The organism is Comamonas sediminis (assembly GCF_041107495.1).
Classification (GTDB): Bacteria; Pseudomonadota; Gammaproteobacteria; order Burkholderiales; family Burkholderiaceae_C; genus Comamonas; species Comamonas sediminis.
In genome coordinates this window covers 167,326-223,933 of sequence record NZ_JBGBDC010000002.1, presented here as the reverse complement: position 1 = coordinate 223,933, position 56,608 = coordinate 167,326, and the positions used below count along the sequence as shown (strand labels likewise).

Here is a 56,608-nt window from a genome sequence, read left to right as displayed (position 1 = left end):
GTCGAGAACAGACGCGCACTGCAGTTTGCGCACCGCATCCTGATAATCGTCCAAGATCACAATATTCATAGGAAGGACCATTCTCGTTGTATGCCCGCCAGGCGGCCTTGCCCCACGCATGCCACCTGTACCCACCAGCCCGCCGGCAGCGGAAATCAGCAGGAAACCGATTTCCAAGCACAGGCCAGCCCCGCATCAGCTATGAACATCATAGCACTGAATAATTCTGCGTCTTAGTCAGGCAATCAGGCAAGCAGCCAAGGCCCTGCTCTGCAGCGGCTGGGCAACACAGTGGGCCTGCCGTCGCAGGATCGCGGCCCGCCATGCTCCAACACCCCCCGGGCTTGTCATCGCCCGGACCCTCTACCGCGTTAGGTAGGCGGTGTCCGACATCGCCAAACTGTTGCTTTCCACGCAAAAGATGATGCCAGACACCCAGCAGCCCTAGCGTTGGCACTGGTCAAGCGCTATAACAATTGCTTATCTCTTAGTTTTGTCGGTCGATACCACTATGACGAATTTGGTCGCCTCCTCCCGCAGCCGTTGCCCGCAACAAATGTTCGCGCAAACCATGCAGGAGTGGGGAGGAGCGGATGACCTCTGGGTTTTTGCCTACGGCTCGCTGATCTGGCGCCCGGAGTTTGAATTTCTGGAGTGCCGCCACGCCAGGGTCTTTGGCTGGCACCGCGCGCTCAAGATGTGGAGCCACATCAACCGCGGCACGCCGGAATGCCCTGGCCTGGTGTTTGGCATGTTCTCGGGCGGCAGCTGCCGGGGTATGGCGTTTCGCATTGCCCGCCAGCATGTGCCGGAAATGATGCCACGGCTGTGGCAGCGCGAGATGGCGACCGATTCCTATGACCCCAAGTGGCTCGACTGCCAGACCGACGACGGCCCCGTCAAAGCGCTGGCTTTCACGTTGTCCAAGTCCAGCCCGCGCTGCACCGGCACCTTGAGCGAAGAGGACTACCGCCGCATCTTTGCCCAGTCCTGCGGTATCTACGGCACGACCTTGGACTATGCCGAATCCACCTATACGGCCCTCAAAAACCGAGGCATTCAGGACCGGGCGCTGGAGCGGCTGCTGCGCCTGTCCGCTTCGCGCTCCGGCGCAGGCCAGGACGTTCGAGGCCAGCAGCGCCTCAACACTGAGCGCTCTGCCGCCTGACCTCCAAGCGACCGCTGCACCCCTGCGCCTGGCGTTAGGGTACTCGGCGTTCCGGCGCCCCCTATCAGACGCAGAAAAACAAACACCCCGCCTTCCCTGAGCCAGACGGCATCGGAAGCGAGGTGCATGTTGAGGCGGGTGGACAGTCTTTCGACCATCCAGGGGGGGCCGGAAGGCTCCGCGCCCTATTCGCAAGTAACGGCTCCATCAAGGAGCCGTTTACTGGGGTAGCTTGCCGAGTTCAGCATCACGGCAAGCACGATAAAAAGTTACTGGCGCCAGTGCTTAGCGCTTGCGATCACGTTCGTCTTCTGGCCAGATGCTGAAAACATTTGCGGTGGTCATGTGAACAATCTCCTAAAGATGGTTGTTCAACGCCGGGGCCTAAGACGCGGTTGACAGCAGGCTCCATAAATTTGAATGTTTACGCATTGTTTACCTTTCAACATTTAACCCATGAAAAACAACAATGAAAAATGTATCAAAAGCTTGATTCAGGCTACATTTTCAGAGATTTATTGATATATATCATGGACTTAAATCGCAAATATAGAAAGTAACTTAAATTAACAGCAACGCCCTTCAATGACCGTTAAATATTGCATTTCGTCGTAATATCGACATATTTTAGGTCATTTCGATCTTAAATTATCTATTATTTCGCCATTTCGACATAAGTACGGACGAAAAATCGACTGCACCGCCACCCTCACCGCTGCTTACAGAAGCGCTGCCGAGCGCATGCATTCAACGCACAATCACCTGTTTTTGCGGGTTCCAGCCATGGTTCAGCGGGCCATGGCCCTGGCCGGTATGCACGTCGGCACCCGACGCGATGGCGCCCAGGATGTACTGCCGCGCCAGGCTGACGGCCTGCGGCAGTGGCTGCCCAAGGGCCAGTTGGCAGGCAATGGCCGACGACAAGGTGCATCCGGTGCCATGGCCGTTATGGGTGTGGATGCGGGTGGAGGCCAGACGAAGGCGCTCGCCGTCGGCCGTGGCCAGCAGGTCCACGACCTCATCGCCGGGCAAATGGCCGCCCTTGATCAGCACCGCCTTGGCGCCCAGCGCCAGCAAGTCCTGCGCGGCCTGTTCCAGCTGATCGGCGTGTTCCAGGCGGCGCCCCAGCAGCAAACCCGCCTCGTCCAGGTTGGGGGTGATGAGCGCAGCGCGGGGAAACAGCTCCCGCACCAGTTCACCTACCGTTGCCTCGGCAATCAGCCGATCTCCGCTGGTAGCGACCATCACCGGATCCAGCACCACATGGGGCAAGGCATAGCGGTCAATCGCAGCGGCAACGACGGCCACAATCTCGGGCGCGTGCAGCATGCCGATCTTGACCGCATCGCAGCCAATGTCCTCGAGCACGGCGTCCAGTTGCTCCTGCAGGAAAGCCGGCGGCACGCCATGGATGGAGCGCACGCCCTGTGTGTTTTGCGCCGTCAGCGCCGTGATCGCGGTCATGCCAAAGCAGCCCAGCGCCGACATGGTCTTCAGATCTGCCTGGATACCGGCCCCGCCGCCGCTGTCGGAACCCGCAATCGACAGCACCCGTGCATAGCGCGGCAGGGAGACGGGAGAAGAAGGATTCAGTGAGGCCATGGCAGCAGTCCAAAAACAATGCCGGGCAACACTGGCCCGGCCTGGCCAAAATTATCCACGATTGTGACGACGGCTTGACGCAGGCCCATGCCCCCGGCGCAACGCTGTGTTGTAATGCAGCCTGAGACGAAACAGGGGTGTCCCTGCAGCAGTTTGGCTGCAGCGCGACTGAGATCAGACCCTGGAGCGAGCCACCACGGCAGCGCTCCGCAACCCGATCCAGGTCATGCTGGCGTGGGGAGTTTTCGGCAGCTGCGCGCACTGTTTTGTCTATTGCCAAGCACAAAACATGTCTTCTCACCCATTGATTTCTCCCCAAGCCCGCATCGCCATCCTGGGCGGTGGTTTGCTGGGCCGGCTGATGGCGCTGGAGCTGTCGGGCCGGGGATTGTCCATCGACCTGTACGACCGGGGCGGCCCGGAAGCCGAACATGCCGCTGCGCGCGTGGCCGCCGCGATGCTCGCGCCCCTGGCCGAATCGGCCGTGACCGAGCATGGCGTCGTGCGCATGGGCCAGTATGGGCTGCAGCGCTGGCCGCAGCTGCTTGCACAGCTCGATACGCCGGTGTTTTTGCAACAGGCTGGCACCATGGTGGTCTGGCACCGCCAGGATGCGCCTGAAGCGCAGCGCTTCCGCGGCATTTTGCAGCGCACCCAGGCGGCCATCCCCGACCTGCCGCCTTTGCAAACGCTGAGCGGCCCCCAGATCGCCGAGCTGGAGCCAGCGCTGGCAGGGCATTTCCAGGCCGCCTACTACCTGCCCGGCGAGGGGCAGCTGGACAACCGCCAGCTGCTGGCCGCACTGGTGCCTGCGCTGCAGGCCCGGGGCGTGCGCCTGCACTGGCACCAGGCGCGCGGGCTCGATGACTTTGCGCCCGGCGAGCAGGGCCAGCCCGACCTGCTGATCGACACGCGTGGCCTGGGTGCCAAACCGCAGTGGAGCCAGTTGCGCGGCGTGCGCGGCGAAGTGCTGCGCGTGCATGCCCCTGAAGTGCAACTGCGCCGCCCCACGCGCCTGATGCATCCGCGCTACCCGATCTATATTGCACCCAAGCAGGACCACCATTTCGTCATCGGCGCGACGGAGATCGAGTCCGACGACATGTCACCGGCCAGCGTGCGCTCTGCCATGGAGCTGCTCAGCGCGGCCTACACCGTGCACAGCGGCTTTGCCGAGGCGCGCATCCTGGAGATCAACACCCAGTGCCGCCCGACTTTGCCCGATAATCTGCCAGCCATCCGCCAGGTACGCCCCCGGGTGCTGGAGATCAATGGCCTGTACCGGCACGGCTTCATGATCTCGCCCGCCGTGCTGGACTGCGCGGTCGAGCTGCTGCTGACCGGCCAAGCCCCGCTGGCCACACGTTTTGACATGGATGTGCGCCTGCTCGCGGCCGCCTGATGGACCGCAGCCCTATGATGAGCCTAGAACGATGACGATACAGATTCTCTTGAACAACCAGGCCACGGCCTTGCCCGAAGGCGCCACCATTGCCGTGGCGCTGGCCCAGCTGCAGCCGCGTCCGCCGTTTGCGGTCGCCGTCAATACCGAATTCGTGCCCAAGGGCCAGTACGACAGCCGCCAGCTGCACGCAGGCGACAAACTGGAAGTCATCTCGCCGGTCACCGGCGGTTAGGCTGCCCAGCGCCCTCCGCGCGGGCCGACACCTTCCGCGCCCCTGTACCGCATTTACCAAGGCCTTTGCCATGAACGCCCTTTCCTCTTCCGAAGACGCGCTGGTGCTGTATGGCCAGCGTTTTCAAAGCCGCTTGCTGCTGGGCACCTCGCGCTATCCATCGCCTGCCGTGCTGGAAGCGGCCGTCGCCCGCGCCCAGCCGGCCATGGTGACCGCATCGCTGCGCCGCCAGGGCAGCAATGCCGCCGAGACCGGCAGTGACTTCTGGGCGCTGCTCAAGCGTCTGAATGTGCCGGTGCTGCCCAACACCGCCGGATGCATGCGCCTGCAAGAGGCCATCACCACGGCCCAGATGGCGCGCGAGGTGTTTGAGACACCCTGGATCAAGCTGGAACTGATTGGCGACGACTACACCCTGCAACCCGACACCCTGAACCTGGTGGAAGCCGCATCCATCCTGATCAAGGACGGTTTCCAGGTGCTGCCCTACTGCACCGAGGACCTGGTGCTCTGCCAGCGCCTGGTCGATGTGGGCTGCCAGGCCGTGATGCCCTGGGCAGCGCCGATCGGCACCGGCCGTGGACCCGTCAACCCCTATGCGATGCAAACCTTGCGCGAGCGCCTGGATGTGCCGCTGATCTGCGATGCAGGCCTGGGGCTGCCCAGCCATGCCTGCCAGGTCATGGAATGGGGTTTTGACGGTGTGCTGCTGAACACGGCCGTCGCCTTGTCGCAAGACCCGGTCGCGATGGCCGGCGCCTTTGCCGATGCCACCGCCGCAGGCCACGCCGCCTACCGCGCCGGCGCGATGCAAGCACAGGACATGGCCCAACCCAGCACGCCGGTGCTGGGCACGCCGTTCTGGCACCAGAGCCACTGAGAGACCGAGCCGATGCACGCTACCCCCATCGCCACCCAGATTGCGCAGGCGATTACCGCCGCCCACCAGGCCGCGTTTGCCAGCTTTCCGCCCCAACCTGCGCCTGCGCTGCCCGCAGAGCGTCAGCAGGATGCCGTTTATGCCGGCGCCCTGGCCGCTTGCAGCACGCTGGGCTTTATCGCCATCGATGCCGAATGCCTGGCCAGCGCCTGGAGCGCGCAGAGCACACGCACTGGCCGGTTCGACGCGCAGGCCTGGCCCACGCAAGCGGCCGATTTTGGCCTGGTGACCGGCGGCGGCCCCCAGGCCTTTGCGGCCTGTCCCCAGCAGTTGGGCCTGTATGCGGTACTGCCAACGGCCGAATGGGTCGGCCGCATGGCCCGCGCCGGCGTGCCCACCGTGCAGCTGCGCTTCAAGTCCGACGATGCCCAGGCCATTGATGCAGAAATCGCAGCTGCTGTCGCCACAGTGGCGGGGACTGGCGCCCTGCTCTTTATCAACGACCACTGGCGCCAGGCCATTGCCGCTGGCAGCTATGGCGTGCATCTGGGCCAGGAAGACCTGGATGCGCTGAGCGCCGCCGAGCTGGCTGAACTACGTGCCAGCGGCGTGCGCCTGGGTGTCAGCACCCATGGCTATGCCGAAATGGTGCGTGCCAGCCAGGCGCAGCCCAGCTATATCGCGATGGGAGCGGTCTTCCCGACAACCCTGAAGAAAATGGCCACCGTTCCGCAAGGCCTGGCGCGCCTGGAGCGCTATGCCGCGTTGACGCGCAGCTACCCCCAGGTCGCCATTGGCGGGATTTCGGCAGCGGAGTTTCCGCAGGTGCGCGAGAGCGGCGTCGGATCGATCGCGGTGGTGCGTGCCATCGTCAACGCGGACGACCCGGAGGCGGCTGCCGCCGACTTGATGGCGCTGATGGGTTAATCCCCTAACCCGCTACACCACGTAGAGCAGCACAGCATCACGCCGCTGGGCCGCTGCCTGCCAGAAGCTGCGCAGCGCGGCCTGCCGGCGCACCCAGTGGCGCAGCGCGTCGATATCAGCCGGCGCTCCATCCTGCGCCTTTTGCCATGCATGCATGCGCTGCACCAGTTCGCTCGCGCTGATCGCCGCCAAGCCTTGCGCGCCTTCGTTCACCATATCGGCCGGCCAGGCCCAGCAATGCTGAGCCAAGGTGCCTTCCACCGCCACGCCGGGTTCGATCTCGGGCAGGCGTTGCATGTCTTGCTGCCACCAGCTGCCCTGGTCCAGCACGGCCAGCGGCCCGCCTTGTTCAGCACCGCGCTGCAGGTAGTCATCCATCGCCGAAGGCTCCACCAGCAAAGCCCGCAAGCCATGGCGCGGCATTGCATAAAAAAGCCCTTGCACGCTCATGCAGCCTCCCTGATGGATGTTTTCAGCTGCAGCAGATGAGCGCTGTTGTCCGGGTCACAGATCTGCACCAGCAACAGTGCTTTTTTCAGCGCGCTGCGGCGCGCGTCGGTTTGCCCGTGGGCCGCCAGAAAATCCGCAAACACCTCATAGGCGCGCGCAGCGGCCAGCGAATAGCCCCGGCAACTGCGCTGCTGTATGCGCAAGGCCTGCTGCACCAGCGCTTTGACCCGCGTGGGCTGGTGGCGGATGGCAAAGGCTGCGTAGTCGGCCAGCATGAACGACACCGCCTCCGGATCGGGCATGCGCTGGCCTTGTTGGTCCAGCCGGTCCAGGCTGTCCAGGTACAGCGCCAGCCGCTGCCAGCTTTGCAGGGCCTGTGCCGTCTCACCCAGCGCCGCATGGGTGCTGGCCAGACGCTGCAACAGCATGCACAGCCCCAAGGCCTGCGCGGCGGCGTTGCCACTGCTGCGCAGATCCACCAGCGCCAGCGCTTGTGCATAGTGCCCATTGGCCCGGCGGTGCTCCCCCTGGGCCTGGTACAGATCGCCCAGCTGTTGCAACGCGCTGCGCTGCATCGGCGCGGGCACGTCCCCACCGTCACGCAGGGACAGCGCCAGCACCGCCTGGCCATGCACACGTTGGCGCTCTGCATCGCCCAGGTGCTGGGCGATCTCCATCGCATGCAGGTGGTGCTGGGCCAGGTCGTGCACATCCCCGTCCTGGCCCGCTTGGCGCATCGCAATGGTCTGTTCACACCAGGTAAGCGCTTGGGCCCAGTCCTGCGATTGCATCAGCAGCGGATACTGTCCCGGCTGCAGCGCCGGCAGCGCAGCGCCCCCCGGCGCCATCTGGGGTGAGCGCAGGCGCTGCAACAACACCTGGGCCTGTTGCACGGGCTGCGCCAGCTCGGCAAAGGCAGCGCCCAGGTGCACACCCATTTGCAGCTTTTTGCGCGCTGTCTCCAGGTGTTCGGTCTGGTAGAAAGTCATCCCCTGCAGCAGATAGGCCATCGCCAGGTGCGGGTCGGTTTGGGGTTTGCGGCTGCGCTGTGCGAGGTACCTGACCAGGGTTTCGGCCTCCGCGTGGGCAGTCTGCACATCCTGGCGCGCGAGCGCATCACCAATATGCTTTTGTGCCATCTGGATGGCCAAGGACTTCTTGTCAATCTGCGGATCGGTGGCGGGTTTGGGTGGCGGATCAGCCGGTAGAGCGGCGGCTACAGAAGGCTGGGCCACCGAGACGGGTATAGGCGCAGCGGCCACCTGTGCCTTGGCTGCAGGCATCGATGCCTGCTCATCCAGCTGCGACTGGGCAAAGGCCGACAAGCGCGAGTCCATGTCTTCTTCGACCCGAAAATAGTCGAACAGCCAAAAGCCATCGCGCAGCAGCCAAAAAACAATCGGGCCCAGCAGATAAGGCGCGTAGCGTGCAGCTGGTCCACCCCATAGCCACAGCGCCGCGCACAGCAGGGACAAGGCCAGCTGCGCGACGGCGCTTGCATGGCGCCCCAAATAAAAGCGGTGGGCGCCCAGCCAGCCCACCGCCAACAACAGGCCCAAGGCCCATCGCGGATTCTTCTCTCCCATCCCTCTTCCCTTGTGCTTTGTTGGCTCTGCACTTTACGACCGGGACTTGCACCGTGTTGGCGCCTCCCGGGGCGGCCTGTATCGCGGGAAGTATAGCAACCGCTATCGGCCACGCGAGGGCTGCCGGTACGCGCGGCCCCTGCAGTGGCCAAGAGAGCATTTCGGGCCTGCCGCCCAGCATGCATAGGCGTGCAGCGCAGACGCCAATCGCGGCAAAAGACTCTGCGGGAAGCCGGCCGGCACCGCCAAGGTGGCACCGGCGTTGCCCTGTCACATACTTGCCGATGCGGCGGCTTGGGCGTGGCGTTCCGGCTTGGTGCGGGCGGCCTGCATCACCTCGTGCGGTGGCAGGTGCTTCATGCGGTGGTCGCTCCAGACCTGGCGCCAGCGGCGCGCACCGGGCATACCCTGTCGCAGGCCCAGCATATGGCGTGCGATGGCGTACCAGTGCGTGCCATGCTCGGCCGCCTCACGCTCCATATAGCGCACCATCTCCTCTTCCACCGATTCGCGGCTGATGCCGTTGTTGGGTTCGGCGCCATAGAACTGCGCATCCCAGGTCGCCAGCCACCAGGGGTTGTGGTAGGCCTCACGCCCCACCATCACGCCGTCAACCTGCTCCAGCTGTGCCAGCACCGTGGCGTCATCGGCAATGCCGCCGTTGATGGCGATGGTCAGATGCGGAAAATCCTTTTTCAGCTGCGCCACCACGTCATAACGCAGCGGTGGGATCTCGCGGTTCTCCTTGGGCGAGAGCCCCTTGAGCCAGGCATTGCGGGCATGCACGACGAACACCTCGCAGCCCGCATCGGCGACCGTTCCGATGAAGTCACGCACAAAGTCATAGCTTTCGTTCTTGTCGATGCCAATGCGGTGCTTCACCGTCACGGGGATGTCCACCACATCCCGCATGGCCTTGACGCCATCGGCGACCAGCTCTTTCTCGTTCATCAAGCAGGCGCCAAAGGCACCGCGCTGCACACGTTCGCTGGGGCAGCCGCAGTTCAGGTTGACCTCGTCATAGCCCCAATCCTGCGCCAGTTGGGCGCACTGGGCCAGGTCCGCCGGCTCACTGCCGCCCAGTTGCAACGCGACCGGGTGCTCCTGCGCAGAAAAGCGCAGATGCCGCGCCACATCCCCATGGATCAGCGCGCCCGTGGTCACCATCTCGGTATAGAGCAAGGTCTGGCGGGTCAGCAGACGGTGAAAATAGCGGCAATGGCGGTCAGTCCAGTCCATCATCGGTGCGACGGACATACGTCCTGGCCAATGATGAGGAGTTTTCTCTATGGAAACCAACGATTTTTCAACTGTCTGATTCGATGCCATTTGATCTAATTTCATGCCATTTTTAGCACTTCGGTGCTACATTCGGTGCAACAATTTTTCAATGTTGCACCGAGACTATGGGAACCATAATTCGCCGTGAGCGCAAAGACGGAAGCGTGGGCTACACCGCCCAAGTCCGCGTCAAAAAGGGTGGCAAGGTAGTTCACGCTGAGACCCAGACCTTCGATCGTGAAGCAGCGGCCAAAACCTGGATCAAAAAGCGCGAGACAGAGCTTGCGGAACCCGGCGCCCTTGATAAACCTGAAGACCCAATCCTATCTGTCGTCATCCTGAAGTACCTGGGGGATAAGCTCAAGCCACACGGGAAGACCAAGGATCAGGTTTTGCGCACAATTGCCAACTCTTGGCTTGGTGAGACACATTGCTCCCAGATCGACAGTGCGATGGTTATCAAGTACCTAGAGGGCCTAACCAGTCAGCCTCAAACCCGAGGCAACTACCTTTCCCACCTTTCAGCCATTTTCACTGTGGCCCGGCCTGCTTGGGGCTACCCCCTCGACAAGCAAGCATGTGAAGACGCACGCGTAGTGGCTGAAAAGCTTGGGCTAATTTCCAGGTCAAAGCAGCGCACACGCCGCCCAACTCTTGAGGAGTTGAACAAGCTCATGACCTACTACTCGGTCTATGAACGGAAGCGGGAGGATTCTATCCCGATGACCTACATCATACTGTTCAGCCTATTCTCCACGCGCCGTCAGGAAGAAACCTGCCGAATCTTGAGCGAGGATGTGGATGTAGAGAGCTCTGAGGTTATCGTTCGCGACATGAAAAACCCGGGTGAAAAGATAGGCAATGATGTCACCACCCTCCTCCCGCCTGAAGCGCTCAAGCTTATCCAGAACCGCAAAGTAGCCAAGGGTCGCATCTGGCCCTACAACGCTGAGTCTGTCAGCACCAGCTTTACTCGAGCATGCAAGCTCCTCGGAATTGAGGATCTGCATTTCCATGACCTTCGACATGAAGGAATCAGCCGGCTGTTTGAGATGGGCTGGAACATTCCGCATGTTGCGCAAGTCTCAGGGCATCGTTCTTGGCAGAGCCTGCAGCGCTACACCCAGTTCAAAAAGGTTGGAGATAGATACGAAAACTGGGAATGGAAGACTAAGCTCTTGGCTGGGTAGACTTTTAGCCTGGTCGAACATGGGGGTACGGCGCCCGCTTGACCTCCCTGTACTTGGCTGAAAGCCAGGGCGACATCTCCCCCAAGATCTCTTGCATCTCCCTGAGATTGGTGCCGCACATCCACGTCTGAGGCCAGCGTTGAAGCTCCCCCTCATCAAACTCTAAACCTCGAAGCAAGAGAGTTCCTGACTGGCGTTGACGCCATACCTCGACACGCTCCAGCCCATGAATGATAAGCTGCATTGGCTCATTGCGATCGACTAGCCAAGTTTGGAAGCTCCCATCTGTCATTGGGGTGCTGAGCAGCATTCCTGTGGACTTAGCTCGCCGAGCCAATATTTCGGCTGGTAGATAGACCCCGTTGAAGCGCAGCCGAAGCACGTAGGCATCACATCCAACCCGCCGTTTGCCCTCCAGATCTAGTTCAGTGCCAGGTGTGGCCATGCCCAGGTATAGACCCGGCAAATTTTCACCCGCGAATTTCCTGACAGCTTCCATTTCTTGCTCCGTTTACTGTATAAATATACAGTCTTTTGGAGGTGTCTATGGTTCAATCAAGATACTGGCGGTGGCACGTTAGGAGCGACCAGGGGTGGTTACAGACCACTGAACACGAGCGATGGGATGGGATCAAAGAGGACTTTCCTGAGGCCATGCCTGTCTTGGGCACTATGATCTTGCATGGCGCGCCTCTGTCGTCTGATGCGGCAGCCTTCTATGAAAGCTTGGAACCAGATGTCCCTTTCTGAACGCCGTGGTGTCGTCATTGGTCTTTGGCGAGCTTGGCGCCAAAACATGCGTGACCTCAGTGATGGCTGGTTCCCGTATTACGACACCGGCAAACAGGTGCACTTGTTCTATGAGTACCTGCAGGCCATCCACCCTCACCTACTGGACATGCCAAGGCAGGCATACCCAATGATTCATCAGTGGATTGCTGAGGATATCGAAAGCTAGGCGGGCCCTGCCGCAAACACTTCGACCGGTGCAAGCCTCAGCAGTGCCTGCGCGTCCTTGATCGAACCTTCCAGCCACTGGTCTACGTCGGCCAGCTCAATCGGGATCACACTTCGCTTGTCCTGCTTGTCAGCTGCGAGCTCCGGGTCTGGCTTGTGCATGCGGTTCATCAACGGGTGCTCATCTGCATTGAGCGTGAGCATGGTGTAGCTCTCGATCAGCTCGCCAGTTGCCGGGTCCTTCCAGGTATTCCACAGCCCCGCCAGGCCCCACGGGTCGCCGTCGGCCCGGGCAAACCTCCACCACACGTTCTTCCCGCTCTCCCAGTTGGGCTCATCGAAGGTCGTTGCGGGAATGATGCAACGCTGGCCGCGCTTCCACGGGTCTTTGAAGCTGGCCTTGTCCGCCACCTCCTCAGCCCGGGCATTGTTGGTGCTGTACTTGATGTCCGGCGTCTCGCTGAACCAAGGGATGAGACCCCAGCGCCCCACTATCAGCTCCTTGCTGTACCCGGGATCATCCACGGCGCGCCGAATGAATCCTCCTGGCGAGCGCCGAAACACGTCGCGGGCACCCAGGCCCAGTTGCCGGGGGTTCAGCCGCCAGTACTGCTGGATGTAGCCTTCATCAGGGGAGTGGTAGCGATTGCACATTGGATCCTCCTGGCGCCAAGGTACAAGGGGCCGCATCTGGCCGCTGTCATCCGAAACCGAATTTCCAAGGTAAAAAATGAAGCTGCTCTGGCTCCTATCACGCTCAAAGGAACTCCCCGTTCGAGCACAGGTTTTTCACCTCTAAGTGTTTACCCTTCGCTCAGCTCCAATCATTGACACTTAGAAACATTTCATGGACATTCCACAACGATAGGTGTGGACATAAAGCAGAAATGCAGCATCTGCGCTTAAGCACCCGTGTTTTGTAGAACAAATGTCATCTATGTGTTCAGTCAGCATCATTGCGGCGCCAAACCATGAACCCTATCTATCAATTTGGTCAATAATTTAGTTTCTTTAAAATTCATGGAGGGTTCATGCGAAACATCCTGCAAATCTTAGGAACGATGCTCACAGCAATGGCGCTGTGGGGAGGTAGCCAGCAAGCCTTTGCACAAAAGGTCCTGTTGCTGACGACCAATGAGGTTGCCAGCGACGCGGTGCAAGCCAACAACAATCTGGAAGCGGAGTTCGTTGGTGTTGTTGGAGCCGCAAACTTGACGCGGATGACCGTCCTCACCAATCCCAATGCGATCTCTCAAGCGACATTCACATCGTCTCCAGGTCCATACGACATTGTCGTTGTTGCAACCACCTATCAGCCCGTTGATAGCACCAACTGGACGATCCTGCAAAGCGCAGTAGCAAACCGTTGGGCCAACTCCATCGTCTTTTTTGTTGATGGCTGCTGTGAGGCGACCAACGGTGCTAATGCCGCCAAGATGGTAAGCGCATTAAACGCGGGGGCAGCGACCTCATTCTCACTGGGCAGCGGCTTATCTGGATTCGCTAGATTTCCGTTGAACACGAACTCTCCTTATGCACCAACTTTTGCCGGGCTTAATCCTTTCGCTGGAGGAGACATTACTTATATCAACAACGTTCCCGCAAACAATGCACTTTATTTAGCTGCAGGGACACCTCCGGCTAGCTTTCCTCCAGCTGGGTCGACGCCGACCAACAACGTGTATGGCCTTCTAATTCCTACTGTTCAGTCGAACTCAGGCAATGGTGCTTGTGTATTCGCGGTAGTCGATGTTTCGCCATTCATTAACGCGGCGCCCGGCTACACTCCATGGACCGAAAACCAAGGCAAGGTAGGCCCAGCCTTCATCAATGCCGCCACCTCCGAGAATGGCGCCTGTGGCCTGCCCAAGGTCAGCAAGAGCTTTGACAAGACCGATCTCTATCTGGGTGGCAGCGACAACAGCACCGTCCTGACCATCTCCTTTTCCAACGGCACTCCGAACCCCATCACCAACGTCAACCTGACCGACAACTTGCCCGCACCGCTGGTGGTGGGCACCGGCACCGTGGGCAGCACCTGCACCGCCAACAGCCTCAGTGCGTCACCCGGCTCGAACGTGGTCAGCAACAGCGCCTTCACGATTCCGTCGGGCGGCTGCACCATCACCGTGCCGGTCGTCTGGCCCAACACCGTGGCCGGCCGCCAGGCTTGCATCGACACGCCCTCGGTCACCAACACCATCACCCCAGGCACCGACTTCGTATCGCCGACCGGCCAGGTCAATACGCCCGCCACTGCCACCCTCGCCTGCCATGCCGCGCAACTCGCGATTGCCAAGCAGGTGGTCTGGCCTGCCAACGTCACGCCCGTCGATCTGACCGGCACCAGCTTCCCGGTCTCGGTGGTCTGCACCGGCACCGATGGTGTGGCCGCACCGGCGATCAGCGCCAGCATCACGCTGAACACCGCTACAACGGGCAGCGTCTCGGTCACACCGGTGATCTCCAGCGGCAGCTGCGTGGTGGCCGAAGGCACCCGCCCTGCCGCCCCCGCCAACCACCTCTGGGTCGAAGACCCGGCACCGAGCACGACGGTCACAATGGCAGCGCCCCCGGCCACCAACACCGCGCAACTGGTCAACACCCTCGCGCGCGCCAACACCGACATCACGATCAGCAAGACCGTGGCCGGTGGCCCGGCTGCAGGGGTGAGCGGCAGCTTCAGCTTCACCGCCAACTGCGGCGCCGATGGCAGCTTCAACACGACCGTCAGCCTGAGCGGCAGCAATGCCGGCGCGATCGCGATCACCAACGTACCCCAGGGCGCCAGCTGCACCGTCAGTGAGAATGCAGCGATGCCGCCGGCCCCTGCGGATTATGCGTGGAGCACGACCCTGCCTGCGCCGGTGAGCCTGGTGACCGCGGCCACCGGCAACACGGCCTCCTTTGTCAACACACTGGTGCGCACGGCTCCTGCAACGCCGGCCGCAGTTCCCACTCTTAGGGAATGGAGCCTGATTGCACTCTCCCTGATATTTGTACTTTTCAGTTTCAACTATCTGCGTAGAAGCCAAAGCTAATGCACCAAGCCACCTTCGGGTGGCTTTTCTCTTTTTGCTTCAAATTTGGGCTCTCTCAGCAGCGTTATTACAGCCTTGTTTGCCCCCAAGATTCTGGCTGTTAAAACTTTTGTCATCGAACTTTGCTCACCTATGATGTTCAGCATGCAGGATGCACCTCAAACCGAAACACCCCTGGACGAGCTGTTGCCCCTCGGTGTGAAAGCCCTCCTTCAAAAGAATGGAGTCCACACGGTAGAAGATGTGCGCAAGGCCTACCCACATGCCCTCCTGAAATTTCGGGGCATAGGTATGTCCAAGTTCAGACAGATTGAGGCGGCGTTTTTCCCAGGCAAGAAGTTTGAGCCGGCCAGAGTGCTCTCACCGCTAACTCACGTCAAAGGATCTTCTCTAAATGGTGCACTCTCTCCTGCAATCGTGCGAATTTTGGCTCGTGGTGGGATTACGACTGTTGATCAGCTCAAAGCTGCACAGCCGGCTGAATTGCTAAAGATCGAACGGCTGGGAGTTGGGATGCTGCGGGAGATCGAGAGCGTGTTCTTTCCAGGTCAGCACTATGAAGTGCCACGCGGCAGGCGCCCGGCGCCGACGCTACCGGATAGCGCTGGCAACCTGCTAACGGACATTTGAGTTCTCCTTCGCCGACATCTATGATGGTTGCCATGCAGGATGAACCCTCGCCTCCACCTGAGTTGCCCCTGGACAAGATACTTCCACGGAGCCTCAAGAACCTCCTTGAAAGTAACGGGATCTACACAGTAGAGGCAGCGTTCAGGGCCTACCCAGATCAGTTGCTCAAGCTGCCAGGCATGGGCATAAGCAAGTTCAGGCAATTGGAGCGAATTCTGTTTCCTGGTGAGACCTTCACGCCACGTCGGGTGCCCCCTCCAATCCCATATGCGCAGGGATCGTCGCTTAACGGCGTGCTGTCGCCTGCCACTGTACAAACCCTCGCTCGGGGCGGTATCACGACCGTCGCGCAACTGCGTGCAGCTAGCCGGAAGGATCTCCTCGCCATCAAATCTTTGGGGCCGACAAAACTTCGGGAGATTGAGAGAGCGTTGTTGTTGGGCAAGTCGTTCACCCCAGCGCGGGTCTATGTGCCGATTCGCCATATCCCGGGCTCCTCTCTCAATGGCTCCCTATCCCCAGCCGTGGTGCGAGCCTTGGCTCGCGGCGGGATCACGACTGTTGACCAACTGAGAGCTACAGAGCCGGCTGAGTTACTAAAGATCGAACGGCTAGGTGTTGGGATGCTGCGTGAGATCGAGAGCGTGTTCTTCTCCAGCGAAATTTCATAATCTCAATCCGGGAGCAACCACCAAAAAAAGCCTCCCCAGTGCCGTAGTGGCGCCGGGGAGGCTCTTTCTATTTCTGGCTGCAGACATGCTTACTGTCGTCATCGCTTAGCCCGCGCTCAATGTTCAACGGATCGAAGAGCGCCGCTACTTCACTACGTCAAAAGCAGCCTGATTCAGCAGGCGCATGGTGCCTTCGATCTCCTTGTTGATGGCCTTAATCTGTTCCTTCTTGTCCGGCACATCGCTGGCCTGCACCTTGCGGCGCAGCTTCGTCAGCTCTGACACACGCTTGTCCGCCAGCTTCTCTACGCTGGCGGCCTTGGCCAGTGGCACATCCTTCAGCACCGCATCCACGTTTTCCCCGCGCTCAACCCGGGCCTTAGCTTCTGCCAGCGCGACGTTGATACGTTTGGCGTTGTCGTAGTAGGTGCCGCTCTGGCCGTTCATGCCCGTGGTGTTGCCGTAGACGCGGCCCGCCAGGAACCACTGGTGCGGCGCAAGCTCTTCCCCGGTGGCTGCGGCCGTGGCCGTGGCGCCCAGCTTGTTGGCTTCGCGCAGCACGCCGCCAAAAGCCTGCTCGACCAGGTACTGGATAGCGTCGGGCGTGGGGCTGATCGCGCCCTGCTCCCATTCGCTGCCGCCCGTGGCGGCATTGATCCCCCTGGCGGCCCAGCGATATGGGAGCGCCGTGGCGTCCTTCACCCGGGCGTGGCCTGGCGTGGGGTGGTTGATGTCACGCACCTCCTTGAAGATGCTTTTGCCCATCCAGTCCTTATTGGTGGCCAGCGCGATCGCAGGATCCGCCCAGGTGGGGGTGAACATCTGCATCATGTTGTCCGACCCGCCAAATGGGTTGTAGGCGTTCAACGCGATGGCCGCCATGTCGCCCACATACTTTGCACGGCTGACGGTGGGATCGTTGTGGAAAGCAGCATCGACCATCTTGCGGCCCAGGTTGGGCAGCACATGGAAGCCCAGCGGCATGGGGATCGTCACGTATTGGGTGCGCGACAGCGGAATGATGATGTTGCGCTCCTTGACGAATTCGGGAATCTTCTTCCATTCATCGTCGGCACCATCCCCGCCTCCCATCATGAGCTGGCCCATCAGCGCCATCATCACGCCCAAGCCTACCCCGCCAAGCGCAATCTTGCGGCCGGCCGGGCCCGTCATGGTCTGCAGCAGACGGGCATTCCCTTGGATCGCCGCATTCAGGAACGCATAGTGGCTGCCCAGCACACTGGTGACTCGCCCCTTACGGTTGAAGTTCACCGTAATGTTCTTGGCCAGGCTGGCGGCCTCCTGCCGACTCAGGCCGTTGTCGAGCGCCACCTTGTAGGTGGCCAGACGGGTGGTCATTTCCAACGACTCATTGAAGTCGGAGAGCACGCCCAGGGCAAAGCTCGCCCCCTGCGCTGCGGCGCCTTGGGCACCCTTGTGCAGCTCTTTTTGCAGCGCCTTCAGCCGGTCAGCCGGATCACTGTACAGCTCCCGGAAACCCGTGGTACCGCCGTCCAGTTGGAACTGCTCCATGAGCTGGGCCCATGGCCCGGTGCCAACGCCCTCTTCCCTGCGCTCGCGCCGCAGCTCGGCCCATATCTTGCCGGTGTTCTTAGCGATGTTGGCCAACACGTCCTTCTGCTTGCCGGCCAGCTTAGTGTCGGACAGCTGCAGGCTGGCCCCCTGGAGGTCGCGGACGATATTGAAGACGGAAAACACTGGGTTGTACTGCGTGTTCACAGCTGCCATCCATCGCGTGGCGTGCCCCATGGTCCGGCTGAGCCAATCCAGCTCAGCAGCATCCATGTTCTTCACAGCCAGCGCCAAGCGGGCGGCGCGCTCATTGCGCTCGTTGAACACCAGGTACTTGTCTTTGCCGCCAACACGGAAGGTTATGACGTTGTCCTTGAGGCGCGCGGCCGGATCCGCCACCGTGCGCACCAAGCCGGTGTCTTGGTCGAGCATCTTCTTCTTCGGCAGGTCCAGGCTCCACAGACTTGCATCTGGGTTCTGGGCCGCCAGCAGGTACAGGCGCTTGACCACGTTGTTTTTCTCTCCCCGGGTCAGCGCAGCCTCGCGCTGCATCACGATGTGGGACAGGATGTTGGTTACTTTCTCATTCGAGCCGGTGCGCTTTTTGGCCGCATCACCCTTGGTGCTGAAGCCCTGGCCAATAGGATGGGCCTTGCTGTCGGGGTTCGCCTCATCCCGGTGCAGGGGCACATAGTGCTGGTATGCGTTGCGCCAGGTGTTGAGCGTCGCCTTGTCCATCAGGCCATAGTCATCCAGCGTGCGCAGCGTGCCCTCGTTAATCTGGTCCACGCGCGCGCCCAGGTCCTCAATGGTTTTCTTGGCGTCGCCGGTGTAGCTGGCCAGGATCTTGGCCGCGTCCTGATCGCTCATGCCCGACAGTGACAGCCGCTGGTCTTCCGTGCCGTTGAAGGCCTGAGCACCATCCCAATCCGCCTTTTCAATCAGTGCTTGGCCCAGCGCCTTCTGGATGGCGACAGTGGCCAGGCCCTGAGCCTGCGCGCGCTGCAACTGGTTGCGCAGATCGGTCACCGTTTGGTCCGCTGCAGCGCGCTTGGCTACCAGCTCCTGCTGGCTCGGGTTGCGCTCTGCCATCGCTTTGTTCGCTTCGGCAGCATGCCGGGCATGCAGATAGCGCTCAAACTCCTCAATACCCACACCGGCTTCGTTCATGGCCTTCATCAGCGGGCGCACCTCATCGCGCAGGAAGTTGGCCGCACGTTTGGCCACGCGCTTGTGGTACAGCTCCTCGCCACGGTAGGCGTCATTGGTTTCTGACACCGTGCCATTCAAGGCTCTGATCTGCTCCTGAATGCGCTTGAGGTCGATGAACTTGTCTTGCCAGTGGTAGAGCCAGGTATCCACTTTCGACGGGTCCAGCAGGCTGCGGGCCTTGGCCTGCAGCTGTGCCAGCTTACCGTTGCCGCCCAGCGGTGCACCAGCAGGCGCTGGTGCGCGGCTGAATGCCGGCGCCGTCCCAGCCTTCACCTGGCCAGAGGCCTCGGCCTTGCCGCGCACCACGAAATCACGCGCCGGCAGGATGAAGGATTGGATGATGTCCGCATCGGTGAGCTGCATTTTGGCCAGGGCCGGCACGTTCTTGCGCAGCCACTGGCGAACCGCGGCAATCGCGCGCTTCACGTAGCCCAGCTCAGGATGCGTTTCGGCCATTTCCGCCAGCACCTCCTCGGCGGCCATAGAGCGCTGCGCATGGTCGGTCATGTCCAAGCCATACTCTGCCGCCTTCTTTTTCACCTGCGCCGCGCGCTGGCTGGCCACCTGCTGCAGGATCGGGTCGAGCTGTGCACCAAATACATGCCTCAGTCCGTGGTGGCCCAGGGTTTCATGGAACAGCACGCGCACCACGTCCATGGGGGTGTGCAGCTGGCTCGCCACCAGATAGACCTTACCCTTGTAGTAGAACCCTTCCGGCACCCCCTCTGCCCCATCGCTGCGCATGGCGGCGTCATAGTCGCGCACGGCCTTGGGCACTCTGCTGTCTTGCAGGTCGCTGGTCACGATCACCTCGGGTGCGTTCGCCCAGCCTTTGACAAACCCGTCTACCACCCGCTGCACGCGCGATGTGTTCTGCACACTGGTGGCGGATTCGCCACGGCCCAGCGCCGGCCCGTCAGTGGAATCTGCTTTCCGAGGTTCAGCATTTTCCCCTTCGGTTACCATCCGGCCTGTTCCCGGCTGGTTTTGCAGGGCTGTATCGGGCAATTGGAGCCCGGAGGCCTTCATCGCAGTTGGGGACTTCTGCTTTCCAGATTCATCGTCTTGCTGGATAGGTTTGGCTGCCAGCTCAGTGACGGCGAATGGATTCGCTTTGAGATAGCCAGAAAAATTCTTTTCCGTTAAAATCTTGCGTGTTCCCGGTTTATTTTGCCAAGCACTGCTGGACAATTGGAGTCCAGACTGCTGCAAGATAGCTGGGAATTCTTTTTGGTTGACGTAGTGTGCAAGGCCTTCACGAAGCCAACGGCCCACAGGTGGGGGGCTATCGTCCTTGTCATAGGCATTCTGCAGCAGGTGAACCAGCATGCCGCCCTTCTGCGGCTCCACCACCATCAATACAGGCGCGCCGTTGACCAACTGGGGCGCAATCATCACCAAGCGGCCTTGAACAGTGGCCGAATCAAACACCGCTGCAGGGTTGTCCAGCCACTGCGGAATCTTCTTCCACACCTCTGCAGTCATATTGGGATGCTTTGCCGCATTCACCTTGCTCTCGGCCAGGCTCACTGGTCCATCACCCATACCAAGGAATGCAAGCATGTCCGAACGGTCCAGCACACGCACACCCGTCCGCGAATCCTTCTGTGCATGGCCTGAAAACAAGGCGTCAATGCGCGCCTCATACGCCTGTTGAGTGGACGCGCTGCGGCTGAACATGGTCGCCTGACCCTGCGCCGCAAGGGTGTCGACGGCACGATCGCTGCCCGTCAGCCCGAAGTTTTCACGCTCTGCATCAGCCTCAGCTCGGCTCCTCTCTTCAGCCTCAACCTTGGCATTAGCTTTTGCAGCCTGCTCCTCCGCTTCTTGGCGAGCTTTGAGTTCTTCTGCCGAATAGCTGGATAGCTCCAGCCCGGGCGCTACGGTGCCACTGCCGTCTTGGCCAGCTCCTTCAGCGCCTTGCCGATCTTGCTGTCCGCCGGAATCTTGGGCATCTTGCCCTTCGCTGCGTCGGCCAGCTTCAGCAACGCTTGGCCCTGCTCCACTTGGTTCTTGTCCTGGTGCTGGCTGCCCTGCTTCATCAGCACGGCTGCCAGCAGGGTCGCTGCCAGGGGCGACTCGCTCGCCTTGCGGGGTTGGGGACTGGTCTTGTCGGGCTGGGATTGGTTCATTTTGGGGTTGCGCGGGCGCCGCGCTCAAAGCGTTGAGAATTTCGGCAGGGCCGACCTGTTCACCAAACATATCACCGCCCACACTGGTTGCCAAGGCGGCAACCATGTATTCGCGCAGCGACTCTGTCAGACGTTCCCGGCCTGTGGCGCGGGTGAGATAGTGGCCGGTGTACAGCAGGCGCAGCATGCCAACGGTGAGAGGATCCAGGACATCGCCCGTCACCATGTCCACCTGGTTGATAGCGTCATGGAGCGAGCCACGCTCGCGCCGCGCCTTCTGCACCACACGGATCGCCTGCAGCAGGTTGGCCGTCACGTCCACTTCGGGATTGATGGCCCCGGCCTCGACCGAGCTGCGCAGGTTAGCCCATTCGCCGGCCACGTCCTTGAGCGCTTCGCCGATGGCACGAATGTCGTTATCGGTGGAGCCAAACAGGGATTCAACCAGGTCACCATCGCCGTAGGCCTTATGCACCAGGCCGGCCTGTAGCCGGGTCACGCCGGCGGGCGAGAGCGCACCATTGGCGTCCATCATCCCGGCTACATCCTGGCCAGCTGCCTGCAGCTTGCCGATAAATGCGCGGGCAAAGTCTCGATTGGCCGCGCTGTCGAGCACGCCAGTGGCGAACGCATCCACCACCGAGTTATCCATCAGCGCGGCATCGGTGGCCGCCTGCTCAGACGCGGATAGGCCGAGAGCCTGGCTTTGGCTCTTGGCGCCCATGTTCGTGCGGTTGTCCCCTTCGCTGTACACCCGCACCAGCATGGGGGCCTTCATCCCCTCGATGACCGCCGGATCAATGCCGTGCATGTCGCTGTCGGCCATCAGCTCGCGCTTGTAGCCCTCGGCCGTGCCCCGCTCATACGCCGCGCGTAGGCCCGCAGTGCGGCCGTTGTTCAGAGCCTTGACGGTGCCAGGATGGACAGAATCAAACAGCGGGTTGACGGCGCCGTCCGCGAAATTGGACGGCTGCACATCCGCCGCCTCCATCACCGCGTACTGGAAGGGCACGCGCTGGCCGTCGCTCATCACCGCAGTGTCACCGCGCCCGGTGGCCACCGCTGCCTGCGCCTGGTCGCCCACAGCAAACACCATGGGTGCGCCAGACTCTGGCGAACGGGAGACGCCCAGGCGCATGTAATCAGGATTGGCGGCCATGCCCTGCATCTGGATAACAGAGGCCGGGCGGCTGCGATCACGGTTTTGAATCTCAGCCTTGGGCTCGCCCGCTGCGCCAGTGCCTTCCGCATCCTGACCGGCCCGGCTGATCTTGAGGGCATCCCACGATGCCTTCAGCTCGTTCCAGCGAGGGGTGCCCTTCTTGAGCGCGGATACTCGCTCGCCCTGCTCCAGCACAAACTGCGGCCAGGTGCGCGCCGTCGATTCCTTGGCGGCGGAATCGACGCCGGCAGCTGGTGCTGCTGCAGTCACATTTTCCGCTGCAGCCCGCGCTGAGCCTTGTTCTGTCCCTGGTACTGCCGCCTCATCGACGGACACACCAATGGCCTCGGTGTCCATTTCTTGGGCGCGATCGACAGCAACTCGCTCGGCCAGTGCCTGGCGTTCTGCGTCCTGCGCAGGATTCAGGCCCGTGGTGCTGGCTTCAAGCTCAAGTTCAGCCAGGCGCGTTTCAGCCAGCTCGGCCGACATGGTTTCAGGTGCACCATCTGGATTCCGCGCTCGCACAACATCCTTGAGCACGCCAGCGGGCGCAGTCTGCGCTTGGCTATCAGGTTTGCCTGCCACTTGCTCTTCAGCCTGGGGCTGTGCAGGTGCTGGGCTGCCTGGCTCAGTGCGGGCCGGCGTTGGCGCGGCCACATTCCCACCGGTATCTGCAGGTGGTGCTGGTGATGCACCTGGTGCAGGGGCAGCATTGTCCACCTGCTTACCGGCGGCATAGTCGGCCAAGCGGTCCTTTACACCCGACACCACACCGCGACCAGCGCCAGGAGCAGATCCGCCCAGCGCGCCCAGCACAAAGTTTGCAGCCGAGTCCTCGCCTATCTCCTTGTTCCCGGCCACACTCTTGATGCCCAGATCAGACGCAATGCCTTCGCTCAGCTCCTGCGTTCCCTCCTCCAAGCCTGAAACCGCTGCGCCCGCTGCGGCACGTCCCACGACGGACTGGCCAACTGCACGCGTGAGAAGCTTGTCAAAGCCGCCAGTCACAAGCTTGCCGGTGAATCGATCACCAACCGAAGCCACAGCACCCTGCATAAGGGCTGCCGTGTCCTCAGCCCGCGCGCTGGTGATGGCGCGCGCCTCGTCAGGGCTCGATCCTGCATCGACCATCCGCTTATAGATGGGCGAATTCTCCATCAGCTGCTCGTGGGACTGTTTCTCAATAAAGTCGCGTGCGTTGCCAACACCCTCACCGGCGGCCATTGCACCGCCCACCGCACCAGCAGCGCCGGGGCTGCGCGTAATCAGCGCAGTGGCAACCGTAGGGAACATGCTGCCGAACACGTCGGCACCCTGCATCACCAGGCCACGTACCGATGGGTCTTTGCCGAAGTCGATTTCGCCCTTGAGCAAATTGCCGGTGATCTGGGAGTTAGCCACCGCAACCTGCGTGGCTTGGCTGGTGGTTTTGTTGATGTCCTCTTGGGTGTCCTTGCCTGCTTTGGCAATGGCACCTGCAAAGGGCACTTTCACGTTCAGAGCCAAACGCTCTGCGCCGAGTTCGCGTTTGGCCTTGGCAGCGTCATCCATGGGCCCGTTGATTGCTTCGTCAGTATCAATCCCAGGAATGAACACGCCACCTGGCATAACAGTTGTCGGCTCACCCGACGCACCGCTACGTACACCTGCTCGCGCCGAAGACTGCACGGCCTTCGGAATGCTTGCAACCCCGCTGATTGCTGCACCGCTGGCACGCTTGACCACATCGGTTACGCCTTCTGCAATGGTCGAGAGAAGCCTTTGCTCTTTGGGCTTCTTCACCGGCGCCTGGGCTGGCTCGGCCAATGGTGAAGATTCCCACCACTTATCCCCATCTGATTGCTGGGTGTCCGCCATTGGCGAGGATTCCCACCATTTTTCATCAGCCATGCTTCACTCCTTGTCTGCCAAGGAGGGTGGCAGGCTTGGCACCAAGCCGGCGCATAGGCAAATCAATGCAGTGATTGCTGATCCGGTCAACCAAGATCAGAGGGAAATCAGCACAACCCTTCAGGCTAACAAAATGCCTCGCAAAGAACTTGGCATGGCCCCATAACTATGGCTTGATGCGCACGACCCCATTGGGATCGGTGTAGTGGCTGCCGCTCGCCAACTTGTCGAACTCCGCTTTGTTGGCAATCTTTGGAGGCTGTTGCTTTGTGGCTTCACCCGCTCGGCGTTGCTTTGAGTCCACGCGATTGAACTCCTGTAGAGCACGGTCCTGATTCTTAAACTGCGGGTTGTCGGCCCACCAATCAATGAACTTCTGTTCCTTGGCGGCATTACGCTTGATCGACTCCTTACCCGAAAGCGGATCGCTCAGCACCTCCCCAAAAGATTTCTGGATCTCCACCGGGTTGTAGGTGTGCTTCTCACCCTTGTCAGCCTGGCCTGGCAGATCCATGACGCCGTAACGGATCGCATTCTTTTGCGCATCAGAGAGCTTGGGGTTTTGCTCCAGGGCCAACTGCACGCGTGCATCAGCTCGCTGTTGTTTCTCTGACCGCTCACGCGAATCATTAGACGCTGCCCGCCCGGCTGCTGCACCAGCGCGCGCATCTGCTCTGCGGCTCAGCTCAAGCTGAGCGTCGGCGCGCTTGTCGGCATGATCGGCCCGCGCGTCCTGCTTTAGCTTGAGCTGGTTGCTAAATTCGTCCTGTGAGTATTGGTACAAGGCAGATGGGTTTTCCAGCGATTGCAGCATGGCCATGGCCTCGCGCTTGTCCTTGGCCAGCAGGGGCGACATCGGCTGCCCATCAATGCCGGTGCGCTGCATCACCAGCCCGCCATCCTTGCCTGCCTCGATGCCAGTCACCTTGGCACCGCTTGGGACAAACCGGTTGTAGAAGTCCGCCACAGCGCCATAGTCGCCACTGGACAGAGCGGCCATGGCTGGGCCCAGCGCCTGCTTGCGCTCAGCTCCATCCATCTGGATCTTGGTATATGCCGATGCCAGGTTTTCCTTGAAGGCAGATTGCGCCTCCTTCATGTGGCCAGCTGCAGCGTAGGCGTAAGCGCGCTGCTGGTTCGCCGTCATGTAGTCGTCAGCGGTGGGCGCGCGCTTTTTCCCATCCTCGCCCACAAGGCTGGCGTCGAACTCCTGGCCAAGCTTGGTATCAAGGGTTTCCACCGCATCCTCTTTCGCCCAGGTCTTCTGCTCGCGCGCCTGGCGGGCTGCCTGGTGGTCGCCCTCGCGCACCTCACGCTTCATGCGCAGCGCAGCCATGGGGTCGCTCTTGCCGATCACATCGGCCATGGCCAGCATCTTGCTGTTGTCGACCTGCGCCTGCGACATGGTGCCCGCGCTGCGCTGGCCCATGAAATCAGTGATGCCTTGCATTCCAAAAGTCTTGGTGTCGCCGGCGTCGTTGGTAGCGACATAGGAGTTTTTCGCCTGGTCAAAGTCCACCTTGTAGCCTTGGCCGGCCAGCTTTTCCAGCTCGGCGCCGGTATCTGCTGTGTAGCCGTTGGATGTTTCTGGCTTGGCCTCGACAATTTTTTGCCAGTTCCCGGCGCTGCTCCGCGTCTTCAAACTGCTTCTGCATGCCGCTGAAAATTGATTGCCCTTGCGCGATACCGCGCCCAAATGCATCGCCTAATGCCATGATTCGCACTCCTTCAATTCACTGTCCAATTCCTGCAGACGCTTGCTCAGCTCTGCCCGTATTTGCTGCAGACTGACCTGGTACTGCTGCACCTTTTCCGGGTGAAGTTGCTTGAGGTACTGCGCTTTGCCGTCATCCCACCAGGCGCTGCAGTGCAGACACTCGGGCGCGCTGATGGCTTTGAAATGTTCATACACCCGGCTGATGGGCGCGCCGACCTCCTGCAGGTAGTCGAAGACCTGGGCATGAGTCCAGTTCAGCAGCGGCAGCAGCACGTCGTAATGCTCGGTGGCACCATTGGCAGGCACCTTTCCTGTATCGGCCAGCTTGGTGCCACGGATCACAAGATCCACGCCATCGGCTAGCATGCGGTCGTGCATGGGCTTCATCAGGTTGTGCCAGCAGCAATCGAACCGCCCCACCAGCCGGGTGTCGGTCATGGCGTACTGCCGGCCCATCCAGGTGGACTGCGCTGTGGTCACATCGGAGGGCGTGCCGTTGACGTGCTTCCAGGCCAACACATCAGCCTCAATCACGCGGAAATCTGGCACCCACTGGCGCACCTGCTCCACCACTGCCAGCGTCTCCGGGATGGTGTCGCCCGTGTGCGTCCAGTAAACCGGCAGGCCGGCAAGCACCCACGGCTTGAGGAGGTAGACGCATGCCAGCGAGTCCTTGCCGCCGGAGAATTGCAGCGCGCAGCGTCTGCCAGACAAAAGGGCATCCACTTGGATCACATCGAGTGCATCGGGTCCAGTGGTCATATTGCGATTGCCGCAGACATGCCTACGCCCAGCAGCGTGCCCGTAGTTGCACCGGAGGAGGCCTGTGACTGTTGGTAGGCGTTGGACTGCTGGTCCCAAATGTTGGCTGCGCTGTTGCCAGCATTTCCCGCCATACCGGCGGCCTGGCCGTAGCCGGAGTTCAAGCCCGCCAACCCGGTGTTTGCCACTGATTGGCCCATGCCTCCATAGCCTGCCGTGGCGGCCGTGGTCTGCATCCCCATCGCAGGGTATCCGGCCAGCGCATTCGACGCACGATCGATCAGCATCTGGCCTTCCTGCCGCGCGGCCGTGCGAGCGCCGTTCTTGGCAGAGGCGGAAGCAAGTGCCGTGGTGGCTGACAGGGCATTCGACATCGAACCGTATTTGCCATCGGCCGGGTTCACGCCCATGCGCGCCATCTCGGCCGCCTGGGTGCGCCGCGCGCTGGTGTATGCCTGGGACACGTCGGCCGCAGCCTGGCCTGCCAGCTCTTCGCGTTTCGCTTCCGTGTTGAAGGTCTTCGCGTCCTGGATCATCGTGTCCTGCAAACCGGTCAGCTGATCGCGCCGCCCGATTGCATACTCGCGGTCTGCCTGAGACTGCTCCCAGGACTGGCGCGCGGTATCCAAGGCAAACTGCGTTTGCTCCTTCTGGACCGGCGCCATGTCGTTGGTGTTCTGGATGATCTGCCGGATCATGTCATCCTGAACTCCGAGGTTTCTGACCTGGGCCTCGACCAGGCGCGGGTCAGGCGCCGGCGTGGAGGTGCCGCCCTCGAAGGTCATCCCGCCCGGGCGCGGGCGAAACGCATGCTCGGGGAGCATGTCCCATTCAGTTTTGTGCCAGCGCGACATGGTTTCGTCTCCAAAGGGTGCAGATCACCACATCCCCGTTAGTCGTGGCCTGCTTCAAAGTTGCTTCTTCCACCGCACCAAGCCGGCGCGCCAGATTCCGAAGTCGGTGATTCGAGGCCTCCACATATCCGCGCACGGCCTGCACCTTGCAGACCTTGAAGGGATAGGCGAGAAAGGCGCGCAGGAAAGTGCGAGGGAGATGGCCGTCATCAATGGCCACATGGGCCCAGACGCTGACGCCGTTGTGTTGTTCAAACACTGCCCCGGCCACAAGCTCCCCATCACGGGACCAGCCAATACCAACCCCGCTCTCCAGGCGCAGAAGGCCTGGCATGCGGGATTTCAGATAGTCATAGACCTGATCGGCTTCAAATACCAACATGCAGGGAGGGTGTCAGGCTTGGCACGACTCGCCCAACAAAAAGCCAGCATATGAGGGCATAGTTGCTTCCAGCGCGTCGGGAGCGGCTGCCTCAGTCGAACTACAGAGGGGGTGCGTTCTGCTGCCTCCCCTAAGGGCTTTTTCACGTCCGCTTAGCTGATGATGTCCAGCTCCTGGACACCATTCCCCCTGCCAGCATCCCGCAGACGCGGGCTTTTTTACGACTTCTAGAAGGAAAGCTACACGCACAAGGGTTTACCCGTCACTAGTTACAGGTATTGACATGAGGAAACATTTCTATGACATTTTAGAGTTGATTGTCACTAACTCTGCCATGAGGCCAAGCAATGAACTTATTCAACCACTCAGACCTTAGGAGCCGCGTTTCCAAATGGATCGGCGTTGCCGGTGCCTCACTGTGTGCTCTCGGGAGCGCCCATGCGGCGAACATAGCCTTCTGGTCTGACGAGTATTCAACTTTCCCAGCCCCTTCGGTCGCTGCAGCCAACACGGTAACAAACGTCTCTGTGTCAGACATTGAAGGTGGAGCGCTTCAAAACTATGATGTGTTGGTCGTCGGCCATGCGTACTCAAACACCGCAGAGACCTGCGCCAAAATCTCAGAATTTTTGGCAGCTGGAAAAGGCTTGATCACCGAGTGGAATGTGGCAACACTCCTGTTCCAACCAGCTCCCGGTGCATACTATCCTGTGAGCAATCCGTGCAATTTATTTGCAGGAACAGCGACAGGGGGTCAGAGCGACTTTGGCTCAGACTTGCCAATTCAAATTGTTGATCCATCCAGCCCATTAATGATCGGTCTCCCGAATCCATTCTCAATGGCTGGCGGCAGTGAATTTGTATACCAGCTAACTGGCTTAGCGGCGGAGTGGTCTGTTGCAGCAACTTTTGATGGCGCTGGAACGACCTACCCTGCAGTTATATCTGCGGCCCCGGTGACTGGAGGCTGCATCGCACTATCTCCCTTCGACTATTTTGACGCCGCTGGTGCGGGCGGCACCGCACAATCCAACATGGAAACGTTGATGGGTAACATGGTGAACTGGGTCTCCCGTGGAGCGAGCGGGTGCGGTGCGGTCTCCCCTCCAGTATTGGCAGATGACGCAGCCACTGTATCGCGCACCCAACCATCTACGATCGCCGTTCTTCCCAATGATGAGGCTGGCGTAACGCTTGACACTACATACGCACTCGCCTTGTCTGACCCTGCTGCCGGCGCTCTGACCTATTCAGGTGGCCAGATCGTATTCACCCCCACGAACAACTTCACGGCAGCAGTCACCTTCCAGTATCAGGCTTGCAACTCACGCGGCCTCTGTTCATTGGCAACTGTCACGCTGACCCCACAAGCAATTGCACCGACAGCTCCAACACCAGTTCCCACCCTGGGCGGTGCTGGCCTGTTGCTCCTGTCCGGGATAGTTGCTGGATCTATGGGCGTAATGCGCCGGCGCAAGTCGAACTGATCTGCAAGCCCTCTTCGGAGGGCTTTTTTACGTCTCAACCTGGCCCTGTTCCATAGAACATAGCTCGCCTATGATGGGAGCATGTCGGAAGTAACTCAAACCGAAACACCCTTGGACGACCTCCTCCCCCTCCGAGTAAAAGCCCTCCTTCAAAAGAATGGGATTCACACAGTGGAGGATGTGCGCAAGGCCTACCCACATCAGTTGCTCAAAATTTGGGGCATGGGGATGCTACGGTTCAAGCAGATCGAAGCAGTGTTGTTCCCAGGTGAGTCGTTCACACCCACAAGGGTCTACTCTCCGCTTCCACACATCAAGGGCTCATCTCTTAACGGCACCATTTCCCCGGCCGCCGTGCGAGCCTTGGCTCGAGGGGGGATCACCACTGTGGATCAACTGCTTGCTGCGGAGCGAAAGGACCTGATGAACATCAAAGGCCTTGGCGTGCTGAAGTTGCGGGAGATCGAGAGCGTGTTCCCGCGAATCACCGACTGAGAAAAGACTCGGCGACAGATTGTAAGTTGATGTAAGGTAAACGCTGCTAGGATGTAACGACTCGCAGCAAATCGCTGGGGTATGTGCATCGGGAATGGGCGCATAGCAAATAACTGATTTTGCTAATCCGTGCAGCGACCCATAACCATCTGAAAAATTGAGATCTGACGTGAAAATTAATGCATTAAAAGCGCTAGTCAAACATGGGAAGCTTGAACCATTCATTCAACACATAAGATTTCCGCAATATAAAAACCTTGAACCATTCACAAAAATTGATTTTACTTTCCCGATAACGGCTCTTGTGGGAGCAAATGGAACCAACAAAAGTTCTCTTTTGAAAGCTCTATATGGCTGCGCGGGAAACAATAACTTGGGCAACTATTGGTTTTCTACAGAGACTGACCCAATAAATGAAGGCGATGACTTCCCCAATTGCTTCATTTACGGTTATCTTAATGACCATACACAGCAAACGGTAGAGGTCTTAAAAACCCGCGTAAAAAAAGAAAATGATCCAGATTATTGGGAGCCTTCCAGACCAATTCTGCAATATGGAATGGCGCGGATGCCCCCGCGCGATTCTAAAGATAAGAATAGATCATTAACGAGATGGAAAGGGATCCAAAAAAACGTCTTGCTTATCGATTTCAGACATGCATTAAGCGCATTTGATAGATATTTCTATTATGGCGACTTTGCCAGACTTACTACATTCCAAGAGAAGAAGTCGTTCATCAGATATAAAGCTGCGCATCTCAAATCTGCAATTGATAGCGGCGCCAAAAGCTACACCCACTACAAAGTCGAAAAAATAATAAACAAAGATAATACCACTCTCTCACAAGAAGAGCTAAAAGCCGTATGTGCTATTTTAGGAAGAAACTATAGCGAGATAAAATTAATCTCGCACCGATTTTTCAAGGTTGAAGGATACACTGCGCGTATTATTAATGCAAGCCATCAATACACAGAGGCTTTTGCAGGAAGTGGAGAATTTGCTGTCATCACAATGGTCACCCAAATTGTCAGATGCGAGCCTAATTCACTTATATTAATAGATGAGCCTGAGGTATCATTGCATCCAGGCGCCCAAGAGCGACTACTTGAATTTCTGGCGCAACAGTCTCTTGAAAAAAAACACCAGATTATATTTACCACCCATTCTCCTGCTTTGATTCGCGACTTGCCGCCAGAGGCTATTAAGGTTTTAACTCTTGACAATAAAACGCAGCGCGTCATTTTAACAAGCCAAAGCTCTCTGCCTGATGAGGCGTTCATGCAAATCGGCGAGCCAGTGTCGGGTGTCAAAACTATAATAACAGAAGATAAATTAGCAATAGAGATTATAAAAAAATCACTTCGCGCCAACAGCCCATCAAAACTTAAGCTACTAAAATTCAACTATTTCCCAGGCGGCGCGAGTGTGCTTTTCAATCACTACATTACTGCCTATGCATCTGAAGACAGAAATGATGTACTATGCATGTTAGATGGAGATCAACGTCCACAAATATCTTGGCCAAACAAAAAAGAATCTGGTATAATTAGCGATGAAGATTTGGGGGGAATCATTAAATCTCTGACTGGAATTGAGATAAAATTTAATACAGATAGCGGAACCTCTACGATTAAAGATTCGCAAAAAATAAAAGCTCAGCGCGCTTTTCTCAGTTGGTGCTTTACTAACGTCAAGTATTTGCCAAGTAATTTTTGCCCGGAAGCATTTGTCTTATCAAAACTTGGTCACAGCGATTTGACAGATCCGAAGAACGCATTTTTGGAAATTACGAGGGAAAGCTTAGGGCTTGCCGATAGCGAAGACGATCCGAACAGTGAGACTATTTTTCAAGAACAATGTCGACGAGTAGCAGAGATTCCTAATGACGACAGCGATCTAAAAAGCATAGCGTTGTTAATTGACGATTTCTTAAGGGAAATTTAGGATATTCATGATTCAAGTAGTGGATTTTTTCTCAGGTTGCGGCGGAACAAGCTGTGGATTTGAAGCAGCCGGTTTAGAGATTCTTGCAGGCCTTGATATCGATCCAGCTGCTGCAGCTACATTCCGCACAAATTTCCCACACGCTCATTTTATTGAAGGAGATGTGAGAGATTTACATACAAACGTATTAAACGGCTTTTTAGAAAAAAGAACAATGCCGTTACTATTTGCAGGTTGCGCTCCATGCCAACCATTTTCTAAACAGAATAGATTGCAATCTCTTGAAGATCCGAGAAGGACTCTTTTAAAAGAGTTTGGACGGTTTATTAAAGCGTGGATGCCAGACTTTGTTTTCGTTGAAAATGTGCCTGGACTTCAGAAGATTAGCAAGCACGGTCCGTTTGTTTCATTTCAGTCGTTGTTAAAGCGATTGGGGTATCGCTTCGAAACCGCCGTAGTTCCAGCGCTGTGGTATGGAGTTCCTCAAACTAGAGAGCGTCTCGTTTTAGTGGCAAGTCTTAGAGGAAACATCAAGCTTCCAGAAGCAACTCATGGCCCAGGGTTGCCTGGAGGGCGGTACACAACCGTTAGAGATTGGATATCAGATCTGCCAGAAATCGCTGCAGGGGAAATCTCTGCAACTGATAAAGATCATGTCGCAGCCAAACTTGAAGTCTTGAATCTCAAGAGAATACGGGCTACCCCAGAAGGCGGCGGAAGAAGCTCTTGGCCGGAATCGCTCCTTCTCAATTGTCATAAAACGCATTCTGGCCACAGTGATGTATATGGACGCTTAGCTTGGGACAAGCAGGCTGCTGGACTAACCACAAGATGCATCAGTTACTCTAATGGCAGATTTGGACACCCTACTCAAGACAGAGCATTGAGTGTTAGAGAAGCTGCATGTTTGCAAACGTTTCCTCGGTCGTATACATTCGAAGGCAACCTTAATTCTAGAGCTAGACAGATAGGCAATGCGGTCCCTCCAAAGATGGCGGAAGCATTCGCCAAATCGTTTATTGACGCATTGAATTAATATTCTTGGAATTCCGCTCATATCCCAGCCACCTCCGGGTGGCTTTTCTTTTGCCTGCGCTAGCTCACTTCAGACACCCGAGCCGGTCTCAACCGCTAGCACACCCTGCTTGTTGTTTGTCCCGAGGTTGCAAAGGCAACGCATGCGAGACTCACGACCGATGAGAAGTGGTCTAAGATGGATCCACTGCTTTATGCCGAAGTCGTGCGCACGCTCCTCCTCTGCTCATAACACTTGCACGCTTGCCTGGTGGACCAGGATCGGCCTTCTCTTTTCCAACGTTCGCCACTCGTGAGGGTGGCTCTTTTTTGCCTGTCACAACGACGGAGGCCCTCATGACTAAACCAGACCCACACATCGAAAGCTTCCGCTTACAGGCTGAACGCATGGACCAGCTCGGCATCCCCTCTGACCCGGACGCTGCTATGGCGCTCTTGGCTGTGTTTATGAGTGAGATAGAGGGGACCATCTCAGAAGAAGAGATGTTCTCGCTGGCTGAGATCGGTGGCCACCTGTACAGAGAGGGGCTCCGGCGTAAGGTGATTGGCATCCACAAGTAAGCCGGCTTACCGCCCACGGGCCTGTTTGCTTCTTAGAGCCATAAATGACAGGGCCCCGCGTGATACGGGGCCCTGTGCAAGGTAAGTCACCTATCAAGCATGTGAAGGCAAAAGGTCTACCCCTTCACTCTCGAACTTGTCCACTGCATGATTTAGTGCTCGGAAGAGCGATTCCACAGTACGCTTGTTACGCAGCTCCTGCGAGGCTCCGCTTACTTCCAAAGCATCCTGAGCGCCCGACAAATACGCCACCTTAAAAAGCTTCACTTGTTCCGAGGAGAATTTGGTCAACCGATCCGCAGCCAAAACACCCTTTTGCTTTGCCATCTCAGTACCTCCTTCGACTGGTGGTCAAGGAAAGATGAAAACATCAGCAGGAATGATTGTCAATCAATCGTCAACCAAATGAGGAAACAGAGGAATTCGTCTGACACTAAAGCCTCTGAAACAGGTTGCGGGCCGAATTAAGTCCAACCCTTTCTCCCGGTTGGGAGCCGAAAGAGTCTGGACCAGTTAACGCCTGGCCAAGATGTGGAATGCCCGCACTGACATAGATGAAGGAGCGAGCTGCTTTTGACGAGATACGCCGCTAGATCTTGAGAAGGCACAGTTCCCTGCTTCACATAGATCTCAAAGGGGCCGACGATTAGGCGGTCTCCTTCATACAAGACCCGCCGCTTGGTCCTCAGCCCATCCATAAAAATGCCGTTGGAGCTCTGGTGATCTTCTACCACCAACACGCCGGAACGCAATAAGAACGCTCCATGGTCTCTGCTCACCGTTGGATCATCAAGGCAAATCTCGCTGTCTGTATACCGCCCAAAGGTGGTGAAGCCCTCTTGCAGCGTGTACGAACGAAGCATCATTGATGCCTCATGAGTCACAACAATTTCTGGGAACATTTCACTGTCAATGGTAAATAACTAACAAAGAAACCAGATGATCTATGAGATCTCAAGAAGTTTCAATGCTAATGACCCATCCTTATCGATAGCTTAAACGCAAGAATGAGCACTCTTGGCGGAGCGCATTATCACCGAACTCTAAGGACCCGCCCGGCACCTCGACGGCTCTCTTCGCATTTGCGCTACCATCCCACCATGCGCCCAACCCTAGCCGCTCTAGCCCTGCTCCGGGCCTCACCACCCATTGCCGCGAACTACGACAACTGACGTGGCACTTGCGTACCTCGGGCACTCGACGGTTCTCATGGCATCTGTGCCATCACCCTTCTCTAGCCATCTCATCTCAAACGGGTGTTATAGGCCAGCCGATTTCTAACGGATCCGGTTGCATAGTGATGTCGCGTAGCGCCGTTCTGTATTCAAGCCAGGCCTGCCGCTCCTCCTGAGGGGTCGGAGCATCCGGCAAGATCCGCCAATCGCAGGCGGCCAGTAGCTTGTCACGCTTGTAGCGGACTTTTTCCCACTCGGACGCAATGTCGATAGCTGGGCAAACCCAGCAGCACCGGCCAACGTGCCATCGATGCGTCATCGATGGGGCATCGGTAGGCACGAAGTTCTGGGGCGTGCCCAGCCGCAGGCGTGCGCCATGCTGCGCCCGGTAAAACTTCAGCTCGGCATCATGGTTGTAATGGCCGGAAGCCACCATATAGCCCTCATCATCGACCACGTAATAGGACTTCATCGTTTGGCTCCTGTCATGAATCCACTGAGGCTGCCAACGCTGCAGCCCGTTTCACCGGAGAACTGCAGGGTGACGGTATGCAGGCCTGGGCCCATAGGGGCGGAATAGCCGTGGCAGACCGTTGTATAGGCTAGGTCAATGGCATGTTCTGACATCAGCACACCGTCCACCCAGAGGCGCGTACCAGCTGTGCGCCACCCTGAACCGTAGGAGACATAACCGGTCACCAGGATGGTTACAACGCCGGCCAGATCGAGGTTGATGGCCATAGATAGGACATCTCGCCAACTTCCCCACCCCACTCCGGCAATGGGGCCGCGCACCATCGCTGCTGTGGGAACCGTGACTGCGTTACCGCCGATCTCCAATGTGCCAATGGCTGCTGACCCGATATAGGCTCGCGTGATGGCCGCAACATCCATGAAGTTGGCGATGTTCCCGGAGCCCATCTTATTGAGCCGGTTTACGAAGTCCCAGGTATTCATGGTGGTGCCATCGGGTAGCCTCACTGTACTGCCAATGACTGCGCCAGGGGCGGTGGCCAGAGGCCCCAGGCCGCCTACCTGGGTCGACTTGAGATTTCGGATCCAGGTCGCATCCAGGCCATTGGCATCCAAAATGACGTTGCCGTTGGCGTCCCGAACCGTGAGGCCGTTGGTATTGACCTTGCGCGCTGCCACACTGCCGTCCACCAGCAGATCGCCATTGAACACGGCTGCCGGTATGGTCCACGATGAGCCCATCCAATGGCGGGTTTGCGTGAACCTCCCATTGGTGATGGTCACCGCATCGCCGATCACCAGATGGTTGTTATTGGGTGCGCTACCGCTATTGCCCAGGCTGGCCCATACGGCCTGCCGCGCGGTGGCATCGCTCCAGGCGAAACCGCTGGCCGACAGCATCACCGAGCCGCGCATGCCGTCGCTGAGCTTGCGCCCGGTGCCGTCCACCCGCAGATTGCCCTTCAGGTAGACATTGTTCTGCAGGTAGATCCCATCCGCATCCACACCAAAAACCACATCTTGCGGCCGGGGCGTCGTCATTTGTCCGGCGCTGTAGCTGGGGGAGACGACGGCGAACTTGTCCGCCATGATGATGAATGCGCTGGAGGCCTTGCCGTTGACCTCCTCGGCCGCTATGCCGTAGCCCGCCAGCGCCCCGCCCGCCTGCACCTTCAGCGTGTACTGCGCGCGCAGGCCTTCCGTGTAATCGGCAATGACCGTCATCTCCTGCTCCAGGCTGGCACGGCCCGGGCTGCCGTCCTGGTAGTAGTTGCCCAGGGAGGCCTGCAGCTGAAAGATGTTGGTGGCCACCGCACGCTGGCCGTCCGACCATGCCGCCTGCATCTGGCGCACGCCGGCTGTGGCCTGGCCCAAGCTGGCCGTCGTCTCGCGGACGAACATGGCCAGGCTGCGCTGGTTGTTCTGGATGATGGTTTCCACCTCCTGGATCGCCGCGCCGCGCTTGGCCGCCTCATCAGCGATATTGCGCAGCAGCACTTCTCGCATCTCCTCGGCCAAGTGGTCGAAGCGCGTGGGGTCATCCAGGGTTTTCATCAGGCTCTTGAAGAGCTTGGAATCGATGATGGACTGGGCAAAGCGCTCGATCGCCACCGTGGCCGATAGGCCGCCGCCCAGATCAATCACTGCCTCGCCGGGCCCGGCCACCTTCTCTTCTTTCAAGATGGTGATGGCATCCGAGCCCGTGATTTCCTTCAGCTCGCGCAGGGTGACAGCGCGCTCCATCTCGTTACCGCGCTCGCCGCTGCGCACCTGTAGGTGCTCGGTCACAGCATTGACCCAGTTGCTCAGACCTTTGTCGGCCAGGCTCAGCCGTGGCAGCGCCGGGAGCTTGGCCGGGCCGGTATCTCTTTTCACGCGGTTGTTCATATGGCCTTCAGTTCATCGCTGGTTGAGCACAGCACTACTGTCGTTGCACGGGCAGCGCCTTGGACCTCCACCTGGTGCTCCAGCCATCGGCCGGGTGGCAGGCGCTGCGGCTGCAGATTGGTGAAGGTGGCCGTGTGCCGCAACTCCCCATCCCCCCAAAGCCTCACGGTGATCGGGTTGGTGGGCGTCTGATCACCGTAGACCTTGGCCCAGGCCAGAATGGATTGCGCGCCCTGGGTGGCTACGCCAGTCTTCCAGCGGCCCACGCGCAGGGCCGTGCCGGTGTAGCACTCCATCAGGTCGGTGCCGCTGGCCACGTACATCAGGTCATTGAACTTGTCGACCCATGCCGCAGTGCCCGAAAGATCCACATGGCCCAGCTTCCAGCCATCCTTCAGGCTAAAGGCCAAGCAGCCGCCGCCGCTGCCCCTGTAGAACAGGTAGTAAACCCCTTCGTGCTCCACCGCGAACATGCTGGCGGGCTCCAGCGCCTGCCACTCGTCGCGGTTGATGAGGATCCGCGTCACAACCTCCACCCCGCCCTGGCCGGCTAGGCACAGGCCGTCCGGCGAGGCATAGAGCACGCCGCCCTGCACGCCGACGATGGACCGGCGCGCGCTGCAGGACTGATTGCTGTCCAGCTTGATGGCCGTCATGCTGGCCGAGTGTGCACCGGTGATCAGGTACGGGTTGCCGGTGGTGCCCACAAACAGGGTTTGGTCGAAGACGCCAAAGCCCACTACCGGGTATTCGGTGGTGATCTGGTAGTCCACGGGCCAGGCATAGGGCACGTAGGGCTCGCAGAATGCCACCGTGTTGTCGATGAACCCGGCCATGATGCCGTTGGGCATACCGACCAGGCCGCGCAGGAACGGGTTCACGCCCGATGTGGGCTTGTTCTCGCTCTCGTACTGCGCATCCATGCGATATGGCGGCGCCGTCCAGGTGAACTGCGGCTGCAAGCTGTCCAGCTCCTCGCTGGCCTTGTCATCCAGAAACTGGCCCACACCCACATCCAGCTCTGCGACCAGTTGCCAGGCCGCAGCAGTGGTCGAAGTGTTGCTGCGGTAGATGCGCCACAGCTTCACATTGCGCGCCGCCAAGGCCTCGCCCGTCATGGCGCCCGGACGGGTGATGGTCACAGTGTCGTTCGCGTCAACCTCCACCATGTCGGTGATCGGCGACGGCTCCGACTCCTCGCCCCAGTCGGTCACGAAGGCCACCACGTAAAACCGCGAATCCACCACCCGCTCTACCAGGCCATCGCCCACGATGCCGGAGACGCCGCCTTGGCCGGTGAGCATGTCGCCCACCACCGCAGTGCCATCGATCAAAGCAGTGAACTGGTTGCCCAGCTGGGTGCCAATGCTAGCCACGATGGTGGCTGCCTTCTGCTGGATCTCGACCATGCGCGCGTTCAGGCTGTCGGCCTGAGATTTCGCATTGCTGTCGGCATTCGCATATTCCTCCAGCGCTTCGTTGTACCGATCCATGGCTGCGCGGTACTCGATCCATTCTGGGTTTTCGGTTGACAGCTGCGAGTCACCGCCCCCCGTAGTGATCCACTGTGGTGACGTAGGAGTTTTGGGCCTGACCGGTGCAGATGCGGGCACATCCCAGGACTTCGTCAGGGCCAGGGCGGCAAACTCCTTCACCAGCGAGTCCAGCTCATCCCGCAGCTTGGTCGCTGAAGCCTTCGGCGCCACGTAGCCCTTGATCGCGTCGACCAGCTTGCCGGCCTGAGCCGCCGTGAATACGGCCTCTCCGGAGCGATCCCCAGAAGTGTCCGGGAACTGGTGCAGTACCAGCGCCTGCTCAAGCTCCTCCCATCGGAACGGGTAGGCATAGGGTGCGGCCGACACCGGGATGGCCCAGCCGCCCGCATGGCTCAAAGCACCCAGCTTCGTGGTGTTCATGCCAGTTTTGCTGGCCCGCTCAGCGGTGACCACGGCATAGAGCATTGATGGATTGCTACCGGGAATGCCAGTTGGCAGCGTCAAGTCATAGTTTTGGCTGACACCCGCATAGGACTTGCCATCATCTCCCCAGCGCACCTTGAGGGCATTGCCTTCGTTCGGAATCACGGTGGCCAGGATGTCAGCACGAATGGCATCCGCGAAATCGCCATACATCCAGTTGTCAGCCTCCTCGGGCGTGAACTCGTCCACCACCTGCGCCGCGATCACCGGCTTTACTGGGCGGACCACCCCAAGCAGCCGGTCATTCCCGCGCGTGTCGATGGCGCGCGGCCGGGCGCTCCCATCGTTCGTCGTCTGGTATGTGCGCTCTGTGGCTTCGTCGTTGATCTGCCCTTTGACGAACGACAGCTCCTGCGCATAGGAGCGGATAGCAGCATTGGGGTCTTGGACGACCTCGCCGTTGGCATTGCGGTGGAATCGGTACAGGCTCAGCGCCCCCTGTACGCAGGCAGAATGCCGGCGATCCGTGCGCAGCGGCCGGAACTCATTGCTCGGCAGGAACAGGTTGAAATTGGCCCGGGCGTAGTTCGCGCTCAGGGCTCGGTCTGAGACGCTGGGCGCTTCCCCAGCAAAGGCGGACAGCTTGTATGTCGTCATGCGCCCATACTTGCAGGCTTGGCACGCTTCTCATGCGGCGTGCCAAGCCCTACCCCAACGCCTATTACTCCTCAGGTGCCGTGGCTGGTCTTTCAGCAGACGGCTCAAGCACCGGCTTGGATTGCTCGAAGTCTTCCTTGATAAAGAGAGATCCCAAACCTGCCACCAAGACCACAGCGGGCAGTTGCTGCCCCAGTGCTTCGCCCGTATCCAAGTCAATGAGGTCAATGCTTGAGGCAAGCATTTCCGGAGTGACAGCCGTATAGATTGGGGGCATGGGCACGTACCGGTACACCCCGTCTTCACCCATGATTTGCTCTTCCCGCTGCCAGAGGATAGACGGGTCTTTGCCATAGGTGTTGTCAAGCATGGCTGTGCGCACACGAATGCGCGCAGCACCCGGGTTCAATGCTGGCTTATATGGCTTCAGTTCCTCATTGGTCATATATTTTCCACTGCTACAGATTGATAAGATTCCAGCCCACAACAGGGTTAGAAACTGTGTAATCACCGAGAACTACTCCATTGCCAATAGCGGCTGCTGTGTAAATATCACTACCCGGTGAGTTAGATGCGTATAGTCTAAATCCGCCAATGCTCGTGTAATAACTAGGTATGTACAAAGCTATCTGCTTAATTGCTTGTTGGCTTCCAAGCTGCAATGAAATGAATTGAGATGTTGTCGAAGAACTATCTCCTTCCCAAATCGTCGATGTGGAATTGTCCGCCGCATAAGCGTTAGGTATACCCGATGGACTTGAAGAACCTACCACCCCCGTTATCAGGTCTGGGCCTCCAGGCGTGGCGCGCAATTCAATTTCTGCTACACCTGGCGCATAGCTACCCGCATAAATGGAATTCAAATAGAAGAGCTTGTAATACTGGTACTTTGGCATTTTCTTTTTGCCATACAGATGACCTAGTGTTATCGCGCCAGAAGTCGGCACTCCAGCATCGCAGCCGTAGTAAGCGTTGAGGCTGTAACCCAACCCAAATTCGGCGTGTGCTTGGGCCATGGAAATTGGCCCAGAGGACGGCATAACCATTAGCCTGCCCTCACTTTCAAGCTATCGACTTCGCATCGCAATTCCTTTAGCGCCTGAATGAGAACCGGCACCAACTTTGTATAGTCCACCGTTCTCCATTGATGGCCGTCGTTGTCTGCGTCGGGAATGGAGCGGCCGACAGCCTCAGGCATCACTGCCTCCACCTGGTCGGCGAGCACGCCGATATCGGCCTGGCCGGGCTTCCCAATCAGATTGGTTTTGTGGTTCCAGACAAAGCGCACACCATCGAGCTTTGCAATCAGCTCCAGCGCGTTGGCTATAGGCACCACGTTGTCTTTGAGATCGGGGTCCGAATAGGCTTGCACGTTGCCAGCGGCGACCATGTTTCCTGCGGCATCGGAGTACCAAGACCAGGCTGCCCGCGAGTAACCGCCAAGACCAAAGTACCCATCCCCACGAATGCCCAAGCGGATGGCGTAGCTGTCATGCCAGAAAGTCATGCCCGCGAGATTCCCATCGCCTCCAGTCGAAGTCGAACGGGCGACAAAGCTGCCGTTGCCCTCGCCACCATCTGCTGCAGCACCTGACATGATGAGGCTGCGCTTCTGGCCTACAAGCTGACCACCCATAGCTCCACCGGCCAATGGCAGCTTCCCATCCAGGGCTGTCTGCAGCCCGGACACCGTGGCGATGTCCTGCACACCCGTGTGGGTCGCACGGCTGCGGAGTGAGGCGTCGGTGGCATTTACTGTCGCACCAGCGGCCACACCCGCCAGCTTGCCCTTCTCCGCAGTGGTGTAGTCCTCGGTGCTCAGTCCCTTGCCAGTAACACCCTCAACCTTTGCATCTAGCGCAGCCTGCAGATCTGTGATGGTGGCAATCGCCTGCGTTCCGGTGTGAGTGCCGCGGTCGCGCAGTTGGGCGTCCGTTGCGTTCTTCGTTGCCTGCTCTGCGATCGAGGCGAGCTTAGCTGCTTCTGCAGCTGAGTAGTCGGTGGTGCTCAGCCCCTTGCCTGCCACCTTGTCGACCTTGCCATCAATCGCAGCCTGCAAGCCAGTGACGGTGGAAATTGCTTGGGTGCCGGTGTGTGTGCTGCGGTCGCGCAACTGCGCGTCTGTCGCATTTTTGGTGGCCTGCTCTGCGATTCCGGACAGCTTCGCCACATCTGCATTGGCAAAGTCGTTGGTGGACAGGCCCTTGCCCGCTACCTTGTCGACCTTACCGACCAGGTCTGCCGCTGTGGCCATTGCCTGAGCAAAGCCAGGGTTGGGGTAATTGCCCGCAAGCACGCCGCCGGCGGCGCCCGTAGGTGGCCGTGAGTTCGTCAGTCGAGGGTCTGCATTCTGTGCAAACTCCCGCATACCCCCAGCGGTGACACGCATCTCCAGCATGTCCCCGGGCAGATAGGCTTGCCGCATGGTGCCCTCTTGAGCGCGCAGGACTGTCAGGCGACATTCGCCCACCACCGAGTTGTCCACCAGCGTGACACGCATCACCTCGATATTGGACTCAAGGGAACCTTCGCGTTTGTACGCTGTGAGCACATACCAGTCGCCGGCCGCCGGTGAGACCAGCTGGCCTGCGGCGCCATCTGACACGCGCAGCACACCATAATCCAGCTCTGTTGCCGGCGTCGAAGAGGCTGGTGCAGCCTTGACGGCCGCAATGAAGACCGTCTGAAAATTGTTCAGAAATAGCTGAGGCATGTCTTAAAGCTCCTTGATCCGGACGAAGAGCTCAACCTCTTTCTTCCGGCCGTCATTCGTTTGCGGGCAGACACTCACCTGGTACTTCACACCTGTCGTGCCGCCGTCATAGATCCACACCTTGACTCGCTGGCCCTGAATCGCGTAGCTTGGAGGCATTGGCATCGCGGGCTTCACGCTGATAACGCAATCCACGATCTCATCGCCAGGCGGAAACCACTCACCGAATTCGATGTCGTAGTCCTGAACGTCCGCCGGCTGTTGGGTGACGGTTCCTAAAATGGTCATGCTGTTACTCCGTCACATAGAAAACAAGCTGGCTGGCTTGCACGATGAAAACGCGGGAGTCCGGCGCCGGCTCATCGAATGGAAGGCGCTTATGGATCTCGGGGTTGATCTCGATATGGGCAATGCCCGGGCTGTGCACCAGCGCTCTGCGGAGCGCGCGGGCGGTGACGGCACCCTTTGCCTTCGCTTGCAGCAAAGCATGCAGGCGGGCCTCGATATGGGTGTTGCTGACCACAAAGGCCTGCGGTCTGGCCTGCACTGGTGAGCGGAGCCAGCGGCGCACATAGACCGTCCCGTCACCTCTGGCCCGTACTTCGCCTTTGCTCTTTACCGGGCCGCGAATCATGCGGCGAGTGACCGGGGTGAATCTGGCGACACCCTGGGACTGAACGGCACCGTGTGCGAGCACATGCGCCTTGATGGTGCTTTTGGCTTTCGCCACCACCTTTACGCGCCCCCGCACTACCGGAAGCGTTACCTCGATCACCACGCGGCCAGTCGCCGCAAGCAACGACCGGACATCGACGCGGCCAATTACCCCGTCGACAACCGCAAGCGCCTGCGCGCTGACAGACAAATGGCCTTCGACCCTGCCCAAGTTGCCGGCCGCTATAGCCTTCGGCTGGGCTGTGAGCTTGCAATATGCAAGCACCCGGTCTGTGGTCCGGATCCGGGCCACACCTCGGGCATCAATGCGCACGCGCACCACCGGGTCGGCCTTGCGCCCGTTGATCATTACGCCGTTGATGAGCCCTCGGTTCACGCCCTACACCTCGCGCTTATAGCAGCTGCAGGACAAAGTCGCCGGTCAATGCCTGGCTGTCCACCACAAACACATCGTTGATCTGCAGAGTGCGCTGCGCCGGCAGGGGCTCGGAATACATGAGCGTGGCCGTGGCATCCCCGGCGGAGTCGCCTTCAACAATGCCGATGTGGGTCACCGTCACAGGCGCACCCGTCACAGGCGGGAACTCGGCCCGCGTTGCGTTGTACGAAGCGCCGTTGGCGGGAGCAGCAAAGGCGCCAGTGGGGACACGCTGATACCAGGCTGCTGCGACCTCAGTGCCTGCGGTAAAGGCGTCAGTGGGGTCTGCAGTGAACAGGGCAAAGTAAGGGGTGCGGATCGCAGGGAAGGCCTGGCCGCGCAAGGTGGCGTTGATGATCGCGTTCGCCATCGAGGTCGAAAATCCAGACATGACAGTCCTTTAGGTTTTCGAGCACTCCAGCGCCCCAATTACAGTGATGCGTCCAGCGTGTCAGGCTTGGCACGCTACATGGCCGGGGCCATCTCGTTTGCAGCCTTGCTCTGCACGCCCAGGATCTGGTTGAACAACATGAGATGGCTGGCCGCCAGCTCCTTGTTGCCGCCGTATTCGGCATCCTTGCTCCAGGCGCGGAACAGCACGAAGTGGCGCAGCGCGTCCATCCAGCGCTCCGGGATCGAGGGCGCTTCGCTCTCGTCTACAAGGTCCGCGATAGCCAGCTGCACGACAGAGCGAACAACGGTCCCAGCAACGGCAGGCGGGTAGAACAACACTTCGCGCGGGCTGCGGATGTCGTGCATGAAGTGCAGGACCTCACGCTGCGGGGCCTGCGCACGCCAGCCCGGCAAAGTAGCGTCCAGCACCCACAAATCGGTTTTGGTGATCCGCTTGCGGGCCGTGTTGCCGTTGTTGGTTATGTCCATCAGGGTGTGGACGTTCGGCGCCAGTTCGTGCCGCCATCCCGAAATGGAAAGATCCAGCTCCTGCACCAACTGGTCGGGCCGCTGCTCGGCGAAGGTGCGCTGCGCGGCGTTGAAGTAGTCCAGCAGCTCCGGACGGGTCCAGCGCACATGCGTTTCGTCCTGGACCTCGCGTGCTACATCGCTGATCAATTGGGCAACGGTCAAAGCCATCGCGTTCTCCCGCGTGACACCCGGCCAGTGCTGGAGCGCCACACATCGGTGGAGCCCCGATCAATCGCGCGCTGGAACAGCGCAACAGCGACGGCGGCCTGGTCGGGCAGGTAGTAAGTCGTGCCCGGGGTGTTCAGCAGCTCGGCCTTGGCCCCGTCCCTTATCGCTTCGTGATACAGCGTCCCCACGGTATCGGGCACAGATGTGGCCCGCGTGGTGGGCACCAGGGACACGTAGGCCTGCACGGGGCTGGAGACGCCAGAAGCGCCCACGGTGAAATTGCGCAGGTCGGTCGACACCAGGTAGGCGCACCCGCGTTGGGAATGGCGCCAAGGGTCAGATGGCAGATCCCGACCATTGGCCACGCTGATGGGGCGGCCGTCACCCGTTGCGCGCTCGATGCGCAGCAGCTCGGAGCCCTGGGGCAGGTCGAAGGTGTATTCCTTGAAGGCCTCTCCCGTCACCTCGACGGGCTCAAGCCACTCTTGCCAGGCACGGGTCTGGCGCAGGAAAGAGCGCGCAGCCCGGTTGATGCACTGGTAGATCAGCGGCACTGGCGCCGCTGGTGCCACCAGCTGCAGCTCAGGCAACCAGTTATCCCATGACGCCATGACTGCCCCTTACTTGGGTGCGCGGCGCACGCGGCCCGATGGCTTGGACTGCTCTTCTTGAGGCAAGCCGGTGCCGGTGGTGAAGTCGTCGTCTTCGTTGTCGCAAGTCACAGCCGGCGCGCCAGTTGCGGCCTTCTCGGTACGGGCGGACAGACGCGCTTGGCGCTCTGCACGCTGCTTCTTGAACTTCTGTTCAATGTCGAATTCGTCTTCATCCATGAAGCCCAGCACCTTCAGCTCGTCAACATGGTCCTCGTTTTCCACCTCACAAGCCAGGGGCTCGCCCTTGAACTTGTAGGCGGCTCCGTCATTCAGCACCACATTCAGGGTGCCATCTTTGCGCGCGGGCAGCATAGTAAGCAGTTTCATATTCTTCTCCAGTGGTTCAAAAAGCCCCGGCAGGTTTCAAGCTGCCGGGGTAGGAAGGCCCACAGGGCCGCGCACATCAGGCGTTGGCGTACACCAGATCGATGCCGAAAATGCCAGCGGCAGTGCCGGCACCGGTGATCTTCAGCAGGATCTTGCGATCCACTTGGCTGGGGGTGACCTTGCCAAAGGCTGCCGGCACCAACTGCACATAGCCACCAGCCGCACCGGTATCGTTGTCCACGATCCAGGCAGCGCCGCCGTCAGCAGCATCAGCGCTGAAGTCGGAGCCATCAGCATTGGACAGGCCGATAGAGGCCTTGAAACCGGCGCCCAGGGCAGCAGGGGCACGGACGTAGACCACAACAGGCAGAGTGCCTGCGGGCAGCGTGCCAATCTGGCCGATGACGCCAGCGGCATGATCGGCCACCGCGATAGGCTGGCCGAACTGGGAGCGCACCAGCTCTGGACCGCCAGGGGTGATAGGGTTTTGGTGACCGGCGGCCACCGCGCTCAGTTGCTTGAAAGCAGGCATTTCTTTCTCCTTGCTTGGTTGAGGGGGTGGCCGGATTAGCGGCGGGCAGCCGCAGTGTCCACAGCGAACAGACCCTGGTCGTGCGCAGTGCCGTCCCAGTCGAAGGTGGACTTCTTCACCCCGAAGATGGACGAGGTGGTGATGATCACCTGGTTACCACGGTCGGCGGTTTCTTCGTGCCAGCCGTAGCGCATGCCAGTGCCAGGCGAGCCGAACGCGATCACACCAGCCTGCGCACCCATGAACAGCGCACGCGCGGTTTCGACGTTGCCTCCGGCGCCGTGGTTGTTGTGGCGGATCACATTGCGGTGGCTGTGCAGGATCACGTTGCGGTGCATGCCCAGCGCCTGCTTGAACAGGGGCGACTTGGAGCCCAGCGCACCAGCCGCGGCCTTCTGCAGGTCCATCCATTCGCCGGTAGCGGTGTTGTTGCGCAGGTCGTCTTCCTGCCAGGTGTGCATCACCATGACATAGACTTCTTCGCCGTCCACCATGCAAGGCTGCATCACGGGCACGTTGGTAGCACCACCGCCTTGGACATCGGCACGCGTTTTGGCAGCGCCGATCACCTTCAGGCTCATCTTGTCAGTAGCGTCGATGTTGGTCACGGCCGTAGCATCGCCGCCGAACAGGTGCGCGTACACCGATGGTGCAGTCAGAGGGTTGCCGGCTCGACCCTGGTAGCCCAGCGGCAGCAGGAAGTTTTCATTCACGCCGCGCGAGCCAGACAGGTAGGTGAAGTTCAGCTCATCGTGGAAGCGGCCCCACCAGCTGGCTTGCTGGGTCTTGGCGCGCTCACGCAGGTTGTGCAGCGTGCGCTTGCGGGTCATGCGGCCGCCGGTGTTCACACCCCCGCGCGCCTGGTCGATGTACAGCTGGTCGGTGTAGAAGCGCTGCGCCTCTTCCTTGCCCTCCAGCGTGTCATCGCCTTCGACCGGCGCCATGCGCAGCTCGGCCAGCAGGTCATAGGTGATCAGGTCGCCCTGCTCCGATTCGAGATCGGTGAGCACCTGGATAGGCACTCGGGCACCTTGGCCCACGGCAGAAAACTTCTTGCCGAAGTAGGAAGCCTGCGAGGCTTCGAGGGTCAACTCGCCGGAAAAGCGCTTGACGGCACGGGGGCTGTTCACGCCCACAATGGTTTTACCCATGGATTGCTCCTAGTGGTTGCGAGCACTCCAGCGCCCCGGTTTGAAATTCATCAGCCCCACGGTGCGGGGCCTGACAGAAGCTACGATGGCAGGCTTGGCACGGGCCTTGCAGCTGCTGTGTTCTTTGTGATCACGGTTTTTGAGTCCGCCGAGATGGCCATACGGGCAGTCTTGCCCTTCTTGTATTCCAGCTCGATGCGCACGCCGCCGATGATCAGCACGTCACCCGTGCGCAGCTCCATGGAGATGCGCCGGGTTTGGGGGGTCTTGTCAGCCGAAGTCATTGCACCCTTCAGGCCGAACGCAGGTATCGCGCGTGCTTCTCGGGTGAGCGCGTCTTCAGCTCCGACAGGGCGCGCTCATAATCCAGGCCTTCCAGCTTATCCAGCTCGGCAAATTCATTGCTGATCGGATCGGCATCACCCGCACCACCAGGCACATCGGCCAGGGTGTTCACCACCTTGGAGGTGTCGGGCTTGCGATTGACTGCGCCAGGCTTCGCGGCCGTGGTCGGAATGCTGTGCAGCACCACCATGCGCTTGTGCGCTTCTTCCAGCAGCCAGCGCGATGCGCGGTTTTCGTTGCCTGGCTGGGCCGCGATGGCACGCAGGAACGTGTCGAACTCCGCCTGCTTGGCCGTGTCCTTGGTGTAGTCGATGATGCCCAGCTCGGGAGACTTGGCGGCGTGGGCGACAAAGGTGTTGATGGCGTCCAGCCAAGCATCAGCCTGGGACTGTTGCCGCATCTCCTCGGCGATGCTCGCGCGGTTCTTCAGGTCGCGCAGGCTGTCGCGCTTGTCTTCCAGCTCATCGAGCTTCGCCTCGTACTCGTCGGCATCAATGTCGCCATCGTTGAGGCTGCGGCGCAGGGCATGCATGGCTTTGCGATTGTCGGCCAGCTGCGTGTCCAGGTCATCCGGGACTGTGACCGAGTAGCCACCCTTGCCTTTTGCCGCTGGCGTCCCCGCATCCTTGCCGGCTGCGCCCTGATCCTCGTCGGGCTTGTCCGTGGGATCAGGCTTCTTCTCGGACTCGCCACCTTCGGGCTTCTTGTCAGCTTCGGGCTGCTTGCCTCCATCGAGCTTGCCAGCCTCGCCGCCGTCATCAGGCTTGTCCGTGCCCGCCTTATCGTCGTCGTTCTGATCGTCGTCGTTGTCGTTATCGTCGTCGTTGTCGTCGCCGTCCAGCGGGCCCTGGCCCAGCGCCGCCAGCGCAGCGGCGTTGTCAGCGTCAGCGTCGTAGTCGTCATCTTCGAGGGCTTCCAGCTCCTCGGCGGAAAGCAGACGGTTGCGGTCTTCGGTGGTCATGATGTGCGCTCCTATTGGTTTGCTGAAGGTGCCACGACAATGGCAGGCTTGGTACGAGGCCAGGCCTCCTGCATCAGTCGCGCATCAGCAGCGTGTCCTTCAGCTTGGCGCGCGATTCCTGCACCACCTTCTGCCAGTCTTCCACCTGCAGCTGCCATTGCTTCGAATACGGCTGTGCAGGTTGTTGCGTACTCTGCGAGGGCGGGCCGGGCAGCGTCAGTGATGCGCTGGGGGAGCTTGGCGAAGTCGCCGCGCAGCCCTGCAGCAGTGCCGCGCACATCAAGAATGAGAGTGCCCAGCTCTTGCTGCGCTTTCGCATTGGCGCTGTTGCCAGCTTGGAAGTTGGATAGAGCATCTGTAAATCCTTTCTGAAAACCGGCCATGTCACCCAGCACTTTCCGGACCTCCTGCAGATCCTGGCCAGACGCATCCAGCTTTAGCTGGGCAATCTGTCGTTCGTAGCGATTGGACTGCACATAGGCGGCGCCAGTCGCACCGATGGCCAGGGCCACGCCGGCGGCAATGAGGTGGCTGTAGATCACTGCCCACCCCCTGCCACCGTCTCAGCACAGCGCGCCAATGGCACATTGCCGAGCCGGTGGTCTACCCATCCAACAACGAAGGTGGGCATGCCAAGGCGCATGTAGTGCGCGCCCTGCTGCACGTCCACCAGCTTCAGCACCATCTCGCAGGCCTTGGCCCGGCCGCGCTTGCGCTCCAGCGCCTGGTACGCGGCCAAGGTGCGGGGGCCCAGCTGGCCGTCTACGGTCAACATGGGATAGTCTTGGCCGCCGCGATTGAGCTGGTTCAGAGCCTCCTGGAACCAGCGACTGGCCCGCCCAGCTCCTGCGTTCACGCCGGCGTCTACCAGCTTGTGGCCCACAGCTGGCGAGATGGCTATGACCCGGTTAAAGCCCGGCTCGTTGATGTAGTCCTGGGTGTAGATGTCGACAGCCACCGACTTTGGCAGCTGCTCCATAGGCCCCTTGTAGCCGTGGTCGCGGGCTACCTTTTCCGTGATTCCGTGGTTGGTAGCCCCACCTGGATCCTTCGGGTCATTGACGAAGCCGCCTTCGACCGCGAACAACGCGCCTACGATTGCCGCCGCTGCAGCCAGGGTGGAACCCCAAATTTTGGCCTTATCGCTCATTCGTCGACCTCCAGCACACCCAGGTCCGTGTCACGTTCCGGCGCATAAATGGGGCGCCCGGTCGAGCGCATCAGATCGATACGCATCTGGCGCTCGCTTAAACGCAGCTCGTGCTCCTTCTGGCGCCGCGCGTCATCGGCACGACGCAGCTTGGAGGCCTCACGCTTGTAGTACCAGGTGATAAGCAGGCCGCCGATAGCCACCATCGCGCCAACGATCCCGAAGAATTCGTTGGATGTAAACCACCCTAGCCCTGTCATGCCCGCCCCCGCCATTGATACTTTGTTGCCGGCTGCAGCAACGTTTTCGACGGTTTCAATCCTGAATGCCATTGCCACGCCCTTCAAATTGGTTGAGTTGTTTGTTCATTCCGTCCATGCGCTGGCGGCTGGCTGCCTGAATCTCGGCCACGCGCTCGCGCGAATCCGCCTCGATGCGGGCTACCTGCAGCCGCACATCGCCGTCGCTCTTGATCTGCAGGGTCTTGTTGGCCAGGTCAGCCTGTGCCTTGGCCAGCTGCTTTTGCACTTGGCCCAGCTCCAGATCGGCATCGCGCTTCACCGTAGCGGCCACCCCCTCCATCTGCTGGGCCAGCTCGGCATTGCCGCCGCCCGTGCGCAGCTGCTCGGCCTCGGCTTCCAGCTTCTGGGCGCGGGCATTGACCTCGCGCACCTTGGCCACCTGCTCCTCCAGCGCCGCACGCGCCTGCTGCTGCTGCAGCTGCAGGGCTTCGGCCTGGGCCTGCATCTGCTCCTGCATTTGCTGCTGCTCTTCGGGTGTTAGAGGCTTGTTGGGGTCGCGCTCGCCCGTCAGCTTGCGCAGCTCGTCCGCGATCGCTTCGTTGTTGGGTAGGTCGCTGTACTCCATGGCGATGGTCAGCAGGCGCATGGCCGCATCTGGTGGCATGCGGCCGGCCATCTGGTTCAGCGCATCGAACATCACCTGGCGCAGGGTGCCCGAGTAGTCCTGCTCAGACACCACGAAGTCGGCCAAGCTGGCGGTGATGTCGTTCAGGTAGCGCACAGAGCCATCCGGCTGCTGCTCGGGCTGGTTGACCTTGACCCACTCCAGGGCGCCACGGTGACCTGTCAGGCGGATCACCTTTTCTTCCGTGTACCACTGCTCCACCAGGGAGAGAAGCTTTTCGCCCTGCACCTGCACGGCAAAGCGCAGGTTGTCGAATGGCTGGGTGGTAACCACGCTGCCCTGCATCTGCCGGGCCTTGATGGCCTCGCCGCTGCTGGCATTGGTCTGGCGGCCCAGATTCTCATTGGAGATGCCGGCATTCTTCTGAATGGCCTGCGCATCCATGGTCATCATCTGCACCTGGCCGGCAGCCAGCTCGCTGTCGCGGTGCAGCTCCAGCTTCTTGTTGGGCTTCACGATGATCACGCCATCGGGCATATTCGCCTCCTCGCGCGCCTCGTTGATGTCGTCTACCGCCCCATCCTCTGCAATGATCTGGTTGGTGCTCAGGGTGAACAGCGCCTTGCTGGCACGCTTGTTCAGATCCATCTGCAGATCGCGCACGCGCCGCACCACGCCATAGGGCATGCGATCCCGGCCCCGCCGGTAGCACCAGATGGGCGTCAGGGTGAAGGCGTTGTGGCGCATGGGCATGGGGCCCAGGGCCAGCAGGTGCTCTTCGGTCATGACCGCCACATGCATGCGCATCACCACACACTCGGTGATGGAGCCGCCAAAGGCCATCACCACCGCATTCAGCGCGTTGTCCCACTCCTCAACGAACGAGCCTTTGAACGGGCCGCTGGATACCACGCGCGCCGATACCGGCATGCGGAACTGCGCCTCGATCAGGCGGACACGCTTGCGCGGCTCACCGCCCAGGTTGCCCCGGCCCGAAGACAGGAACTTGCCGGTGGTGTCGCTGGTGTGCGAGCCTTTGACCTCGCCCTGGTAGTAAAACTCGTCCTCAGTCCACTGCGTGGCGCTGTACTGGTCATCGTGCATCGAGGCACGTTGCAGCATGTCGGCCCGCTCTGGGTACATCGCCATAGCCACGTCCTCGTCCGTCCAGCGGGAGCGGAAGATATATCGTGCATCGGACAGGTCTGGCTCCAGCGAGAACGAGTCGTGGATGACATTGCGCCAGTCCTCGTACTTGTCGTAGATCACATCCTTGGTGGGGTCGTTGCGCACGCCAGAGTCCACCCAACCGATACCCACCTTTACTGAATCCTCAAAGGCCCGGGAGCGGTTGAACTGGCTGCGGTTCAGGTCCGTGACGTACTTCAGGACCTTTGTTTTCACATCGGCCATCTCCACGTCATCTTCGGTGCGCGGCAGCACCTTCCAGTCCACGCGTGCCCGGCGCTCGGTGCCAATGAGCCAGTCCACCATGGGGGCCACCTCATTGAACACCAGCGGTGCCTGGCCGCGCTCCTCCAGCTCGGCAGCGTCGGCGAAGTCCCACTGGTCGCCGTCATAGAAATCGTGGTCCACCGCCATCTGCATGCGGTTCTCGGCTTGAATCTCGCGCTCGCGGTAGTACCAGCCCATCAGCTTCTTGTGCCACTTGCGGGCCTCCGGACGGTCCAGGATGTGGGCCGGCTGCTCGCTGCCTTCCTCAGTGGCGCCCTCGTCCACATTGACGACGTTCTCGCCAGGTGCATAGGCGCGGTTGGGGCTGAATTCAAAGTCAGGCATATTCCGCCCCCTTGTCTTCCGGCAGCGTCAGCGCCTCGCGGGCCACCTCTTTGCCGTCCTGCTTGACGATCAGCTCACCGAACTCGCGCGCGGCTTGTGGCTTGTTCCAGACAGGCTCTGACGGCATGCGGTAGAGATCGGGCAGGCCTTCGTTCAGGATGGTGGCCACTCGAACCCAGTTCGCCCGGCTGGGCTCGATGCCCAGGACATCGCAGGCGACCTTGCACTGGCTGGCCAGGTACTTGGGGTCGTCGTACTTGTAGGCCGCGCTCTCCATGAGCACGTACCACGGCGACTTCGAGCGGTAAGCAGGGATCAGGACCAGCGCCCGCTCGGCGTTGATCCAGGTGTAGACGGCGAGCAAGTCCCCGTGCTGGCGGTGAATGTGCGCTTTGCGCAGGTCGATACATGCAGGCATGCCCGCCACAGTGGCAGGCTTGGCACGCTATCGAACCATTGCACCGCCGCGCCGGCGCAAAGCTTTTGCGCTGGTGGTGACGCCGTTGTCCATCAGCGGCACCGCCTGGCCGGCATAGCGCCACACGTCAGCGCCGTGGCTGGCGTCATCGTGCAGCGGCGCGCCTGGCTGCCCGGTGCGCGGGTCGATCATCCGTTTGTAGCGCTTCATGCAGTCCAGGAACACATCGCACTCTTCCTCATCGATATAGGCCTTGGGGAAGAGCGACCGCGCCAGGCGTATGCCTGCCTCGATGCCAGACACCGGCAGAACATGCGATGTGCGGCCCATGTCCTGCATGATGCCCTCCACGGTCGTGCCGCTCTTAACGTCGCCGTTGCGCGCGTCGTGCGGTAGAAAGTCGGTGCCCCATATCACGTCCCACTCGTTCTCCAGCTGGATCACATAGTCCTCGACCGTGCGGTGGCTGTCCTGGTAGTAGGAGATGCAGCGGAAGTCCATGTGCGTGCGCTGAATGAGCAAGCTGGCCATGAAGTCCGACCAGCCCAAGTCCCAGACGGTGTGCACGGGCAAGCGCGGGTCGTAGCTGACGCGGCACACGCGGCCCTTTTGGTAAAGCTTTTCGATCTCCTTGGCGTAGATCGCGCCGGCCGCAGTCCGCTTGGGCTTGCCGCCCCAGATATTCGCGTAGTTGTCGGGGTCGAGCAGCTTGCACTGGCGACGCTCCAGGTCCAGCACATGGGGAAACCACGGGTTATCCCGCCAGTTGATTTCGCACAGCCAAACATCGTTGCGCTTGGTCTTGATGAAGCGGCTGTATGTCTCGTCCGTCTCCATGTCCGGATTGAGGGTCATCCATATCTCGCTGCCCTCCTTCCGGATGGTGGGCGTGAGCACGTCCCAGGACTTCTTACTCACGCTGTGCGCTTCTTCCACCCAGACGATGTCCACACCTTCAAAGGACTTGATCGAGTCCACGGTGTGGCTCTGCAGGCCGCCGAACAGGAACAGGGAGCCATTGGCGCCCCGGATCTCCGTGTCCAGCACCTCAAAGAACGATTCCAGGCCCAGCCGCACAATGGCATCCTTCAGCAGTCGGTGCACCGAGTCGCGCATGGACTTCTGAATTTCTCGGGCGCACAGGATGCGCAGCGGTTTCTCGGCCGCCATCACCAGCAGCACCGAAGCCACCGACCAGGACTTACCACCACCCCGGCCGCCGTACATCACCTTGTAGCGGCAGGGCAGCCAGATGTCGGCCATCTTCTCCGGCAGCTGCAGCCGGGCGTGTGGCGGCTCAATCATCGTCATCTTCCACCGGTGCAGGCTTGACAAACTCGACAGCGATGCGTGCGCCGGCCCGAGCAGCCACGCCGACCAGCTCCTTTGAATCCATGCCGAACGCCGTGCGCTCCAGGTCCACCAGCTTGACCAGGCTCTCGGCCAGTACCTTCATGGTCTTGGAGCGCTCGGGCAGGGAGATAACCGCCTGGTACAGCTCGTTCAGCTTGTCGCGGCCCTTGTCGTCTGGTGCGTACAGCAGCTCGCCCAATGTCTCCAGCAGTTGCACGGTTTCAGGGTCGGCCTGCTGCTCCAGCTCGTCCAGCAGCGCATTCGTCACCCTGCGCGCCCGGCTGATGTCACGGCGGTGGGCCAGCCTGATGTCGGCCACGGCCTGCGCATTGGCGTCCCCCACCTCACGTTCGGACGCAGCTCTTTCCGCGCGTACCTCTTTGCGTACCGCCTCTTTGCGTACCAGCTGCTCTGCCTTGTCCTGGATGCGTTCCGACAGGTCACGCGTCCATTCATCACGCTTTGCGCGCTTGCGGATTGCCCCCTCACTGATGCCGTGCTCTGCGCCGATCTGACGCAGGCTCTTGATCCCAGCCCGGTAATCCAGCTCGATCTTGTCCCAGTCCGCAGGGGCTTGTGGTTTCTCTGTGCTCATGCGGGCAACTTGGCATGCTTGGCACGCTTACGGCCGTGCGCACCAATGAAAAAGCCCCGGCAGCAACGCACGGGGCTTCCATTTCCGGCCAGCAGCCTGCTACAGCAGCTCGTACCGCATCACGGGCTTGCGCCCTGGCAGCTCGACCACGACCGCTTTCACAAGCTGGCTCTCCTTCAGGTAGACCAGCGCCCAATCCACTTCCCCCTTGGAGCGGCCCAGAGCCAGGACCAGCTCTGAGTGGTAGTAGCTGCGCTTGGGGCTGGCCTGCAGGAAGCGCAGAAGCACGTCGGTCCCGCTACCTGGCCGGATCACGCCAGGCGGCCGGGGGTTGTGTGCCCGGCTCCTCGGGGGCTCGGCCCTCGAGCCCAGCTGCCCAGCCATCCAGCTGATACCGTCACCGTTCAAGCACATCAGCCACCTCCTCCAGTTTTGGCAGATCCTTTGGCCATTTGCCCATCAGCACCAAGCGCCGGCGTGTGTCAGCGCCCCATGCCTCGGCCACCAAGGCTGCAGCAGCCTTGGGGTACAGCTCGTATTGGTCGAACTTCGGGTGGCACCCTTTCACGCCCGGCCGGTCACAGCAGAGTGCAAAGCAGGTGCGGTCGTCTGTCTTGAGGCCTGCGCCCTTGCCGTGGTTGGCGTGGGCCGCCTGGCTGTACCCCACGATGCCGCACGCGCAGCATGGCAGGCTTGCCACGGCACGGCGGTAGTCCTCATTGCGCAGATGCTCGCCTTTTTTGATCGGTGGCACCGTGGCGCCGGCCGCGCTTGCATAGTTCGGGGCGCTGGCCAGAGGCTGGTGCACGGTCTTGGGCGCAGGGGCCCAGGCGGTTTGCCTGAATCCTCCGCGCTTCATGCTGCGCACCTCACTGCAGCTGACGCGACCATCACAGCGGCCGTCATCAGCAGAGCCAGCAAAAGGACGCCCGCCAGCCCGCTGGCTAAGCATTGCGACTCTTCGGCCTCCGGCGCCTCCTCCATTACGCAGTAGTCCACGGCATCAGCGGGGGGCACATCCTTCCAATTCTTGCGTGGTGCGGGTCCCTGTTTGACCACAATCACGGCTGGCTGGCCATTGATCACTGTGGTCCATGAGGTTTCACGGGCTTGTGTCATTGCTCGCCTTTCACCAGGCGCCGGGCATACCCCAGCTTCTGCATCACCACCATCACATTGCTCTTGTAGTTGTGGGCCAGCGTGCTTGCACCTGCGCCGCGCTTGTGGTCCAGGTACATGTTCATGATCCGCATCGGCGTCCAGTGGGAAAAGGTGCCCTTGGCCTGCCGGTGCAGGTAGTGCTTGTAGACCTGCTTGGCCCATGGGATGCTGATCTGGTATTCCTCGGCGATCTGGGCCCAGGTCATGCGCCGCTCCACGCAGCCGGCCAGCTCGTACAGCTGCGCGTCGTTCCATTCCTTCATTCGGCTCATTTCCCGAAGCTCCTCAGGACGGTTTCGATCATCTCGATGCGCTGCGCGGGCCCCAGGTGCTTCCACAGGGTTGCGCCGGCGTGCTCGCTGCGCAGGAAATTGACGGCGTCCGCGTGGAACTGCTCCATGTCACCCTGCTCCAGGTTTGCGTAGCTGATGGAGCGCGGCACCGGAATCACGCCACCCTTGGGCCCCGGATACCAGTCGACAAAGCTTGCGCCCACCTTCAACCAGGTGCGGAAGCTCTCGAAGTCCTCGAAGCGCTCCTGCGTCTCGAAGACCGCCTGCTCCATGGCCATGTGCTTGCGGTGATACCAACCCAGGCGTGGCTGCACGGTCTTGATTTCGACCATTTCACCGGGCTCCAGGCGCATCAGGCGGTTCCACAGGCGGCGCCACTGGCTGCGGCCACGCTCGCCCAGGCCATCCACGATGCCGAAGATGACCCGGCGCGCCACTGCGGCGTCCTGCTCGCTGATCTGCACAGCTTCCTGACGAACAATCGTGATTTCAGGCATGTCGCACCTCCACTTTCACCATCCCACCGATGTCCCCGGCACGTTCAATGCCCAGGCTCCAATGCTTGTCGTCCACCCCCAGCACGTCGGCCAGACCATCGAGGCCGGACTTCATGCGCGCCAAAGCGTTGTCCAGGTCGAAGGCGCGGCGCGTGGGCGGATAGAACGTGATGTGCACATGCAGCTTGCCGGCGGCCAGACGGCGGACACCCTGCACCTGCGCCTGCAGCGCGCACGCCGCGCGGTAGGCCTTCTTGGCCTTGGCCAGGCGCGTCCAGTGAACTCGAGCATTTGGGCTCAGGTCCTTG

At 60.1% G+C, this 56,608-nt stretch carries 56 protein-coding genes (2 of these 56 running past the window's edge); 15 read left to right on the top strand and 41 right to left on the bottom strand.

Annotation, left to right across the window (positions count from 1 at the left end):
• On the bottom strand, window positions 1–69 hold the 5' portion of the coding sequence (locus tag AB7A72_RS05270) for a D-2-hydroxyacid dehydrogenase family protein (RefSeq protein WP_239812064.1). The gene continues 939 nt to the left of window position 1, outside the view; 69 of the gene's 1,008 nt are visible here — the first part of the coding sequence; the start codon lies at window positions 67–69; its stop codon lies off the left edge, out of view.
• Between the two features lie 442 nt (window positions 70–511).
• Here AB7A72_RS05270 and AB7A72_RS05265 point away from each other — a divergent pair, with 442 nt between their 5' ends.
• Complete coding sequence (locus tag AB7A72_RS05265) at window positions 512–1,168, top strand: gamma-glutamylcyclotransferase (RefSeq protein ID WP_312462848.1); 657 nt, start codon at window positions 512–514, stop codon at window positions 1,166–1,168.
• A 747-nt stretch (window positions 1,169–1,915) separates the two neighbouring features.
• Here AB7A72_RS05265 and thiD read toward each other — a convergent pair.
• Window positions 1,916–2,770 carry a bifunctional hydroxymethylpyrimidine kinase/phosphomethylpyrimidine kinase gene (gene thiD, locus AB7A72_RS05260; RefSeq protein WP_312409165.1) on the bottom strand — a complete coding sequence of 285 codons (855 nt, stop codon included), beginning with the start codon at window positions 2,768–2,770 and terminating at the stop codon, window positions 1,916–1,918.
• 289 nt (window positions 2,771–3,059) lie between these two features.
• Between thiD and AB7A72_RS05255 the strand changes: the two genes are divergently transcribed.
• The 4 genes from AB7A72_RS05255 to AB7A72_RS05240 all read left to right on the top strand — a co-directional run bounded on the left by AB7A72_RS05255 (window position 3,060) and on the right by AB7A72_RS05240 (window position 6,214).
• Window positions 3,060–4,172 (top strand): FAD-dependent oxidoreductase, encoded by a 1,113-nt coding sequence (locus AB7A72_RS05255; RefSeq protein ID WP_369459245.1) that lies wholly within the window; start codon window positions 3,060–3,062, stop codon window positions 4,170–4,172.
• A gap of 37 nt (window positions 4,173–4,209) precedes the next feature.
• Complete coding sequence (gene thiS / locus AB7A72_RS05250) at window positions 4,210–4,407, top strand: sulfur carrier protein ThiS (RefSeq protein WP_133857360.1); 198 nt, start codon at window positions 4,210–4,212, stop codon at window positions 4,405–4,407.
• A 70-nt stretch (window positions 4,408–4,477) separates the two neighbouring features.
• The gene (locus AB7A72_RS05245) at window positions 4,478–5,287 is read left to right on the top strand and encodes a thiazole synthase (RefSeq protein WP_369459244.1); all 810 of its coding nucleotides are present in this window, start codon (window positions 4,478–4,480) and stop codon (window positions 5,285–5,287) included.
• Window positions 5,288–5,299: 12 nt separating this feature from the next.
• Window positions 5,300–6,214: a thiamine phosphate synthase gene (locus AB7A72_RS05240; protein ID WP_369459243.1), complete on the top strand. Its 915-nt coding sequence runs from the start codon at window positions 5,300–5,302 to the stop codon at window positions 6,212–6,214.
• 12 nt (window positions 6,215–6,226) lie between these two features.
• Here AB7A72_RS05240 and AB7A72_RS05235 read toward each other — a convergent pair whose 3' ends face one another.
• The 3 genes from AB7A72_RS05235 to dusA form a co-directional block, all read right to left on the bottom strand.
• Window positions 6,227–6,664 carry a hypothetical protein gene (locus tag AB7A72_RS05235; protein WP_369459242.1) on the bottom strand — a complete coding sequence of 146 codons (438 nt, stop codon included), beginning with the start codon at window positions 6,662–6,664 and terminating at the stop codon, window positions 6,227–6,229.
• The gene (locus AB7A72_RS05230) at window positions 6,661–8,250 is read right to left on the bottom strand and encodes an NINE protein (RefSeq protein ID WP_369459241.1); all 1,590 of its coding nucleotides are present in this window, start codon (window positions 8,248–8,250) and stop codon (window positions 6,661–6,663) included. Before AB7A72_RS05230 ends, AB7A72_RS05235 begins: the two co-directional genes overlap by 4 nt.
• A gap of 270 nt (window positions 8,251–8,520) precedes the next feature.
• Window positions 8,521–9,579 (bottom strand): tRNA dihydrouridine(20/20a) synthase DusA, encoded by a 1,059-nt coding sequence (dusA, locus tag AB7A72_RS05225; RefSeq protein WP_369459240.1) that lies wholly within the window; start codon window positions 9,577–9,579, stop codon window positions 8,521–8,523.
• Window positions 9,580–9,695: 116 nt separating this feature from the next.
• On the opposite strand from dusA, the gene AB7A72_RS05220 reads away from it, so the two are divergent.
• Window positions 9,696–10,721 (top strand): site-specific integrase, encoded by a 1,026-nt coding sequence (locus AB7A72_RS05220; protein ID WP_369459239.1) that lies wholly within the window; start codon window positions 9,696–9,698, stop codon window positions 10,719–10,721.
• Window positions 10,722–11,439: 718 nt separating this feature from the next.
• Window positions 11,440–11,679 carry a hypothetical protein gene (locus tag AB7A72_RS05215; protein ID WP_312806910.1) on the top strand — a complete coding sequence of 80 codons (240 nt, stop codon included), beginning with the start codon at window positions 11,440–11,442 and terminating at the stop codon, window positions 11,677–11,679.
• Here the strand turns inward: AB7A72_RS05215 and AB7A72_RS05210 are convergent.
• Window positions 11,676–12,332, bottom strand: coding sequence for an SOS response-associated peptidase (locus AB7A72_RS05210; protein ID WP_312806909.1), 657 nt, complete (start codon window positions 12,330–12,332; stop codon window positions 11,676–11,678). The genes AB7A72_RS05215 and AB7A72_RS05210 overlap by 4 nt on opposite strands.
• A 377-nt stretch (window positions 12,333–12,709) precedes the next feature.
• Here AB7A72_RS05210 and AB7A72_RS05205 point away from each other — a divergent pair, with 377 nt between their 5' ends.
• From AB7A72_RS05205 to AB7A72_RS05195, 3 genes are read left to right on the top strand one after another with little or no spacing between them, the layout of a single operon-like run.
• Window positions 12,710–14,719: a DUF5979 domain-containing protein gene (locus AB7A72_RS05205; RefSeq protein ID WP_369459238.1), complete on the top strand. Its 2,010-nt coding sequence runs from the start codon at window positions 12,710–12,712 to the stop codon at window positions 14,717–14,719.
• Window positions 14,720–14,764: 45 nt separating this feature from the next.
• Window positions 14,765–15,349 (top strand): helix-hairpin-helix domain-containing protein, encoded by a 585-nt coding sequence (locus tag AB7A72_RS05200; protein ID WP_369459237.1) that lies wholly within the window; start codon window positions 14,765–14,767, stop codon window positions 15,347–15,349.
• Window positions 15,350–15,369: 20 nt separating this feature from the next.
• On the top strand, window positions 15,370–16,020 hold the full coding sequence (locus AB7A72_RS05195; protein ID WP_369459236.1) for a helix-hairpin-helix domain-containing protein: 651 nt from the start codon (window positions 15,370–15,372) through the stop codon (window positions 16,018–16,020).
• Window positions 16,021–16,164: 144 nt separating this feature from the next.
• Here the strand turns inward: AB7A72_RS05195 and AB7A72_RS05190 are convergent, their stop codons facing one another.
• The 5 genes from AB7A72_RS05190 to AB7A72_RS05170 form a co-directional block, all read right to left on the bottom strand.
• A complete protein-coding gene (locus tag AB7A72_RS05190; RefSeq protein WP_369459235.1) occupies window positions 16,165–23,949 on the bottom strand; it encodes an LPD38 domain-containing protein in 7,785 nt (2,594 codons plus the stop codon).
• Window positions 23,950–24,115: 166 nt separating this feature from the next.
• A complete protein-coding gene (locus tag AB7A72_RS05185) occupies window positions 24,116–25,651 on the bottom strand; it encodes a hypothetical protein (RefSeq protein ID WP_369459234.1) in 1,536 nt (511 codons plus the stop codon).
• 3 nt (window positions 25,652–25,654) lie between these two features.
• Window positions 25,655–26,428: a phosphoadenosine phosphosulfate reductase gene (locus AB7A72_RS05180; protein WP_369459233.1), complete on the bottom strand. Its 774-nt coding sequence runs from the start codon at window positions 26,426–26,428 to the stop codon at window positions 25,655–25,657.
• Complete coding sequence (locus tag AB7A72_RS05175; protein ID WP_369459232.1) at window positions 26,425–27,282, bottom strand: hypothetical protein; 858 nt, start codon at window positions 27,280–27,282, stop codon at window positions 26,425–26,427. Before AB7A72_RS05175 ends, AB7A72_RS05180 begins: the two co-directional genes overlap by 4 nt.
• Window positions 27,260–27,664 carry a GNAT family N-acetyltransferase gene (locus AB7A72_RS05170; RefSeq protein ID WP_369459231.1) on the bottom strand — a complete coding sequence of 135 codons (405 nt, stop codon included), beginning with the start codon at window positions 27,662–27,664 and terminating at the stop codon, window positions 27,260–27,262. Before AB7A72_RS05170 ends, AB7A72_RS05175 begins: the two co-directional genes overlap by 23 nt.
• A 347-nt stretch (window positions 27,665–28,011) precedes the next feature.
• Between AB7A72_RS05170 and AB7A72_RS05165 the strand changes: the two genes are divergently transcribed.
• From AB7A72_RS05165 to AB7A72_RS05145, 5 genes are all read left to right on the top strand, one after another.
• Window positions 28,012–29,151 carry an Ig-like domain-containing protein gene (locus AB7A72_RS05165; RefSeq protein ID WP_369459230.1) on the top strand — a complete coding sequence of 380 codons (1,140 nt, stop codon included), beginning with the start codon at window positions 28,012–28,014 and terminating at the stop codon, window positions 29,149–29,151.
• Window positions 29,152–29,232: 81 nt separating this feature from the next.
• A complete protein-coding gene (locus AB7A72_RS05160; protein WP_369459229.1) occupies window positions 29,233–29,646 on the top strand; it encodes a helix-hairpin-helix domain-containing protein in 414 nt (137 codons plus the stop codon).
• A 169-nt stretch (window positions 29,647–29,815) separates the two neighbouring features.
• Complete coding sequence (locus AB7A72_RS05155; protein WP_369459228.1) at window positions 29,816–31,591, top strand: AAA family ATPase; 1,776 nt, start codon at window positions 29,816–29,818, stop codon at window positions 31,589–31,591.
• 7 nt (window positions 31,592–31,598) lie between these two features.
• Entirely contained in the window at window positions 31,599–32,627 is a 1,029-nt protein-coding gene (locus AB7A72_RS05150; protein WP_369459227.1) for a DNA cytosine methyltransferase, read from the top strand.
• Between the two features lie 335 nt (window positions 32,628–32,962).
• A complete protein-coding gene (locus AB7A72_RS05145; RefSeq protein WP_369459226.1) occupies window positions 32,963–33,187 on the top strand; it encodes a hypothetical protein in 225 nt (74 codons plus the stop codon).
• Window positions 33,188–33,280: 93 nt separating this feature from the next.
• On the opposite strand, the gene AB7A72_RS05140 is transcribed toward AB7A72_RS05145, so the two are convergent.
• The 30 genes from AB7A72_RS05140 to AB7A72_RS04995 form a co-directional block, all read right to left on the bottom strand.
• A complete protein-coding gene (locus tag AB7A72_RS05140; protein ID WP_369459225.1) occupies window positions 33,281–33,514 on the bottom strand; it encodes a hypothetical protein in 234 nt (77 codons plus the stop codon).
• Window positions 33,515–33,651: 137 nt separating this feature from the next.
• Window positions 33,652–34,050, bottom strand: coding sequence for an FHA domain-containing protein (locus AB7A72_RS05135; RefSeq protein ID WP_369459519.1), 399 nt, complete (start codon window positions 34,048–34,050; stop codon window positions 33,652–33,654).
• Between the two features lie 385 nt (window positions 34,051–34,435).
• The gene (locus tag AB7A72_RS05130) at window positions 34,436–34,834 is read right to left on the bottom strand and encodes a tail fiber assembly protein (RefSeq protein WP_369459224.1); all 399 of its coding nucleotides are present in this window, start codon (window positions 34,832–34,834) and stop codon (window positions 34,436–34,438) included.
• Window positions 34,831–36,723, bottom strand: a complete 1,893-nt coding sequence (locus tag AB7A72_RS05125; protein WP_369459223.1) for a phage tail tip fiber protein — start codon at window positions 36,721–36,723, stop codon at window positions 34,831–34,833. The genes AB7A72_RS05130 and AB7A72_RS05125 overlap by 4 nt, the downstream gene beginning before the upstream one ends.
• A complete protein-coding gene (locus tag AB7A72_RS05120) occupies window positions 36,720–39,299 on the bottom strand; it encodes a hypothetical protein (RefSeq protein ID WP_369459222.1) in 2,580 nt (859 codons plus the stop codon). Before AB7A72_RS05120 ends, AB7A72_RS05125 begins: the two co-directional genes overlap by 4 nt.
• Window positions 39,300–39,363: 64 nt before the next feature.
• Window positions 39,364–39,744 (bottom strand): hypothetical protein, encoded by a 381-nt coding sequence (locus AB7A72_RS05115; RefSeq protein ID WP_369459221.1) that lies wholly within the window; start codon window positions 39,742–39,744, stop codon window positions 39,364–39,366.
• 13 nt (window positions 39,745–39,757) lie between these two features.
• On the bottom strand, window positions 39,758–40,315 hold the full coding sequence (locus tag AB7A72_RS05110) for a hypothetical protein (RefSeq protein ID WP_369459220.1): 558 nt from the start codon (window positions 40,313–40,315) through the stop codon (window positions 39,758–39,760).
• Window positions 40,316–40,344: 29 nt separating this feature from the next.
• Window positions 40,345–42,012, bottom strand: a complete 1,668-nt coding sequence (locus tag AB7A72_RS05105; RefSeq protein WP_369459219.1) for a tail fiber domain-containing protein — start codon at window positions 42,010–42,012, stop codon at window positions 40,345–40,347.
• Window positions 42,013–42,015: 3 nt separating this feature from the next.
• A complete protein-coding gene (locus AB7A72_RS05100) occupies window positions 42,016–42,300 on the bottom strand; it encodes a phage fiber-tail adaptor protein (RefSeq protein ID WP_369459218.1) in 285 nt (94 codons plus the stop codon).
• Window positions 42,301–42,304: 4 nt separating this feature from the next.
• The gene (locus AB7A72_RS05095; protein ID WP_369459217.1) at window positions 42,305–43,063 is read right to left on the bottom strand and encodes a hypothetical protein; all 759 of its coding nucleotides are present in this window, start codon (window positions 43,061–43,063) and stop codon (window positions 42,305–42,307) included.
• Window positions 43,064–43,079: 16 nt separating this feature from the next.
• A complete protein-coding gene (locus AB7A72_RS05090; RefSeq protein WP_369459216.1) occupies window positions 43,080–43,496 on the bottom strand; it encodes a phage tail fiber protein in 417 nt (138 codons plus the stop codon).
• A 74-nt stretch (window positions 43,497–43,570) separates the two neighbouring features.
• Window positions 43,571–44,197 (bottom strand): phage adaptor protein, encoded by a 627-nt coding sequence (locus tag AB7A72_RS05085; protein WP_369459215.1) that lies wholly within the window; start codon window positions 44,195–44,197, stop codon window positions 43,571–43,573.
• Entirely contained in the window at window positions 44,188–44,808 is a 621-nt protein-coding gene (locus AB7A72_RS05080; protein WP_369459214.1) for a hypothetical protein, read from the bottom strand. Before AB7A72_RS05080 ends, AB7A72_RS05085 begins: the two co-directional genes overlap by 10 nt.
• A 9-nt stretch (window positions 44,809–44,817) precedes the next feature.
• Complete coding sequence (locus AB7A72_RS05075) at window positions 44,818–45,177, bottom strand: hypothetical protein (RefSeq protein ID WP_369459213.1); 360 nt, start codon at window positions 45,175–45,177, stop codon at window positions 44,818–44,820.
• A 76-nt stretch (window positions 45,178–45,253) separates the two neighbouring features.
• Complete coding sequence (locus AB7A72_RS05070) at window positions 45,254–45,709, bottom strand: hypothetical protein (protein WP_369459212.1); 456 nt, start codon at window positions 45,707–45,709, stop codon at window positions 45,254–45,256.
• A 35-nt stretch (window positions 45,710–45,744) separates the two neighbouring features.
• On the bottom strand, window positions 45,745–46,860 hold the full coding sequence (locus tag AB7A72_RS05065) for a N4-gp56 family major capsid protein (RefSeq protein ID WP_239812104.1): 1,116 nt from the start codon (window positions 46,858–46,860) through the stop codon (window positions 45,745–45,747).
• A gap of 80 nt (window positions 46,861–46,940) precedes the next feature.
• On the bottom strand, window positions 46,941–47,102 hold the full coding sequence (locus AB7A72_RS05060) for a hypothetical protein (protein ID WP_239812105.1): 162 nt from the start codon (window positions 47,100–47,102) through the stop codon (window positions 46,941–46,943).
• A 50-nt stretch (window positions 47,103–47,152) separates the two neighbouring features.
• On the bottom strand, window positions 47,153–48,166 hold the full coding sequence (locus tag AB7A72_RS05055) for a hypothetical protein (RefSeq protein WP_369459211.1): 1,014 nt from the start codon (window positions 48,164–48,166) through the stop codon (window positions 47,153–47,155).
• Between the two features lie 11 nt (window positions 48,167–48,177).
• Window positions 48,178–48,708: a hypothetical protein gene (locus AB7A72_RS05050; protein WP_369459210.1), complete on the bottom strand. Its 531-nt coding sequence runs from the start codon at window positions 48,706–48,708 to the stop codon at window positions 48,178–48,180.
• Window positions 48,705–49,316 carry a glycoside hydrolase family 108 protein gene (locus AB7A72_RS05045; protein WP_369459209.1) on the bottom strand — a complete coding sequence of 204 codons (612 nt, stop codon included), beginning with the start codon at window positions 49,314–49,316 and terminating at the stop codon, window positions 48,705–48,707. Before AB7A72_RS05045 ends, AB7A72_RS05050 begins: the two co-directional genes overlap by 4 nt.
• Window positions 49,313–49,648: a holin gene (locus tag AB7A72_RS05040; protein ID WP_312531321.1), complete on the bottom strand. Its 336-nt coding sequence runs from the start codon at window positions 49,646–49,648 to the stop codon at window positions 49,313–49,315. Before AB7A72_RS05040 ends, AB7A72_RS05045 begins: the two co-directional genes overlap by 4 nt.
• On the bottom strand, window positions 49,632–51,983 hold the full coding sequence (locus AB7A72_RS05035) for a portal protein (RefSeq protein ID WP_369459208.1): 2,352 nt from the start codon (window positions 51,981–51,983) through the stop codon (window positions 49,632–49,634). Before AB7A72_RS05035 ends, AB7A72_RS05040 begins: the two co-directional genes overlap by 17 nt.
• Window positions 51,976–52,347, bottom strand: a complete 372-nt coding sequence (locus AB7A72_RS05030; protein ID WP_369459207.1) for a hypothetical protein — start codon at window positions 52,345–52,347, stop codon at window positions 51,976–51,978. The genes AB7A72_RS05035 and AB7A72_RS05030 overlap by 8 nt, the downstream gene beginning before the upstream one ends.
• 81 nt (window positions 52,348–52,428) lie before the next feature.
• Entirely contained in the window at window positions 52,429–53,706 is a 1,278-nt protein-coding gene (locus AB7A72_RS05025) for a PBSX family phage terminase large subunit (protein ID WP_369459206.1), read from the bottom strand.
• Window positions 53,699–54,349, bottom strand: a complete 651-nt coding sequence (locus AB7A72_RS05020) for a hypothetical protein (protein ID WP_369459205.1) — start codon at window positions 54,347–54,349, stop codon at window positions 53,699–53,701. The genes AB7A72_RS05025 and AB7A72_RS05020 overlap by 8 nt, the downstream gene beginning before the upstream one ends.
• A 99-nt stretch (window positions 54,350–54,448) precedes the next feature.
• Window positions 54,449–54,637, bottom strand: coding sequence for a hypothetical protein (locus tag AB7A72_RS05015; RefSeq protein ID WP_369459204.1), 189 nt, complete (start codon window positions 54,635–54,637; stop codon window positions 54,449–54,451).
• A 109-nt stretch (window positions 54,638–54,746) separates the two neighbouring features.
• Entirely contained in the window at window positions 54,747–55,103 is a 357-nt protein-coding gene (locus AB7A72_RS05010) for a hypothetical protein (protein WP_369459203.1), read from the bottom strand.
• 361 nt (window positions 55,104–55,464) lie between these two features.
• The gene (locus tag AB7A72_RS05005; RefSeq protein ID WP_369459202.1) at window positions 55,465–55,782 is read right to left on the bottom strand and encodes a hypothetical protein; all 318 of its coding nucleotides are present in this window, start codon (window positions 55,780–55,782) and stop codon (window positions 55,465–55,467) included.
• Window positions 55,779–56,300, bottom strand: a complete 522-nt coding sequence (locus tag AB7A72_RS05000) for a DUF1367 family protein (protein ID WP_369459201.1) — start codon at window positions 56,298–56,300, stop codon at window positions 55,779–55,781. Before AB7A72_RS05000 ends, AB7A72_RS05005 begins: the two co-directional genes overlap by 4 nt.
• On the bottom strand, window positions 56,293–56,608 hold the 3' portion of the coding sequence (locus AB7A72_RS04995; protein ID WP_369459200.1) for a RusA family crossover junction endodeoxyribonuclease. It continues 35 nt past the right edge of the window; only the last 316 of its 351 coding nucleotides appear in the window; its start codon lies off the right edge, out of view; it ends in the stop codon at window positions 56,293–56,295. Before AB7A72_RS04995 ends, AB7A72_RS05000 begins: the two co-directional genes overlap by 8 nt.

Excerpts from the sequence above, each read along its gene's own strand:
- AB7A72_RS05025 (WP_369459206.1), bottom strand. The coding sequence starts at position 53,706 with ATGATTGAGCCGCCACACGCCCGGCTGCAGCTGCCGGAGAAGATGGCC.
- AB7A72_RS05070 (WP_369459212.1), bottom strand. The coding sequence starts at position 45,709 with ATGCCTGCTTTCAAGCAACTGAGCGCGGTGGCCGCCGGTCACCAAAAC.
- AB7A72_RS05020 (WP_369459205.1), bottom strand. The coding sequence starts at position 54,349 with ATGAGCACAGAGAAACCACAAGCCCCTGCGGACTGGGACAAGATCGAG.
- AB7A72_RS05000 (WP_369459201.1), bottom strand. The coding sequence starts at position 56,300 with ATGCCTGAAATCACGATTGTTCGTCAGGAAGCTGTGCAGATCAGCGAG.
- AB7A72_RS05170 (WP_369459231.1), bottom strand. The coding sequence starts at position 27,664 with ATGTTGGTATTTGAAGCCGATCAGGTCTATGACTATCTGAAATCCCGC.
- AB7A72_RS05065 (WP_239812104.1), bottom strand. The coding sequence starts at position 46,860 with ATGGGTAAAACCATTGTGGGCGTGAACAGCCCCCGTGCCGTCAAGCGC.
- AB7A72_RS05040 (WP_312531321.1), bottom strand. The coding sequence starts at position 49,648 with ATGGCATTCAGGATTGAAACCGTCGAAAACGTTGCTGCAGCCGGCAAC.
- AB7A72_RS05090 (WP_369459216.1), bottom strand. The coding sequence starts at position 43,496 with ATGTCTGGATTTTCGACCTCGATGGCGAACGCGATCATCAACGCCACC.
- dusA (WP_369459240.1), bottom strand. The coding sequence starts at position 9,579 with ATGGCATCGAATCAGACAGTTGAAAAATCGTTGGTTTCCATAGAGAAA.
- AB7A72_RS05115 (WP_369459221.1), bottom strand. The coding sequence starts at position 39,744 with ATGACCAATGAGGAACTGAAGCCATATAAGCCAGCATTGAACCCGGGT.
- AB7A72_RS05120 (WP_369459222.1), bottom strand. The coding sequence starts at position 39,299 with ATGACGACATACAAGCTGTCCGCCTTTGCTGGGGAAGCGCCCAGCGTC.
- AB7A72_RS05160 (WP_369459229.1), top strand. The coding sequence starts at position 29,233 with ATGTCGGAAGTAACTCAAACCGAAACACCCTTGGACGACCTCCTCCCC.
- AB7A72_RS05145 (WP_369459226.1), top strand. The coding sequence starts at position 32,963 with ATGACTAAACCAGACCCACACATCGAAAGCTTCCGCTTACAGGCTGAA.
- AB7A72_RS05265 (WP_312462848.1), top strand. The coding sequence starts at position 512 with ATGACGAATTTGGTCGCCTCCTCCCGCAGCCGTTGCCCGCAACAAATG.
- AB7A72_RS05185 (WP_369459234.1), bottom strand. The coding sequence starts at position 25,651 with ATGCATTTGGGCGCGGTATCGCGCAAGGGCAATCAATTTTCAGCGGCA.
- AB7A72_RS05140 (WP_369459225.1), bottom strand. The coding sequence starts at position 33,514 with ATGGCAAAGCAAAAGGGTGTTTTGGCTGCGGATCGGTTGACCAAATTC.
- AB7A72_RS05175 (WP_369459232.1), bottom strand. The coding sequence starts at position 27,282 with ATGTCGCGCTGGCACAAAACTGAATGGGACATGCTCCCCGAGCATGCG.
- AB7A72_RS05215 (WP_312806910.1), top strand. The coding sequence starts at position 11,440 with ATGAAAGCTTGGAACCAGATGTCCCTTTCTGAACGCCGTGGTGTCGTC.
- AB7A72_RS05255 (WP_369459245.1), top strand. The coding sequence starts at position 3,060 with ATGTCTTCTCACCCATTGATTTCTCCCCAAGCCCGCATCGCCATCCTG.
- AB7A72_RS05150 (WP_369459227.1), top strand. The coding sequence starts at position 31,599 with ATGATTCAAGTAGTGGATTTTTTCTCAGGTTGCGGCGGAACAAGCTGT.
- AB7A72_RS05135 (WP_369459519.1), bottom strand. The coding sequence starts at position 34,050 with ATGCTTCGTTCGTACACGCTGCAAGAGGGCTTCACCACCTTTGGGCGG.
- AB7A72_RS05110 (WP_369459220.1), bottom strand. The coding sequence starts at position 40,315 with ATGGCCCAAGCACACGCCGAATTTGGGTTGGGTTACAGCCTCAACGCT.
- AB7A72_RS05075 (WP_369459213.1), bottom strand. The coding sequence starts at position 45,177 with ATGAAACTGCTTACTATGCTGCCCGCGCGCAAAGATGGCACCCTGAAT.
- AB7A72_RS05035 (WP_369459208.1), bottom strand. The coding sequence starts at position 51,983 with ATGCCTGACTTTGAATTCAGCCCCAACCGCGCCTATGCACCTGGCGAG.
- AB7A72_RS05105 (WP_369459219.1), bottom strand. The coding sequence starts at position 42,012 with ATGCCTCAGCTATTTCTGAACAATTTTCAGACGGTCTTCATTGCGGCC.
- AB7A72_RS05165 (WP_369459230.1), top strand. The coding sequence starts at position 28,012 with ATGAACTTATTCAACCACTCAGACCTTAGGAGCCGCGTTTCCAAATGG.
- AB7A72_RS05005 (WP_369459202.1), bottom strand. The coding sequence starts at position 55,782 with ATGAGCCGAATGAAGGAATGGAACGACGCGCAGCTGTACGAGCTGGCC.
- AB7A72_RS05060 (WP_239812105.1), bottom strand. The coding sequence starts at position 47,102 with ATGGAGCTGCGCACGGGTGACGTGCTGATCATCGGCGGCGTGCGCATC.
- AB7A72_RS05205 (WP_369459238.1), top strand. The coding sequence starts at position 12,710 with ATGCGAAACATCCTGCAAATCTTAGGAACGATGCTCACAGCAATGGCG.
- AB7A72_RS05230 (WP_369459241.1), bottom strand. The coding sequence starts at position 8,250 with ATGGGAGAGAAGAATCCGCGATGGGCCTTGGGCCTGTTGTTGGCGGTG.
- AB7A72_RS05080 (WP_369459214.1), bottom strand. The coding sequence starts at position 44,808 with ATGGCGTCATGGGATAACTGGTTGCCTGAGCTGCAGCTGGTGGCACCA.
- AB7A72_RS05240 (WP_369459243.1), top strand. The coding sequence starts at position 5,300 with ATGCACGCTACCCCCATCGCCACCCAGATTGCGCAGGCGATTACCGCC.
- AB7A72_RS05245 (WP_369459244.1), top strand. The coding sequence starts at position 4,478 with ATGAACGCCCTTTCCTCTTCCGAAGACGCGCTGGTGCTGTATGGCCAG.
- AB7A72_RS05100 (WP_369459218.1), bottom strand. The coding sequence starts at position 42,300 with ATGACCATTTTAGGAACCGTCACCCAACAGCCGGCGGACGTTCAGGAC.
- AB7A72_RS05180 (WP_369459233.1), bottom strand. The coding sequence starts at position 26,428 with ATGACCACTGGACCCGATGCACTCGATGTGATCCAAGTGGATGCCCTT.
- AB7A72_RS05045 (WP_369459209.1), bottom strand. The coding sequence starts at position 49,316 with ATGAGCGATAAGGCCAAAATTTGGGGTTCCACCCTGGCTGCAGCGGCG.
- AB7A72_RS05130 (WP_369459224.1), bottom strand. The coding sequence starts at position 34,834 with ATGAAGTCCTATTACGTGGTCGATGATGAGGGCTATATGGTGGCTTCC.
- AB7A72_RS05125 (WP_369459223.1), bottom strand. The coding sequence starts at position 36,723 with ATGAACAACCGCGTGAAAAGAGATACCGGCCCGGCCAAGCTCCCGGCG.
- AB7A72_RS05055 (WP_369459211.1), bottom strand. The coding sequence starts at position 48,166 with ATGACCACCGAAGACCGCAACCGTCTGCTTTCCGCCGAGGAGCTGGAA.
- AB7A72_RS05210 (WP_312806909.1), bottom strand. The coding sequence starts at position 12,332 with ATGTGCAATCGCTACCACTCCCCTGATGAAGGCTACATCCAGCAGTAC.
- AB7A72_RS05190 (WP_369459235.1), bottom strand. The coding sequence starts at position 23,949 with ATGGCTGATGAAAAATGGTGGGAATCCTCGCCAATGGCGGACACCCAG.
- AB7A72_RS05195 (WP_369459236.1), top strand. The coding sequence starts at position 15,370 with ATGATGGTTGCCATGCAGGATGAACCCTCGCCTCCACCTGAGTTGCCC.
- AB7A72_RS05085 (WP_369459215.1), bottom strand. The coding sequence starts at position 44,197 with ATGGCTTTGACCGTTGCCCAATTGATCAGCGATGTAGCACGCGAGGTC.
- thiD (WP_312409165.1), bottom strand. The coding sequence starts at position 2,770 with ATGGCCTCACTGAATCCTTCTTCTCCCGTCTCCCTGCCGCGCTATGCA.
- AB7A72_RS05235 (WP_369459242.1), bottom strand. The coding sequence starts at position 6,664 with ATGAGCGTGCAAGGGCTTTTTTATGCAATGCCGCGCCATGGCTTGCGG.